Origin of the sequence: Massilia glaciei, from assembly GCF_003011895.2 — a bacterium.
GTDB classification, from domain to species: domain Bacteria; phylum Pseudomonadota; class Gammaproteobacteria; order Burkholderiales; family Burkholderiaceae_D; genus Telluria_A; species Telluria_A glaciei.
Genome location: NZ_PXWF02000042.1, coordinates 20001 through 76687 on the forward strand (window position 1 = coordinate 20001; position 56687 = coordinate 76687).

At 64.7% G+C, this 56687-nt stretch carries 51 protein-coding genes and 1 tRNA gene (2 of these 52 cut by a window edge); 31 read left to right on the forward strand and 21 right to left on the reverse strand.

Translation table 11 applies throughout. From position 1 onward, the window contains the following. On the forward strand, positions 1-2588 hold the 3' portion of the coding sequence (locus tag C7C56_RS03015) for a CHAT domain-containing protein (RefSeq protein WP_146204257.1). The gene continues 253 nt to the left of window position 1, outside the view; the window shows 2588 of its 2841 coding nt (coding positions 254-2841); its start codon lies beyond the left edge, outside the window; its stop codon occupies positions 2586-2588. A gap of 222 nt (positions 2589-2810) precedes the next feature. Here the strand turns inward: C7C56_RS03015 and C7C56_RS03020 are convergent, their stop codons facing one another. From C7C56_RS03020 to C7C56_RS03030, 3 genes are read right to left on the reverse strand one after another with little or no spacing between them, the layout of a single operon-like run. Beyond that, the gene (locus tag C7C56_RS03020; protein ID WP_106756020.1) at positions 2811-4895 is read right to left on the reverse strand and encodes a caspase family protein; all 2085 of its coding nucleotides are present in this window, start codon (positions 4893-4895) and stop codon (positions 2811-2813) included. Between the two features lie 2 nt (positions 4896-4897). Beyond that, positions 4898-5473, reverse strand: a complete 576-nt coding sequence (locus C7C56_RS03025) for a hypothetical protein (RefSeq protein ID WP_106756021.1) — start codon at positions 5471-5473, stop codon at positions 4898-4900. After that, the gene (locus C7C56_RS03030) at positions 5470-6102 is read right to left on the reverse strand and encodes an RNA polymerase sigma factor (RefSeq protein WP_106756022.1); all 633 of its coding nucleotides are present in this window, start codon (positions 6100-6102) and stop codon (positions 5470-5472) included. Before C7C56_RS03030 ends, C7C56_RS03025 begins: the two co-directional genes overlap by 4 nt. Positions 6103-6386: 284 nt before the next feature. Between C7C56_RS03030 and C7C56_RS03035 the strand changes: the two genes are divergently transcribed. Next, positions 6387-6620, forward strand: a complete 234-nt coding sequence (locus C7C56_RS03035; protein ID WP_106756023.1) for a hypothetical protein — start codon at positions 6387-6389, stop codon at positions 6618-6620. A 404-nt stretch (positions 6621-7024) separates the two neighbouring features. Further along, a complete protein-coding gene (locus C7C56_RS03040; protein WP_146204259.1) occupies positions 7025-11116 on the forward strand; it encodes a S8 family serine peptidase in 4092 nt (1363 codons plus the stop codon). 83 nt (positions 11117-11199) lie between these two features. Here the strand turns inward: C7C56_RS03040 and C7C56_RS03045 are convergent, their stop codons facing one another. Then, positions 11200-11850, reverse strand: a complete 651-nt coding sequence (locus C7C56_RS03045) for a DUF3617 domain-containing protein (RefSeq protein WP_181373001.1) — start codon at positions 11848-11850, stop codon at positions 11200-11202. A 131-nt stretch (positions 11851-11981) separates the two neighbouring features. Between C7C56_RS03045 and C7C56_RS03050 the strand changes: the two genes are divergently transcribed. The 4 genes from C7C56_RS03050 (at position 11982) to C7C56_RS03065 (ending at position 16527) form a co-directional block, all read left to right on the forward strand. Beyond that, positions 11982-12356 (forward strand): BlaI/MecI/CopY family transcriptional regulator, encoded by a 375-nt coding sequence (locus C7C56_RS03050; protein ID WP_106756025.1) that lies wholly within the window; start codon positions 11982-11984, stop codon positions 12354-12356. After that, positions 12356-13933, forward strand: a complete 1578-nt coding sequence (locus C7C56_RS03055; protein ID WP_106756026.1) for a M56 family metallopeptidase — start codon at positions 12356-12358, stop codon at positions 13931-13933. Before C7C56_RS03050 ends, C7C56_RS03055 begins: the two co-directional genes overlap by 1 nt. A gap of 354 nt (positions 13934-14287) precedes the next feature. Continuing rightward, positions 14288-15355: an SRPBCC family protein gene (locus C7C56_RS03060; protein ID WP_106756027.1), complete on the forward strand. Its 1068-nt coding sequence runs from the start codon at positions 14288-14290 to the stop codon at positions 15353-15355. Beyond that, a complete protein-coding gene (locus C7C56_RS03065; protein ID WP_106756028.1) occupies positions 15352-16527 on the forward strand; it encodes a zinc-dependent alcohol dehydrogenase in 1176 nt (391 codons plus the stop codon). Before C7C56_RS03060 ends, C7C56_RS03065 begins: the two co-directional genes overlap by 4 nt. 694 nt (positions 16528-17221) lie before the next feature. On the opposite strand, the gene C7C56_RS03070 is transcribed toward C7C56_RS03065, so the two are convergent. Beyond that, positions 17222-17527 (reverse strand): hypothetical protein, encoded by a 306-nt coding sequence (locus C7C56_RS03070; protein ID WP_106756029.1) that lies wholly within the window; start codon positions 17525-17527, stop codon positions 17222-17224. A 158-nt stretch (positions 17528-17685) separates the two neighbouring features. Between C7C56_RS03070 and C7C56_RS03075 the strand changes: the two genes are divergently transcribed. After that, positions 17686-17955, forward strand: coding sequence for a MoaD/ThiS family protein (locus tag C7C56_RS03075; protein WP_106756030.1), 270 nt, complete (start codon positions 17686-17688; stop codon positions 17953-17955). A gap of 1 nt (position 17956) precedes the next feature. Next, a complete protein-coding gene (locus C7C56_RS03080) occupies positions 17957-19051 on the forward strand; it encodes a WD40/YVTN/BNR-like repeat-containing protein (protein WP_106756031.1) in 1095 nt (364 codons plus the stop codon). A gap of 41 nt (positions 19052-19092) precedes the next feature. On the opposite strand, the gene C7C56_RS03085 is transcribed toward C7C56_RS03080, so the two are convergent. Then, a complete protein-coding gene (locus C7C56_RS03085; RefSeq protein ID WP_106756032.1) occupies positions 19093-19371 on the reverse strand; it encodes a hypothetical protein in 279 nt (92 codons plus the stop codon). Positions 19372-19680: 309 nt separating this feature from the next. Between C7C56_RS03085 and C7C56_RS03090 the strand changes: the two genes are divergently transcribed. Next, positions 19681-20691, forward strand: coding sequence for a substrate-binding domain-containing protein (locus C7C56_RS03090; protein ID WP_106756033.1), 1011 nt, complete (start codon positions 19681-19683; stop codon positions 20689-20691). Here the strand turns inward: C7C56_RS03090 and C7C56_RS03095 are convergent. Then, entirely contained in the window at positions 20665-21594 is a 930-nt protein-coding gene (locus tag C7C56_RS03095) for a phosphatase PAP2 family protein (protein ID WP_106756034.1), read from the reverse strand. The genes C7C56_RS03090 and C7C56_RS03095 overlap by 27 nt on opposite strands. 140 nt (positions 21595-21734) lie before the next feature. On the opposite strand from C7C56_RS03095, the gene C7C56_RS03100 reads away from it, so the two are divergent. Then, on the forward strand, positions 21735-22349 hold the full coding sequence (locus C7C56_RS03100) for a class I SAM-dependent methyltransferase (protein WP_229457990.1): 615 nt from the start codon (positions 21735-21737) through the stop codon (positions 22347-22349). 113 nt (positions 22350-22462) lie between these two features. On the opposite strand, the gene icmF is transcribed toward C7C56_RS03100, so the two are convergent. From icmF to C7C56_RS03120, 4 genes are all read right to left on the reverse strand, one after another. Beyond that, positions 22463-25747 (reverse strand): fused isobutyryl-CoA mutase/GTPase IcmF, encoded by a 3285-nt coding sequence (icmF, locus tag C7C56_RS03105; protein WP_106756036.1) that lies wholly within the window; start codon positions 25745-25747, stop codon positions 22463-22465. Between the two features lie 123 nt (positions 25748-25870). Then, a complete protein-coding gene (locus C7C56_RS03110) occupies positions 25871-29383 on the reverse strand; it encodes an indolepyruvate ferredoxin oxidoreductase family protein (RefSeq protein WP_106756073.1) in 3513 nt (1170 codons plus the stop codon). 281 nt (positions 29384-29664) lie between these two features. Then, complete coding sequence (locus C7C56_RS03115; RefSeq protein ID WP_106756037.1) at positions 29665-30606, reverse strand: LysR substrate-binding domain-containing protein; 942 nt, start codon at positions 30604-30606, stop codon at positions 29665-29667. A gap of 40 nt (positions 30607-30646) precedes the next feature. After that, positions 30647-31684, reverse strand: coding sequence for a GGDEF domain-containing protein (locus tag C7C56_RS03120; RefSeq protein ID WP_106756038.1), 1038 nt, complete (start codon positions 31682-31684; stop codon positions 30647-30649). Positions 31685-32160: 476 nt separating this feature from the next. Between C7C56_RS03120 and C7C56_RS03125 the strand changes: the two genes are divergently transcribed. The 16 genes from C7C56_RS03125 (at position 32161) to C7C56_RS03200 (ending at position 46434) form a co-directional block, all read left to right on the forward strand. Continuing rightward, complete coding sequence (locus tag C7C56_RS03125; protein ID WP_106756039.1) at positions 32161-32340, forward strand: Flp family type IVb pilin; 180 nt, start codon at positions 32161-32163, stop codon at positions 32338-32340. A gap of 278 nt (positions 32341-32618) precedes the next feature. After that, a complete protein-coding gene (locus C7C56_RS03130) occupies positions 32619-32801 on the forward strand; it encodes a Flp family type IVb pilin (protein ID WP_106756040.1) in 183 nt (60 codons plus the stop codon). A 72-nt stretch (positions 32802-32873) separates the two neighbouring features. Next, positions 32874-33407: an A24 family peptidase gene (locus tag C7C56_RS03135; RefSeq protein ID WP_106756041.1), complete on the forward strand. Its 534-nt coding sequence runs from the start codon at positions 32874-32876 to the stop codon at positions 33405-33407. A 110-nt stretch (positions 33408-33517) separates the two neighbouring features. Next, positions 33518-34948: a DUF8689 domain-containing protein gene (locus C7C56_RS03140; protein WP_181373002.1), complete on the forward strand. Its 1431-nt coding sequence runs from the start codon at positions 33518-33520 to the stop codon at positions 34946-34948. Then, positions 34948-35826 carry a Flp pilus assembly protein CpaB gene (cpaB, locus tag C7C56_RS03145; protein WP_106756042.1) on the forward strand — a complete coding sequence of 293 codons (879 nt, stop codon included), beginning with the start codon at positions 34948-34950 and terminating at the stop codon, positions 35824-35826. The genes C7C56_RS03140 and cpaB overlap by 1 nt, the downstream gene beginning before the upstream one ends. A 35-nt stretch (positions 35827-35861) precedes the next feature. After that, positions 35862-37382, forward strand: a complete 1521-nt coding sequence (locus C7C56_RS03150; RefSeq protein ID WP_181373003.1) for a type II and III secretion system protein family protein — start codon at positions 35862-35864, stop codon at positions 37380-37382. Between the two features lie 10 nt (positions 37383-37392). Continuing rightward, positions 37393-37671 (forward strand): pilus assembly protein, encoded by a 279-nt coding sequence (locus C7C56_RS03155; protein ID WP_106756044.1) that lies wholly within the window; start codon positions 37393-37395, stop codon positions 37669-37671. After that, on the forward strand, positions 37668-39128 hold the full coding sequence (locus tag C7C56_RS03160) for a pilus assembly protein TadG-related protein (protein WP_106756045.1): 1461 nt from the start codon (positions 37668-37670) through the stop codon (positions 39126-39128). Before C7C56_RS03155 ends, C7C56_RS03160 begins: the two co-directional genes overlap by 4 nt. Continuing rightward, positions 39125-39637, forward strand: coding sequence for a TadE/TadG family type IV pilus assembly protein (locus C7C56_RS28575; RefSeq protein WP_181373004.1), 513 nt, complete (start codon positions 39125-39127; stop codon positions 39635-39637). Before C7C56_RS03160 ends, C7C56_RS28575 begins: the two co-directional genes overlap by 4 nt. A gap of 22 nt (positions 39638-39659) precedes the next feature. After that, complete coding sequence (locus C7C56_RS03170; protein WP_181373005.1) at positions 39660-40229, forward strand: TadE/TadG family type IV pilus assembly protein; 570 nt, start codon at positions 39660-39662, stop codon at positions 40227-40229. Positions 40230-40289: 60 nt separating this feature from the next. Next, complete coding sequence (locus tag C7C56_RS03175; RefSeq protein ID WP_106756047.1) at positions 40290-41465, forward strand: CpaE/TadZ family protein; 1176 nt, start codon at positions 40290-40292, stop codon at positions 41463-41465. A gap of 16 nt (positions 41466-41481) precedes the next feature. Next, complete coding sequence (locus tag C7C56_RS03180) at positions 41482-42828, forward strand: TadA family conjugal transfer-associated ATPase (protein WP_106756048.1); 1347 nt, start codon at positions 41482-41484, stop codon at positions 42826-42828. Between the two features lie 96 nt (positions 42829-42924). Beyond that, entirely contained in the window at positions 42925-43902 is a 978-nt protein-coding gene (locus tag C7C56_RS03185; protein ID WP_106756049.1) for a type II secretion system F family protein, read from the forward strand. 10 nt (positions 43903-43912) lie between these two features. Further along, complete coding sequence (locus tag C7C56_RS03190; protein ID WP_106756050.1) at positions 43913-44854, forward strand: type II secretion system F family protein; 942 nt, start codon at positions 43913-43915, stop codon at positions 44852-44854. 19 nt (positions 44855-44873) lie between these two features. Next, complete coding sequence (locus C7C56_RS03195; protein ID WP_106756051.1) at positions 44874-46019, forward strand: LytR C-terminal domain-containing protein; 1146 nt, start codon at positions 44874-44876, stop codon at positions 46017-46019. Positions 46020-46122: 103 nt separating this feature from the next. Continuing rightward, complete coding sequence (locus C7C56_RS03200) at positions 46123-46434, forward strand: BON domain-containing protein (protein ID WP_106756075.1); 312 nt, start codon at positions 46123-46125, stop codon at positions 46432-46434. A gap of 64 nt (positions 46435-46498) precedes the next feature. On the opposite strand, the gene C7C56_RS03205 is transcribed toward C7C56_RS03200, so the two are convergent. Next, positions 46499-47269, reverse strand: coding sequence for a GIN domain-containing protein (locus tag C7C56_RS03205; protein WP_106756052.1), 771 nt, complete (start codon positions 47267-47269; stop codon positions 46499-46501). 43 nt (positions 47270-47312) lie between these two features. Further along, positions 47313-47516, reverse strand: a complete 204-nt coding sequence (locus tag C7C56_RS03210) for a hypothetical protein (protein WP_106756053.1) — start codon at positions 47514-47516, stop codon at positions 47313-47315. A 318-nt stretch (positions 47517-47834) separates the two neighbouring features. On the opposite strand from C7C56_RS03210, the gene C7C56_RS03215 reads away from it, so the two are divergent. Together C7C56_RS03215 and C7C56_RS03220 are read left to right on the forward strand one after the other, a co-directional pair. Then, the gene (locus C7C56_RS03215; protein WP_106756054.1) at positions 47835-48251 is read left to right on the forward strand and encodes a hypothetical protein; all 417 of its coding nucleotides are present in this window, start codon (positions 47835-47837) and stop codon (positions 48249-48251) included. Between the two features lie 62 nt (positions 48252-48313). After that, complete coding sequence (locus C7C56_RS03220) at positions 48314-49237, forward strand: alpha/beta hydrolase (RefSeq protein ID WP_106756055.1); 924 nt, start codon at positions 48314-48316, stop codon at positions 49235-49237. A gap of 556 nt (positions 49238-49793) precedes the next feature. Here C7C56_RS03220 and C7C56_RS03225 read toward each other — a convergent pair. The 8 genes from C7C56_RS03225 to petA form a co-directional block, all read right to left on the reverse strand. After that, entirely contained in the window at positions 49794-50177 is a 384-nt protein-coding gene (locus tag C7C56_RS03225) for a type II toxin-antitoxin system death-on-curing family toxin (protein WP_106756056.1), read from the reverse strand. Further along, entirely contained in the window at positions 50174-50401 is a 228-nt protein-coding gene (locus C7C56_RS03230) for an AbrB/MazE/SpoVT family DNA-binding domain-containing protein (RefSeq protein ID WP_106756057.1), read from the reverse strand. Before C7C56_RS03230 ends, C7C56_RS03225 begins: the two co-directional genes overlap by 4 nt. A 456-nt stretch (positions 50402-50857) precedes the next feature. Then, positions 50858-50933, reverse strand: a tRNA-Thr gene (locus tag C7C56_RS03235). A gap of 26 nt (positions 50934-50959) precedes the next feature. Next, positions 50960-51451, reverse strand: coding sequence for a ClpXP protease specificity-enhancing factor (locus tag C7C56_RS03240; protein ID WP_106756058.1), 492 nt, complete (start codon positions 51449-51451; stop codon positions 50960-50962). A 130-nt stretch (positions 51452-51581) separates the two neighbouring features. Then, complete coding sequence (locus tag C7C56_RS03245; protein ID WP_054265664.1) at positions 51582-52193, reverse strand: glutathione S-transferase N-terminal domain-containing protein; 612 nt, start codon at positions 52191-52193, stop codon at positions 51582-51584. A 101-nt stretch (positions 52194-52294) separates the two neighbouring features. Further along, complete coding sequence (locus C7C56_RS03250) at positions 52295-53056, reverse strand: cytochrome c1 (protein ID WP_106756059.1); 762 nt, start codon at positions 53054-53056, stop codon at positions 52295-52297. Positions 53057-53084: 28 nt separating this feature from the next. Then, a complete protein-coding gene (locus C7C56_RS03255) occupies positions 53085-54497 on the reverse strand; it encodes a cytochrome b (RefSeq protein ID WP_106756060.1) in 1413 nt (470 codons plus the stop codon). Further along, a complete protein-coding gene (petA, locus tag C7C56_RS03260; RefSeq protein ID WP_106756061.1) occupies positions 54497-55111 on the reverse strand; it encodes a ubiquinol-cytochrome c reductase iron-sulfur subunit in 615 nt (204 codons plus the stop codon). Before petA ends, C7C56_RS03255 begins: the two co-directional genes overlap by 1 nt. Positions 55112-55442: 331 nt before the next feature. Between petA and mscL the strand changes: the two genes are divergently transcribed. Both mscL and C7C56_RS03270 read left to right on the forward strand, forming a co-directional pair. Then, complete coding sequence (gene mscL / locus C7C56_RS03265; protein ID WP_106756062.1) at positions 55443-55853, forward strand: large conductance mechanosensitive channel protein MscL; 411 nt, start codon at positions 55443-55445, stop codon at positions 55851-55853. 116 nt (positions 55854-55969) lie between these two features. Next, positions 55970-56687: the 5' portion of a Do family serine endopeptidase gene (locus C7C56_RS03270; RefSeq protein WP_106756063.1), read on the forward strand. It continues 437 nt past the right edge of the window; 718 of the gene's 1155 nt are visible here — the first part of the coding sequence; it begins with the start codon at positions 55970-55972; the stop codon falls past the right edge of the window.

The window sequence follows — 56687 nt, forward strand, 5'->3', positions numbered from 1 at the left end:
TTGCAATTTACACGGTCGAGCGTGAAGAAATTTTAACAGCCAATGTCTTGACCAGCATGGCGCAGCTCCGCGAGGGCAAGGGGGAATACGATGCTGCCCTTAGCGCAGTGCACAACGCACTGGCGATCTATGAGAAGCGCAATGCGACCGCGACGAAAGAATACGCGCAGGCGTATCAGATCCTTGCAAAAACGTATTCCAAAAGACAGGATGTGGCGAACGCCCTGCCGGCCATGCAGCGCAGCGTCGCCATCTCGACGAAGGTGTATGGTGAAAACCATATGGAAACCGTCATCGCCCACAGTAATTTGGCCACCGTATATCTTACCTCCGGCGATTTCGCCAACGCGCGCGTGCATGCGGTGAAGGCATTGAACCTGTGCGAACAGATCGTCGAACCTTCCCAGCCATGTATCGGTGTCACGCTTGGGCAGGTCGGCTCCGTTTATTCACGAAGCGGCGACAACACCAACTCCTTGCTCTACTACAAGCGCGCCCTTGTGGCCATGGAGCGCGAGCTCGGACCGGATCATCCTAGTCTCGCCGTTGGGATTGCGAACGTGGGAGCGGGGGAAGGAAATGCTGGCAATTATGAAACCGCCATAGCGTTGACAAAACGTGGCTTAACCCTCCAAGAAAAGCAGGGGAAATCCACCTTGGCGGTAGCCAACACGCTCAATAACCTCGCATTCCTGTACGGGAAAATGGGACAGCACGAGAATGCCGTCGCGGAGATCCGGCGCGCCATCGAAATACGCGAAAAAATTCAGGGAAAATGGTCGGCTGGACTCGCCATTCCGATTAATAACTACGCATCTTTCCTCGCCGCGCTGAAGCAACCGGTCCAAGCCCAGGAGCAAGGGCGCCGGGGGCTCGCACTGGCGTTGGCGAACGGCCTTCTGAAAAGCCAGAACGACTCCTTTCAGACTTTGGCGTCGATCCAGGCAACGCCGGGCAACCAGAGCGCGACGGTGTTTCTGCGCAAGCAGGCCGTCAGCACCGTACTCAAGATCGCACAGGCGACGAAATTGCGGGACCGCGATCTCGGCAAGACATTTGTGGCGGAAAAGGCTGCCGGTTTTCGCCGCCTTATCGACGAATTGATCGGACTTGATCGACTGCCCGAGGCGCAGGAGATCTTGGCGCTGTTAAAAGGTGACGAATACCTCCACTTTGCCGGAGAACGCCTGGTAAGCACCACGATAGTTTCGTTCTCCGAATTTGAAAAGCCGTGGTTGCACAAGTTCCGCGAACACGAAACGCGTCTCGTGGCAATGACCGGCGCGTGGAGCGCATTGCAACGGAAATCGACAGCCCAGACGAGCGTGGAGGAAATACAGCGTCAAGCGGAGGCCGAGGCCGAATTGGCAGCGGAAAATCTCGCGTTCATGACTTTTTTCGAGCAAATGGCCCAAGCGTTCGCGACCAAAGAGGCACAACATTCAAGCGCCACCAAGGAAAGCCTGCAACGCTTGGGTGAGAAGCGTCAACTGCTCGAACGGCACGGCGGCGGCACGGTGGCGCTGAAATTCGTCAGCGGCGAGCGCTTGCACATCGTGTTGACAGGCGATCGCAAGCAGCTCTCGCGCCGCATTGATATCACGGCGGAGCAACTGCAGCGCAAGATCACTGCGTTCCGGCAAGTGCTGCAGAACCCCCGGAGCGACCCGGGCCCGCTTGCGCGCGAACTGTATCAATTGCTGCTTGCCCCGGTGGCTCCGGAGCTCGCGGCCATGAAGGCGCGCACCCTGCTCGTGTCGCTCGACGGCGCGTTGCGCTACCTGCCGATGGCGGGCTTGCATGACGGTAAGCGCTACCTTGCGCAACGCTACAGCTTGGCGCTGATCAGTGAATTGGGCAATCGATCCCTCGCCGACCAAGTCCGCACGACGCCCCATCTGGCCGGCTTCGGCCTGACGAAATCGGTCGCCGGATTCAAGGCATTGCCCGGCGTGCAACGCGAACTGAGCGGCATCGCCGGCGCCGGCGGGCGTGGCGTGCTGCGCGGAGAAATTCTTTTGGATGAAGCGTTCACGGCCGACAGTCTGGCGGCCTCGCTCGCAAAGGGCCATCCGTTCACACACCTGGCGAGCCATTTCGTCTACAAAGCCGGCCACGATGATGCATCGTTCCTGCTGTTGGGTGACGGCACGAGGCTCAGTATCAAGGCGCTGCAAAACCCGCGCTTCGATTTCAGCCGCACCGAGTTGCTCACATTGTCCGCCTGCGATACGGCCGCGACCGGGGTCGACGCCAACGGGCAGGAGGTCGAAGGAGTCGCTTCCATGCTACAGCAACGGGGCGCCAAAACCGTGCTTGCCACCCTATGGGCAGTCGACGATGGAAGCACGGCCGCGTTCATGCCCGCCTTCTACCGCCGCCTACAGACCAGCGTGAGCAAGCCGGAAGCATTGCGCCTGGCACAGCGCGACCTCATGCACGGGCGTTTCGCAGCCGGCGGCGCCAAACGCGGTGCCGAGCGGGTCGGGGTGGCCGGCGCGCAACCGAAGTACAAGGCTGACGAGCGCAATCGCTACGCGCACCCCTACTTCTGGGCGCCGTTCGTAATGGTGAGCAATTGGCGCTAGCAGCCTGTCGGACTTTAAAGAATCGAAGCGAAAATTCGGCTGAGCGAGGACAGATTTCGACGATTTTGAAGGTCAATAGTTATTCTATTGACCAAAAAAGCGGCGAAATATGGACCGCTCAGGCGGATTTGCAGCCGATTTCCATTAAGTCCGACAGGCTGCTAGCCTAGGGATCTGCGCGTTGGCCCCCGCCGCCGGGACGGCTCGCGATCGGACGGGGCTCTATGGTTGGGCGCCCGCCCGCGTCGTGGTCCAACTATATAAGGTCATCAAGCTGCTCGGCCATGCCGGGCGGGCGCCGTCGCCGCGCGCGTAGGGCACGCCGAATCCAGCGGCGGCAAGCAGGGCGCGCAGCCCTTCGGCGTCATCCTGGCCCGGGTCGCCGGCGCGTTTTGGCCTTGCTTCCGGGGCGCCGCGCTGGGCCAGGAAGCTGAAGTCGGCAACCAAGGTGAAAGGCGCGGCCTCCACTGCGACCGCGAGCAGTCGCTCGCGTCCCAGCGTGGTGGCGGTTATGTCCAGCGCCACCTCGACCTGTCCATTGGGCTCGACCCGGTTCGTTTCGCCGCGGTAATACGGAAAAACCGGCGCAATGCCAAAGCTGCTGTCGAGGAACAGCAAGGTCAGGTCGACCGACCGCGTGCCGCGGTTGTCGAACCTGAAGTAGATCCGATCACCGGCCTTCAGCCGGGCCAGTCCGCCCGCCGCCACGCTGGTGCGCCGCGCGCTGCCGGCAGCGCGCACCTGCATCGACAGCATCGGTTTGCCGCCGGCCGGGTCTAGCGGCATTTGCGCCGCCAACTTGAGCAGGTTTTGCACCTTGGCGATCCGTTGCAACTGCTCGTGGAGGCGCGCGGCAAGGAGTTTTTCATCGCTGCCGATCGGCACCGACCAAACGCCCTCTCCACCCGGCGCGCCATGGCGCATGCCGGCCGGCAGCAGCCAGGCCTTGGCGCCGCGCGCCACCAATTCGACGTCGGCGTGTTGTCCGGCGCCTTTCCAGGCGATCGGCACGGCGCCCGTCGCGCCGCGGCGCAACCGTTTCAGCGCCTTGCGCATCGTCCCGGTCGCGCGCGCCGGCGCCGCCACCTGTAGCGAAAGCGCGAGACCCGGATCGATCAGTCGGGCGAACGCGCCCGATCCTATGTCCGGCGCCGCTTTGCCGTCCAGGGGAAGCAAGGTCGAATGCAGGATGTCGACCTGCGTCGCCTTCAGATATGCCGGGGCGCGCGGCTCCGGCGCGGCCGCGGCCGGCTCCAGCGCGAACACGGCGCCCTCACCGAATTGATGCAGCGATCCCGCCGCGATGCTCAGTGCGCCCGCGGTCTTGTCGACTTCGACTCGCCATCGCTGGAGAGCCGGCGAGGCGGGCGCGCCAAACACAGAACGGTCGAGCATCGTACCTTCGAAGACGGGGGTCGGAAAATAGCGGTTCTGCGCCGCGTGACGGTTCAAGATGCGCTCGCCAAGTTGGCGGTAGCTGATGCCGGGATAGGCGCTCAAGGCTTGCGCCAGCGCGTAGCTGAAAACGCCGTACAACTTGCCGTTACCGGACGGGAACCGTTCCTCCAGCGTAGTTTGATCGCTCTGGGCCGCATAGAAGACGGCCAAGCCACCGCGCCCGGCGTCGTCCAATTCCTGAACTGTCGCCCTGCGAAGTGCGGTCGGTAGCGGCGCCGAGCCAGGAGGCTTCCTCGCCGGCCTCGCCGGGATGCCGAGCGCAGCGGACGCAAGTTCGCGTGTGCGCTCGTCGCCGCTGCGGCTCATCGTCCCTGCATGGCAGGTGTCGAACACCGCACAGACCGACGCGCCGCGAGCACGCATGACGTCGATCTCCAGTTTGAATTCCTTGTCGATCATCGCATTGTGGACCGCCCCGGTCTTCCCGTCCCAGCTGCGGATGTCGGAAGGAAGAAATATTTCGTCGAGCCCGTCGGTCTCATTCGCCCTGTTGATGGGCGAGGCCGGCTGTTGCGAGCCGTGTCCGGAAAAATGCAGGTAGATAATCTTGCCCGGTGCAGCGACCTCGCCGAGGCGTCGCAAGGCCTCGAGTATGGCAGCGCGGGTGGGCGGCGCCGCGCCTGCCACCGCCTGCGCAAGCACCGTGACATCGCCATCGGAAAAGCCCGCCCTGCCAATTACGGCGCGCATCATTTCAACATCATTGCGCGCGCCCGGCAACTGGCGGCTGCTGTCCAACGTTGCATATCGCGATACGCCTACCAGCAGGGCGTGCTTGTCGCCGGCGTGAGCGTCCGTTCCGGCAAAAAGAAATAGCGCGCAAGCGAGTCCAACCCCGAATGGACGCATTTTCAACGTGCCCGTTGCAAACGAAGCAGGAGGTGCCCGTTGTTGCCAACCCGGACCTGGTACTGCTTGAGCAAGGCATTCACTTGCGGTTCCACTTGGGATGGCACAAAGGCTTCGATCACGACCGCGTCGCCCAGATCGGTCGCATCCGCCGACACCCCCAGCTTCGCCAACTGGGCATCCAAAATCACGGCGGCCTGCTGTGGATCTGCCAGAAGTACAAGTTGCGCGGAGGAACTTCCACGCATCGGGGCGTCGTCGCCCGGTGTCGTCCCCGGTAACTGCGGCATGACCGTCAGCGACAGTCCTATGCCGGCCACCAGCATGGCGGCCAAGGCAAGCGGGAGACGCTTGGACCACGACACCGGCTCCGGCTGGTCGAGCAGACCTTCCGCGGCGAGCCGCGCGCGCAGCCGCTCCAGGCCCGCGTGTTCCCCGCCGGGCGCTGCCGCTTGCGCGTGCAGGGCCAGGATCGCGTCGCGCACGAGTTGCGCTTCCTGGATCGTCGCCGGTGCCGCCAGTGGCCGCCCGCCACCGGCGATGACCGCGAACCAATCGTCGTCATCGTCCCTGCTCATGTTTCCTCCCCGTCCAGATAGATGAAGCAATGCCCGAAATAGCTGCGCATTTTGATGCGGCATTGCCGGAGGTATTCGCGGGTCGCCGGATCGCTGCGGTTGAGGAAGCGCGCCACCTCCTTTGAACACAGGCCTTCCAGAACCGATAAAGTCATGGCTTCGGCGCGTTTCGGATGAGATCGTTCGAACGCCAGGAACGCGCGGCGCACGCAATCACGCAGGCCGAAGTTTGACAGCGCACCGAGCTCGCGGTGTGAATAGTAAAGGCTTGATTGCAAGGGCAGGATCTCCGCATCTTCGGCCTGGCGCCGGAGGTTTCCTTCACGCATGTGACTGCTGTAGGTGTTGTTTGCGATCGAAAACAGCCAAACCCGGAACGGCTGCTCCGGCGTGAATTGTTCGCAGTTGACGACGACCTTGATGATCACCTCCTGGAACAACTCGTCCGCCGTTTCACAGTCCAGTCCGGCAGCCATGAACTTCCTCCGAACGCTCGCGCCATAGCGCTCATACAACTGCGCGCATCCCCGTTCGCGCTCCCGCCCGCCCTTTGAGATCGCGAGCAAAGCAAGGTGATCGGGGTCCTTGTCGCGCCGCAGCTTTAGATATTTTGAGAAATTAACGAGCATAGACCTGAAAGCAGTGGAATCGGCGACGCAATTTGCCACCTGCCGGGAATCTACCAGCGATCGGCTCGCTCTACAAGGAAATGTCAATTTCCAATTGGAAAAATATATATGGGAAATACCCTGACATATTTGTCAGCGCCGAGTCTCTTGCGTTTGGATTCGGTTTGAAACAAGCTTAGCGCGCTCGCCGTTCACGTTTTGTTGCTCAACGGCATCGCAATCCGATCCTAGCCCGAGATAGGGGTATGGACGGTCTTCTCAACAATCTAGTCTAGGGATTCCAAATGAAAAAATTACTCTTGCTGTGCCTGCTCGGAATGACAGGCCTCGCCCACGCGGCCGATTATCAATGCAAGGTCTATTGCAAGAGCGGGATGACGACGGTGACCGTTCAAGCGGACAGCAGGGAAGACGCCGCCGCGAAGGTCGACCGGCAAGGCGACCAGATCTGCAAAAATGACGATCGTGGCTCGGCCACGAAAGAGACGATGCGTCCGGAGCAATGCAGCCGCAACTAAGCCAGATTATTTCAAATTGGGCAAGTGGGGGAAAGCAATTGCTAAATGCGGATTGCGAAAGTGCATGCAGTAGAACAAACGCCACTCGCCTATCATCTATCCGAAAAACGATCGCGATCAAAGTTTTGCGAGATAACAGTCTTGAAAGCACAGAGACGTCCTTCCAAGCCGGTTGCGCAGGCAAGCCGCTAAGGGCTCATGCGTACGAAAAGCGCGCCAGCTCGCCCGTGGGCCTGCTTGCCGGCACGCAAGCGGCATGCGCGGCGGGGTCACCAGTTCGATGGGCGCCATCGCCAACCTGCGCATGTCCCGTTTTAAAAGCCTGCCGCAGAATCACCGGCAGCCGGCTGCGCCGTGCGTATTATTTTCAATTAGCAATTCTAAATTTATAGGGATGTTCGTCCATGCCGACGTCACACGATGAAATAGGGCTCAAGCGCCTTCTGAAATTTCCTTCCATCTTTCTCATCGTCGCAGCTGTGTCTGGCTGTGGCAAGTCCCATTCGCCGCCAGCCGAAGCGCCGGCCGTTAGCAGTGTTCATCCTATTCAGTCCACGGTGGGACAGCCCGTCATTTTTACCTTGACTGGTTCGGCCCTGCACAATGGCTTGCAACCGCACTTGGCTGGCTGCGGCAATCTGCAAGTGACCGGCCGTTCGACAACGCAATTGACGTTTAGTTGCACGCCCACGGCATCAGGTCGGCATAAACTGCAGGTTAAGTCCGAAAATACTGCGGTGGCCGATTTTGAATTGGAATTCCAAAAAATTGGTGAGATTTTGCGCGTTAAGGAGTCGCAGTTTAGCGACGTGGTGCAGAGCAGTCTCGGAATGGATATTGTAAAAGGCCAGTTGGTGGTGCTGGGTAAAGACGGCACAACACCTCAACAAATGGCAGAACTTGCACTAAAATATAAAATGCAAGTGGTTGGGCAAGTCGATTTGGTGAATATGTACCAGCTGGAAGGCAAATTGACAGTTGTGGAGCTAGAACAGGCAAAAGCCTTGCTTGCAAAAGAAGAAGAAATTTTAAACGCGGACTTCAACGGATTTTCTAAGGCGCAAGAATATACATTGGGCGCGGAGCCGTTCAGGCCAGATGATTACTCATCCACATCCGACTCCGTGGAATGGAAATTTTTCAAATCGGATACGTATGATTATGCCGAGAAAAACTGGCACTTGCGTCATGGTCGAGTTCCGTATGCATGGCAACGTCTGAAGGATATGGGATCGTATGATAATCCGGTCTCCGTTGGTGTGGTGGACAACGGTTTCCGGCTGAACCATGAGGATCTGAGTATGACCGCGGTCCGCATGTCCGGTGTGGGCGGAAGGTACGAACCGAACAAAAATGATGATCACCATAATCATGGCATGCATGTCGCCGGCATTATTGGTGCGACGGTCAATAACGGTAAGGGAACATCCGGGGTCTCGCCAAATGGCACGGTTGTGTATGCCTATCGCACCGACTTGAGTACTATGGGAAGTCTTGCTGGAATTGCCTGGGCGGCGAGCAAGGATGTAAAAATAATAAATATTAGCTTTGGAAATGTAAATAAGCAAAAAACATTCGACAACAGGGAGTTGAGCGTCGCGGATTCTCGTGCCTCTTTCGGTTTGTTCTTAGCGCGATTGCTAACAAAAAAGGATGTGTTGATTGTTCATGCAGCAGGCAACGATTCAAATGGCTGTGACGAAGAACCCAAGTATCATGCGTGTGTCGATAAAAACTTCCCCGCAGACTTGGAAGGCTACGCTGCTTCATTGAAATCAAATTGGGGTAGCACGGAGAGCATTGAAAAATTAAAAAGCGATTTTTCGGCCGTATTGAGCACCACCGATTTGCAGGGCATCCCGGTTTTGGATTGGGTGCGCAACCATACCTTGGTAGTGGGGTCATTGGGGATTGTTGACAAGAAGATAGCAATGTCCTCTTTTTCCAACGGTGGTAGTGTCATTGATGTGTTTGCGCCGGGCACTGGCATCTATTCACTGTCGGACGTGAGCGATAAAGACTATACGTCGATGAGTGGTACTTCACAGGCTGCGCCATATGTGGCCGGTGTCGCAGCCTTGGCCCTGAAAGCAAATCCAAAACTCAGCGCCATGCAACTAAAGTGGCTGATGGCATGGCCAAACGGGCGCGCCCCGATGACACATTGGATTTGCGACTATTCGACAGGCAGGCCTTCTTGTGATGCAGTAAAGGCCAATGAAAGCGATGCGAATAAGGTGGCGGCTGGGTATGTCGCTGCAACCCGGCCCATGATTCACGCCGATAGGACCGTTTACGACGCAACCACTTGGAATGCCGTTCCAGTGGCGGTAGCGAGTGGGAATTTTTCAGTGATTGCTGTGGATACTTATTGTTCCTTGTCTCATCACGAAAATGGGCGTTATGAAGTTGGTGATGTATTTGTCGACGTACATGAATTTGAAAATGGGCAACGTGGCGGAAGGATCGCTACGGATATAGAATCTACGCCGATTTTTCTCGCAGCCGACAAACGGTACGCTTTTGTCATTAGACAGGGGAAAGAGGCGCCACTGGTTTTGGATTCTCGTTCATTCTATGTCGGTAAAAATATTTCGGCATCCTATGCGCTTTACCTGCAAGACCCTTTAAATGGTTGCATCGGCAACTTCACCCAGGATGGACGCGCTTATCAGTTGTGGCGGGAAAAAGGGGAAGGCCAAAACTATGAAGTCGTACCGCAAAGTGCAGGTGAATCATCTCCCTCAATCGTGGCCGCCCCAACCGCACCCACAGTCAATGTTGAAGCCAGTTTTTCGCTTGCAAGCACCACATTTGACGGGATCAAATCAATCGTCTGGAAATTTGGCGAGACGGTTGTGGAGATGCTTAACAATTTTGGCAACGCCATTAAGCATACGTTTCGTTCTGTCGGGGATGTCAAGGTATCCGCGGAGATAGTAAACACGGAAAGCAATACCGTTGCCACGGTGGTCTCTATGGTAAAGGTCAAGGCAATCATTGAAATCGACGAAGATTTTTTCAACGATCCCGCATTGGAACGACTCTACGATGTGCAAAAAATCGGTATGGACACCAGTGGTGGGACACTGCGCCTGCCGTTGACCGTCGGCGATGTGGACACGACCTTTCCCTTCATTTGGATTGCCAACTCGGGCGAAGGTACGATCTCCAAATTGGACGTGGCGACAGGCGTTGAGCTAGGTCGTTATCGGACGGGCCCGGGCAATGGCAACCCCTCACGGACCACGGTTGATCAAGACGGTAATGTATGGGTCGGAAATCGCAATAACAACACGATCACGAAGGTGGGCCTTAAGGAGTTTAATCAATGTGTTGATCGCAACGGCAATGGCGCTATTGAAACTTCCACAGGCGGTAAAGATATTAAAGCATGGACCGGCAATTTTGGTGATGGCCAAGGAATTGTCAACGCTTCGGACGAGTGCGTCTTGCAGCATGTTGCCTTGAAAGCAGATGGGGTAAGCACGCCACAAGATATTCGCACGATCGCTATCGACAAAGACAACAATGTCTTTGCGGGTGGAAACAACGTTGGCTCGATTTTCAAAGTGAACGGAACTACAGGGAAGATTATTAAGGCAGCGAATACCAAGGGCTCGTTTTATGGCGGCTTGATTGACAAAGACGGGAATTTGTGGGCGGCCTCGCGCCATTTTCATGGGGGGCTTGGGCGTGTACTTAAAGTGAGTCACGATCTGAGTGCATCAGAAGTGATTGATGTCGGAATATCGGTCTATGGTATAGCAATCGACAAATATGGGAAGATTTGGACAACAGAGGTTGGAACGCGTTTTTCTACGTTTGAGGCAGCGAATCCTGTAGGTACCGTAAAGGTCTATTATCAAGTGGGTAACGACCAGGCACAAGGCATTGCCACCGATGATAACGGTGACATTTTTATCGCCGGTTCCCTGTATCGCAGTGTGGTCGGGCACTATAAACAAGTGTTCACCGATGGTGCGTTCACAGGGATTGCGTTCGTTGGTAATTATCGGGTTGGCAATGGTCCGACGGGTGTGGCAGTTGATGGCAGGGGTAATGTATGGGCAACTAACTATAACGACAGTACGGTGTCAAAAATCACCTTGGCCAGCTTGCCAGCCAATGCCAAAATTGAAACGTTCGCGGTTGGTTTCCATCCCTACAACTACAGTGACATGACAGGTCGCACCGTTCGCAACATTACTAATCGTCAAGGGACGTGGGAAGCTACCTTTGATGGGGCGATTCCCAATTTTGAATGGCGGAGAGTGGTGTGGACTCTTAAACAGTCTTTGCCTGAAGGGACTGCCGTAGAGGCTTATGCCAAGGTGGCTAACTCAAAAATTGAGCTGGGCGGCGCGCAGTATGTAGAGGTGCAGAAAGATCAAGTGATGGCAGGTATGACAGGACGGTTTATTAAAGTGAAATTCCGTTTAACGTCCGACAGGCCAGGAGTCACGCCTGAAATCACAGGAATCGATTTGCAATAATTTTGCAGTGTGGGCGGCATAACTGCGCCGCCCCGACAATTAGCACTTTGCAATTAATGAGGTCAGGCCGCGCTTGCTCGACGTTAGCGCTGAGACGCCTGCGGTTTGACGCTGCCGCAATCGGCGCCCAGCCACTTCGATACCACCTCGGCCACAATGGTCTGCTGCCGGCCCGCTTCATGCATCACCACCCTCATTTTGGTGGCGTAGGTATTTGGCCCGGTGACCCGCACTTCACCCTCGCCAGTGGCGGCCGGCTCGGCGCAGGTGGACGAGAACTTCATGACGCCGCCGACAAATTTGCCCACCTTGTACTTGCAGCTATCCTGCGGCTGCAGCAGGAACTCGCTGCGCTCGGCCATTTGCTTGGTGACGCACAGCTTCATGTTCACCGCGCCATCGGGCTTCACGTTGACCTGCATGCTTTGAATCGATTCCAGATCGAGGCCCTGCTTGCCCAACATTTCCTTCATCTCCTTGCGCTGCTCGGGCGGCATGTTGGCAATTGCTTGCGACATCTGCTTGGAAATATCGGCCGTTCGCTCGCGCTCCTCCGGGGCCGGCTCGGCCATCGTCCCCTGCTGCAGTTGCCGGGCGGAATTGCCCAGCGGATTGCCGCTGATGATCTTGCTGGTGTTCTCGTACAGCCCCGGCCTGATCTTGTGCGCCGATGCGGGCGCGGCACAGATCGATGCGAGAAGGAGGACGGCTAGCGCGTTGCGACGTGGTGTCATGATGGCTCCTGTTTCGATGTATTGACAAATATACCAAGGCCACGCATCTGCACGCGCATCTACTAAAGCTTTAGTTGACAGGCTTTTGCGGGGCATCTAATATCTACTAAACATTTAGTAGAAAGGCGCATATGGACATTTCATTTACCGACCGCGAGGCCGACGTCATGCAGATCCTGTGGGAGCATGGGCCGTCGGTGGTGGCCGAGGTGCAGGCCAGGCTCGACGATCCGCTCGCGTACACGACCGTGCTGACGGTGCTGCGCACGCTCGAGAACAAAGGCTACGCCGGCCACACCGAGGAGGGCCGCGGCCACCGCTATTTCGCCGCGATCGAGCAGCAACTGGCGCGCAAGAGCGCCTTGCGCCACCTGACCGGCAAGCTGTTCCAGGGCTCGACCGAGCTGCTGTTCACCCATCTGGTGTCGGACCAAAAACTGAGCGAGGACCAGGTCCGCCGCCTGCACGCGCTGCTCAACGAGCAAAACCACGAGGAGAATTCCTGATGCTCGGCCTCATGGGATACACGCTGATCGTGACGGCTCTGCTCGCGGCATCCGGCTGGGCCGCCGAGCGGGTCGCCCTGGTGTGCAGCGCGCCGGCCAGGTGGGTGTGGGTGATGGCGATCGTCGGCTCGCTGGTGCTGCCGGTGGCCGTGCCGTCGGTCTCGTTCGACATGCCCGCAATGCTGGCCGCGGACGGCCCGGCCAAGACTGTCGCGCTGCGCGACATGACCTCGGCCAAACTGACGCCAGCGGCGTGGCTGCCGGCGCAGGCGCAGAACGCGGCCGCCGGCGTCGCGGCCAGCACCGCGCTCAACACCGCGCTCACCTGGGCCTGGGCGGTCGCGTCGGGCGCATTGCTGCTCGCGCTGCTCGGCAGCGCGGTCTATCTGGCCGTGCGCAAGCGGCGCTGGAGCCGCCGGCAGATGGCCGGCGCCTCGGTTTATCTGAGCCCCGATGTCGGCCCCGCCGTCGTAGGCCTGCTGCGTCCGCGCATCGTGGTGCCGGCCTGGCTCGCCGGCGCGCCCGAGCACCAGCAGACGCTGGTGGTCGCGCACGAACAATCGCATCTCGACGCGCGCGATCCGCAATGGCTGACCGTGTGCCTGCTGGTGCTCGTCGCGATGCCGTGGAACCTGCCGCTGTGGTGGCTGATGCGGCGCCTGCGCCGCGCCATCGAGGTCGATTGCGACGCCCGCGTGCTGGCCGCCGGCTACGACCTGAAACTGTATGGCGCCACCCTGATCGAGGTCGGGCAGCGCCGGTCCGCGTTTGTCGGCGCCGCCGCCGCGATGGCCGAATCGCGCTCGTTTCTCGAGCAGCGCATCGGCATCATGGTGCGCCCGCCAAAACGCTGGGCGCGGCGCGCGGCGCCAGCGTTCGCGGCGCTTTCGCTGTGCATGGTGGCGGTGGCCGCGCAGGTCGGCCCGCCGGCCAAGGTGCGCCACCAGATCGCGTTGCCGGCCGGGCTGGTGGCCAACTACGTGGGCTACTACCAGATCGACGAGCACGAGGTGATGGTGGTGTCGCAAGCGGGCGATCGCCTGCTGGCGCAGCGCAACCAGGGCCATTCGTGGAAGCTGCTGCCCGAGAGCGAGACCGGCTTCTTTGTGCGCGGGGCCGACATGCAGGTGCTGTTCGACCGCGCCGGGAAAGGGCGTCCGGCCGCGGGCCTCGTGCTGCGCCAGTATGGCGTCGACGTGCGCGCGCCGCGGGTCGGCGCCGAAGCGGTGCAACGGGTCGACGCCCACATCGCGCGGCGCTACGCCCTCCAGCGGCCGGCGGCCGGCGGCGCGGCGGCAGTGCGGCGCAATCTGGATCTGGCGCGCGACGGCCGCCTCGAACTGGCCGACTTCACGCCCAGCTTCGGCCAGATCGCGCTACGCAACTTGCCGGGATCGGGCCAGCTCCTGAAGGACCTCGGCGCGGTGCGGTCGGTGAAATTCTACGGCGTCAGCAGGCATGGCTGGGACATGTACGAAATCGAGTACGAGCACGGGGGCGCGCTGTGCCATATCGCGATGAATTCGGACGGCAAGATCGCCAACGTCCTGTTCCAGAAAAAGGGAGGAGCCGCGTAGGCGCACACGCATGCTTTTTCTGCATGATGAGCAGGCAGTCATGCTCGCTCGAAAAGTTTAGCCGTACAGAACCCGCGGCTTGCAGGTTCCAACTTCGCGTATAGGCAAGCTTTGCATGGTCGCGGTCGAAGGCCTGGAGCGACTCGACGTGTTCGGCGGCAGTGCCGGGCCGCTGCCCTTGTAAGGGGGGCGCGAATACCTGGCTCCCGTTTGATCTCGCACAAAGCGTGAGGCCGCCCGCGCCGCGTCCCCGGTTTGTGCGGGAACAAGGCGCTGCAATACGGGCCTAAATTTCATGTTCATTATGGATGCCGGCCAGGTCTCGGCGGCTGGGGCATTCCTTTAGGAGATGTCATGGAAAACACGAGCGAGCAACAAACACGGCGCCAGGTACGCCAGGGCTATTGGCAGTACCCCGACATGGCCGTCGACGCCGAGCGGGAGGGCGAAGCGCGGCCGGCCGGGCAGGCGCAGGCAGGGCCGCAGGCACAGGCACAGGCGCGCGCGGCGCCGCGCCAAACCGGCAACCGCTCGAGCTTCGTGGGCACCACGCTCGGCCTGTTCAGCATCGGTGTGGGCATGGCGAACCTGCTCGCGCCGCGCGCGGTGGCGCGCGCCATGGGCCTGCCCGACTGGCCGATGCTGGTGCGCCTCATGGGCGCGCGCGAGCTCGCCTGCGGCATCGGCCTTTTGGCCCAGCCGAGGTCGGTCGCCTGGCGCTGGACCAGGGTGGCCGGCGACGTGATGGACCTGTCCATTTTGGGCGCCTCCGCGTTCGCGCCCGGCGCGCGGCCGCGCCGCCTCGCCGCCACGGCCATCGCGGTGGCTGGCTTCAGCGCGCTCGACGTGCGCGCCAGCACGCCGCAACTGCGCAAGCTGTCGCACGAGGCGCCGGCCGGCGCGAGCGGTCCCCAGCGCGTGCAGCAGGCGGTCCCGGTCAACCGGTCGCCCGACGAGTGCTACCGGTTCTGGCGCAATTTCGAGGCCTTTCCCACCTTCATGCGGCATCTCGAATCGGTCGTCGTGCAAGACGAGCGGCGCTCGCACTGGTGCGCCAGGGGGCCGGCCGGCAGCAGCTACGAGTGGGACGCCGAAATCACCCAGGACGTGTCCGGCGAGGTGCTCGGCTGGCAGTCGCTGCCCGGCGGCGACGTCGACAACGCCGGCACGGTGCGCTTCACCGCCGCGCCGGGCGGGCGCGGCACCATCGTGCAGGTCAACCTCGACTACATGCCGCCGGCGGGGCCGGCCGGCACGCTCGTGGCCAGGCTGTTCGGCGAGGAGCCGTCGCAGCGGGTCAAGGACGACCTGCGGCGCTTCAAGCAACTGATCGAGACCGGCGAGATCGCCTCGACCGAAGGGCAGCCGCACGGCAAACGGACCCTCAAGGCGCGCTTGTTCAACCTGGGAGCGGACAAATGAAAGCGACATGCTGGCACGGCGTCAACGACGTCAGGGTCGAACAGGTGCCCGACCCCAAAATCATCAACCAGGGCGACGCCATCATCAAGATATCGTCGACCGCCATCTGCGGCTCCGACCTGCACCTGTACGACGGCTACGTGCCGGCGATGCAGGCCGGCGACATCCTCGGCCACGAGTTCATGGGCGAGGTGGTCGAGGTCGGCTCCAAGGTCGGCAAGCTCAAGGTGGGCGACCGGGTCGTGGTGCCGTTTCCGATCGCGTGCGGGCAATGCTTCTTCTGCGAGCAGAAGCTGTTCTCGGTGTGCGAGAACTCGAATCCGAACGCCCACCTGGCCGAAAAAATGTGGGGCCGCTCGGCCGCCGGCATCTTCGGCTATTCGCACCTGACCGGGGGCTACGCGGGCGGGCAGGCCGAGTACGCGCGCGTGCCCTACGCCGACGTCGGCCCGCTGGTGGTGCCGCCCGACCTGTCCGACGAGAAGGTCCTGTTTTTGTCCGACATCCTGCCGACCGGCTACATGGCGGCCGAGGCCTGCGACATCGAGCCGGGCCACGTGGTGGCGGTCTGGGGCTGCGGCCCGGTGGGGCAGTTCGCGATCCAGAGCGCCTACCTGCTCGGGGCCGAGCGCGTGATCGCGATCGACCGCTTTCCCGAGCGCCTGCAGATGGCGCGCGAGGTCTCGCGCGCCGAGACCATCAACTACGAGCAGCTCGACGTGGCCGACGCGCTGCGCCAGATGACGGGCGGGCGCGGCCCCGACGCCTGCATCGACGCGGTCGGGATGGAGGCGCACGGCACCGGCCTCACCTACGCCTACGACAGGATCAAGCACGCGATGCGCATGGAGAGCGACCGCCCGACCGCGCTGCGCGAGGCCATCATGGCCTGCCGCAACGGCGGGGTGGTGTCGGTGCCGGGGGTGTACGGGGGCTTCAGCGACAAGATCCCGTTCGGCAGCGTGATGAACCGCTCGATCACGATCAAGACCGGGCAGACCCATGTGCAGCGCTACATGCGCCCGCTGTTGGAGCGCATCGTGCGCGGCGAGCTCGATCCGGCCTGCGTGATCACCCACCACCTCGACCTCGACGACGCGCCACACGGGTACGAGATTTTCAAAAACAAACAGGAGCAGTGCGTGAAGGTGGTGATGCATCCACACCACTGAAGCGCTGTCGTCGTCGATTGGTTTGACAGCATCAGAAACCGCAAACCCGCCGTGATTACTAACAAGAACAAACGTCGTCCTCGCGGACGCGCACCGCTGTCCGGGATAAAAACTTGACATGGCAATGCGCTGAGTTGGTCATTGAGTCGCTTCAGAAATCGTGTCGCAGACAACTTGAATATCAAAACCAACGTCATCCTCGCGGACGCGCACTGCTGTACGGGAAAAAAACTTGACATGGCAATGCGCTGAGTTGGTCATTGAGTCGCTTCAAAAATCGTTTCGCAGACAACTTAAATATCAAAACCAACGTCATCCTCGCGGACGCGCACCGCTGTCCGGGATAAAAACTTGACATGGCGATGCGCTGAGTTGGTCATTGAGTCGCTTCGGAAATCGTGTCGCAGACAACTTGAATATCAAAACCAACGTCATCCTCGCGGACGCGGGGACCCATGCTGGCTCTGCATATACGCACAGCCCGAACCTTTCGGTCCGCGCAGCAGGCGGTTGAAACCGAACGGCTCGTCGCTGCAGACTCAGCACCGGAGCAAACGCGTGAGTTTTGCGCATACGCGAGGGGTCTATTCTGCCAATGGCAGGAACGACGCGAACCGTTGTTGATACGTAGGCTCGTGCGGTGCGATTCCTGCGGCGGCGCAAGAGGCAAGGCTCAGAGTGAATGCGGGTCACCTCACTCCGGCTTGCGCAACCTGCCCAGCAAAGCCTCGACGCTCTCACCCATCGGCAGCCCGTGGCCGCGCAGCAGTTGCACATGCAGCACCAGGTTTTCAAGCACCAGCTTGGCAGAGACCGCGAGCAGGGTCATCAGTTTGTCCTCGTGGCTGAAGTTGTCCATCGCCGCCGCCATCTCGCACAAATGCGAGGCCACCAGCAGCCGCAACTCGTCCTCGCTGAAGGGCAGGTCGGAGAAGTCGATCGGGTCTTCGATTTCGACTTCGAGCATCATCGCTGCGAGTTCTTCGGGTTTGATCGGCATGCTCGGCTCCGCTTGTTGGCACACCCCATTCTAGGCCAGACCCGGCGCCTCAAGCGACAAGTTTCAAGCGAACCGGCACGCGCATCTGCGCGGCGACATACGCACCGATCCGCGCTAGAATCTGCGTCACACTTGTCACTTTGTCTTGATCGGACGCCATGGCGCGGATTACCTTCACGCAACAACTGGCGCGTTTCACCAGCGTGCCCGAGGTCGATTCGGCGGCGACGACCCTGCGCCCCGGGCTCGAGAGCGCGTTCGCCCTCAATCCGACCCTGCGTGGCTACGTGCTCGACGACCAGGACCACCTGCGCGAGAACGTCGTCGTCTTCATCGACGGGCGGCGCTGCACCGGACGCAGCAAACTGGACGACCCCCTCAACCCCGACAGTACGGTGTACGTACTGCAAGCACTCTCTGGAGGCTGATATGAGCGACCGCGCATTCCTGTCCACCCGCAAGGGCCTGTTCGAACTGGAACGGAAGGGCGCCGGCTGGGAGCTCGGCGCCAGCCACTTCCTCGGCGAGCCGGTTTCGATCGCGCTGCCCGACGCGCGCGACGGCACGCTGTACGCGGCGCTTAACCTCGGCCACTTCGGCGTCAAGCTGCACCGCAGGGACGCCGGCGGCGACAGCTGGACCGAGATCGCCGCGCCGGCCTACCCGCTCAAGCCCGAGGGCAGCGAGGACCCGGTCGAGTGGAAGAACAAACTGGTCTGGGCGCTTGAGGCGGGCGGGGCCGACGAGCCGGGCGTGCTGTGGGCCGGCACCCTGCCGGGCGGCTTGTTCAAATCTTGCGACCGCGGCGACTCGTGGGAGCTGGTGCGCGCGCTGTGGGACGTGCCGCAGCGCGGCCAGTGGTTCGGCGGCGGCTACGACACGCCCGGCATCCACAGCATCTGCGTCGATCCGCGCGACAGCAAACGCGTGGTCGTGGCGGTCTCGTGCGGTGGCGTGTGGCGCACCGTGGACGGCGGCGCCAGTTGGACCGTGAGCTCGACCGGCATGCGCGCCGACTACATGCCGCCCGAGCCCAACGAGAACGATGCGGTGCAGGATCCGCACCGCATCGCCCGTTGCGCCGCCAGCCCCGACATCCTCTGGTGCCAGCACCACAACGGCATGTGGCGCTCAGAAAACGACGGCGTCCAGTGGCAGGAAATCAAGGATGCGCCGGTGTCCAATTTCGGCTTCGCGGTCGCGCCCCATCCGCGCGACGGCAACACCGCCTGGTTCGCGCCGGCCGAGGCCGACCAGCGCCGCATCCCGGTCGGCGCGGCGATGGCGGTCACGCGCACGCGCACGCGCGACGGCGGCAGGAGTTTCGAGGTGTTTCGCACCGGCTTGCCGCAGACGCATTGCTACGACCTGGTCTACCGCCACGGCCTGGCCGTGGACGACGACGGCAACACCTTGCTGATGGCCTCGACCACGGGCGGGGTCTGGATGTCGGACGATGCGGGGGACAGCTGGCAGACGATTTCGGCGACCATGCCGCCGGTCTACGCGGTGCGGTTCGGCTAGCTCCGGGGGCCCCGTCGTCCGGGTCGGGCACCCCGGGCCTCTCAGGCGAAGGTGTCGATGCGCCCGCCTAGGGCCGGGCTGGACGATTGCAGCCGGGCCACGCGGACGCGCTCCTCGGCCGCGTCGCGCGCGCGGCGGTCGCTTTCGAGTTGCGCCTCGCTGCGTTCGAGTCGCGCGCCGTCTTCGCGCGCCTGCGCCTGGCTGCGCTGCACTTGCCGCTCGGCCTGCAATTGCGCTTGCCGCTCCGCCTGCAATTGCGCTTGCCGCTCCGCCTGCGCGACCGCGGCTTGCTGGCCATTGATGGATTGAATGGTTGCCACGTTCGGTCTCGGGTCGGTTTCCTGATGGGAGATGCGATAAGACTAGGTCAAAAACGGCGATATTTCCAGTAGAAATTTCAAATAAGTAACTATCTCTTAGGAAAAATGTCCATCACAGCGGTTGGACGCCGGGCGACTCCGCCCTGTCACAGGGCGAAATCTTGCTCGGCGGTTTGATTTTTTCGGCGCTCGGCGGTACCACCGGGTCGTTCGTGACGCTGTTCCTCTTCAAGCGCCAGGTTGACAGGTTCGCGTGACGCGGTTGCTATAATCACAGCTTATGACACGATTGTCCCATCAAGCCCTTTCATGAACCTCAAGAGCCTCGCCCTCACGCTGGGCATGTCCAAGACCACGGTCAGCCGCGCGCTCAACGGCTACCCCGAGGTCAGCCTGAGCACGCGCGAGCGGGTGCTGGCCGCGGCCAAGGAGGCCGGCTATGAGGCCAACCCGATGGCGCGCAGTCTCGCGGTCGGGCGCACCAATGTGTTCGGCATCATCTACCCGCTGCTGCCGAGCGACCTGGGCGACCCGATGTTCCTGTCGGTGGTCGGTGGCATGGCCTCGGCGCTCGAGAAGAGCAAGATGAACCTGATCATCGCCCCCGTCTCGCCCCAGAACGAGCTGCCCTCGTACCAGCAGATGGTGCGCGGGCGGCGCGTGGACGGCTTGGTGGTCAGCCGCACGCTGGTGCACGACGAGCGCATCGCCTATCTGATCAAGCAGGGGTTTCCGTTCGTCGCGCACGGGCGCACCGAGCTGGCGCAGCCCTACGCCTGGTTCGACTACGACAACGAGGCCGGAATCGGACTGGCCACCGACCGCCTGCTCGGGCTCGGGCACCGCCGCGTCGCGCTGATCAGCGCGCCGCTCGAACTGAACTTCGCGCTGCAGCGCAAAAACGGCTTCGTCGCGCGCATGCGGGCGGCCGGACTCGAGCCCGACCCGCGCCACCTAGTCGACAACACGCTCGACCGGCGCAGCGGCTACCAGGCGATGCAGCTGCTGCTGGCCTGTTCGCCGCGGCCGAGCGCCGTCATCGTCGACAACCATCTGTCCGGGGTCGGCGCGGTGCGCGCCCTGCTCGACGCCGGCCTGTCGATCGGCCGCGACATCTCGATCATCGTCTGGGGCAGCGTCGAGGACACCCTGAACGGCTCGAACGTGACCACCATCGACCAGCCCGGCGCCAGCGCGGCCGGCGCCAAGATGGTCGAGATGCTGCGCGAGCTCGTCGGCGGCGCCCAGCCGTCGGCCTTGCAGGTGTTATGGCAGCCGGTGCTTCTGCCCGGCTCAAGCGTCGGCCCCGGCCCCGGCTGACGGCGCCGGCGGCGCCGGCAGCGCCAGGCGCACCAGCAGCACCGACAGCGCGGCCACCGCGGCGCCGGCCAGCATGTCGGCCAGGTAGTGCCCGCCCATGCTCGGCGTCGACAGCAGCATCAGCGCATTGAGCGCCAACATCCACGGGAACAGGCGGCGCTGCCCGCGGAACGCGTGGATGAACACCAGCGCCTGCGCCGTGTGGTACGACGGCAGCGTGACGATGCCCTCCATGCTCGTGAAGTAGCCGGCGCTGCCGTCGCGCAGCGCCAGCAGGTGTGGCAGGTGGATCGCCTCGTCGAGGTTCTGCTGGAAGTGGTGGAAGGTGCCCAGCGCGGGGAACAGCGCCGCCACCGCCACCGTGAACATCATCGCCAGCAGCGATATCCACCACAGCTCCCGGTTGCACCGGTTCTGCCCGGTGCAGGCGAAGTAGATGACGGATGCGATGATCTGCGGGCCGCCGCTGAGGTAGGCGGCCAGCAGTATCCAGTACAGCGCCTGGTTCGAGCGTGTGAAGGCGTTCCACGGCTTCCATGCGAAGCCGAGCAGCGCGTCGATCCGCTCCAACTGCTGGTCGTACAGCGGGCCGCCGTGCCACGCCGCCAGGTAGCTCAGGATGCAGGCGACGACCATCAGGTTCACCCACAGTGCGCAGTAGTAGGCGCAGCCGGCCAGCGCCGGGCTGCGCCGCGTGACGTCGTAGTACAGGCCGATCACGATCAGCGCCGCCGATCCTGCCAGCAGGGGGCCCAAGGGGCCGAAACCGAGGCCGATGCGGCTCGCCCAGATGGTCGCCAGCAGCGCCAGCGCGGCCAGCACGCCGAATGCGACCAGCGGCGTCTGGTCGAAGCGCAGCGGGCCGGACAGGCGGAACGAAAAAGAATGTGTGATCGACGACATGCGGCACCTCGGACGTGGGAATATTGATCGGCTTGCTTGCCAAGGATAGAATATTGTCGATAGGACTTTATTGACTAAAAGCAATCACGGTCGGCTTTAGCCATGCTGAAATGAATTTTCACTTCTCCGAAGAGGTCCGCATGTTTCGTTACTTGATCAGCCGGATGGGGCGCGCCGGGGGCCGCGGCGCGACTGGCGCGGCGGCGCGCGTGCCGGCCTGGTTGTTCCTGCGCGAATTTTTGCGCAATCCCGGCGCCATGGGCGCGCTGTGTCCGAGTTCGGAGCGGCTCGCCGCGCGCATCGCCCACCAGGTCGACCTGAGCCAGGAGGGGTGGATCGTGGAGCTGGGGGCGGGCACCGGCGCGGTGACCGAGGCGCTGCTGCGGCACGGGGTGCGCCCGGAGCGGTTGATCGTGATCGAGCGCTCGCGTTATCTGGTGCGGCATTTGCGCAGCCGGTTTCCGCAGGTGCGCGTGATTTTGGGCGACGCCTGCGACGGCAGCGCGCTGATCGAAGATTGCGTGCCGCTGGCGGCCGTGGTGTCCGGGCTGCCTTTGCGTTCGCTTTCGGCCGAGCAGGTCGCGCGCGTGACGCGCGCCTGGTGCGCGGGGATCGGGCCGGAGGTGAAGGTGATCCAGTTCACCTACGCGCCGCGCGGCGCCTCTGCCTGGAGCGACGCCGGGCTGACCTGGCGCACCGATGAAACCGTGTGGGGCAACCTGCCGCCGGCCCGGGTCGAGGTGTTCACGCGGTAAAGCCGCTCGGCGGTTAATGAATTGCTGAGCAAAAAAAACCACGTCGCCCCGCCTTCGCGCGGACGACGTGGGTTTGATGTGGCGTGAAGCCTACTTCACGATTTCCGCAGGGCCTACATGTTGCGCCGGTACTGGCCGCCGACCTCGAACAGCGCGGTCGTGATCTGGCCGAGCGAGCACACGCGCACCGCCTCCATCAGCTTCTCGAACACGTTCTCGTTGTCGATCGCGGCCTGCTGCAGGTCCGCCAGCACCCGCGCGCTGCTGCCCGCGTGGCGCCGGTGGAACTCGTCGAGGCGGGTCAGCTGCGACTGCTTCTCGTCGTCGGTCGAACGCGCCAGCTCGATCTTTTGCGGCGTGTCGTTGGCCTTCGGGTTGCGGAAGGTGTTGACCCCGATGATCGGCAGCGTGCCGTCGTGCTTCTGGTGCTCGTAGAGCATCGACTCCTCCTGGATCTTGCCGCGCTGGTAGCCGGTCTCCATCGCCCCCAGCACGCCGCCGCGCTCGGCGATGCGCTCGAACTCGCGCAGCACCGCCTCCTCGACCATGTCGGTCAGCTCGTCGATGATGAACGAGCCCTGGTTCGGGTTCTCGTTCTTGGCCAGGCCCCACTCGCGGTTGATGATCAGCTGGATCGCCAGCGCCCGGCGCACCGACTCGTCGGTCGGCGTGGTGATCGCCTCGTCGTAGGCGTTGGTGTGCAGGCTGTTGCAGTTGTCGTAGATCGCGATCAGCGCCTGCAGCGTGGTGCGGATGTCGTTGAAGTCGATCTCCTGCGCGTGCAGCGAGCGGCCCGAGGTCTGGATGTGGTACTTGAGCTTCTGGCTGCGGTCGTTGGCGCCGTACTTGTCGCGCATCGCGATCGCCCACAGGCGGCGCGCCACGCGCCCCAAAACCGTGTACTCGGGGTCCATGCCGTTGCTAAAGAAGAAAGACAGGTTGGGCGCGAAATCGTCGATGTGCATGCCGCGCGCGAGGTAGGCCTCAACAAAGGTGAAGCCGTTCGAGAGCGTGAAGGCGAGCTGCGAGATCGGATTCGCGCCGGCTTCGGCGATGTGGTAGCCCGAGATCGAGACGGAGTAGAAGTTGCGCACCTGGTGGTGCACGAAGTACTCCTGGATGTCGCCCATGACCTTGAGCGAGAACTCGGTCGAGAAGATGCAGGTGTTCTGGCCCTGGTCCTCCTTCAAAATGTCGGCCTGCACCGTGCCGCGCACGTTGGCCAGCACCCAGGCGCGGATCTTGGCCGCTTCATCAACGGTCGGCTGGCGGGCGTTCTCGAGCACGAAATTGTCGATCTGCTGGTCGATGGCGGTGTTCATGAACATCGCCAGGATGGTCGGCGCCGGGCCGTTGATCGTCATCGACACCGAGGTGCTCGGGCTGCACAGGTTGAAGCCGTCGTACAGCACCTTCATGTCGTCGAGGGTCGCGATCGACACGCCCGAGTTGCCGACCTTGCCGTAGATGTCGGGGCGCAGCGCCGGGTCGGCGCCGTACAGCGTGACCGAGTCGAACGCGGTCGAGAGGCGCTTGGCGTCCATCCCGGTCGAGACCAGCTTGAAGCGGCGGTTGGTGCGGAATGCGTCGCCCTCGCCGGCGAACATGCGGGTCGGGTCCTCGCCCTCGCGCTTGAACGCGAACACGCCGGCCGTGAACGGGAAGCTGCCCGGCACGTTCTCGAGCATCAAAAAGCGCAGCACTTCGCCGTGGTCCTCGAAGCGCGGCAGCGCCACCTTGCGGATCCTGGTGCCCGACAGGGTGTGCGCGACCAGGCGGGTGCGCAGTTCCTTGTCGCGGATCTTGACCACGTAGTCGTCGCCGGCGTACGCGGCCAGCAGGTCGGGCCACATCGCGAGCAGCTTCTTGGCGTTGGCCTCGAGCGCGTTGTCGCGCTCGAGGATCAGGTCGTCGAAGTCGGCGCCCTTGCCGGCCGCGGCCAGCATGCGCTTCGACTCGCTCAGTTGCTGGCGCTCGCGCGCCAGCTTGACCTGGCGCGCGGTGTTCTTGTGGTAGCCGCGCACGGCGTCGGCGATCTCGGCGAGGTAGCGCGCGCGGCTTGGCGGCACGATCACGTTCTTGCCGCTCGAGTGCCGGATGTCGGCCGCCGGCAGCTTGCCCGGCTTGGCTTGCAGGCCGAACCCGGCCAGCTTGGGCAGCAGGCCCTGGTACAGGGCGGTGACGCCGTCGTCGTTGAAGCGCGACGCCTGGGTGCCGTAGACCGGCATCTCGTCGGGCCGGCGGCTCCACATTTCGCGGTTGCGCTGGTACTGCTTGGCGACGTCGCGCAGCGCGTCCTGCGAGCCCTTGCGGTCGAACTTGTTGATCGCGATGAAGTCGGCGAAATCGAGCATGTCGATTTTTTCGAGCTGCGAGGCGGCGCCGAATTCGGGCGTCATCACGTACATCGACAGGTCCACGTGCGGCACGATGGCGGCGTCGCCCTGGCCGATGCCGGACGTTTCGATGATGATCAGGTCGAAGCCGGCCACCTTGCAGGCGGCGATCACCTCGGGCAGCGCGGCCGAGATTTCGGAGCCCGCTTCGCGCGTCGCGAGCGAGCGCATGAAGACGCGCGCCTGGCCGGCCCACGGGTTGATCGCGTTCATGCGGATGCGGTCGCCCAGCAGCGCGCCGCCGGACTTGCGGCGCGACGGGTCGATCGAGATGATCGCGATGTTGAGGGCGTCGCCCTGGTCGAGCCGGATGCGGCGGATCAGTTCATCGGTCAGGGAGGATTTGCCCGCGCCGCCGGTGCCGGTGATGCCCAGCGTCGGCACCTTGGCGGTTTTGGCGGCGGCGACCAGCTCGGCGCGCAGCTCGGGCGCGGCCTTGTCGTTCTCGAGCGCCGTGATCAGCTGGGCCAGCGGGCGGTGGCGCGACGCGACGTCGCCCGTTTGCAGGGGCTCGAGCGAGGTCGGCGAGTAGGCGGACAGATCGATGTCGCAGGCCTGCACCATCGATTCGATCATGCCGACCAGGCCCATGCGCTGGCCATCCTCGGGGCTGAAGATGCGGGTCACGCCGTAGGCGTGCAGGTCGGCGATCTCGTCGGGGACGATCACGCCGCCGCCGCCGCCGAACACCTTGATGTGGGCGCCGCCGCGCTCGCGCAACAGGTCGATCATGTACTTGAAGTATTCGACGTGGCCGCCCTGGTAGCTCGAGATCGCGATGCCCTGCACGTCCTCGGCCAGCGCCGCCGTGACAACGTCGTCGACCGAGCGGTTGTGGCCGAGGTGGACCACCTCGACGCCGTTCGACTGCAAAATGCGGCGCATGATGTTGATCGAGGCGTCGTGGCCGTCGAACAGCGAGGCGGCGGTGACGAAGCGCACCTTGTTGGCCAGCTTCGGCTGGTCGGGGGTGAGCTTGGTGGCGGTCGTGATGTCGTTCATGTTGATCCTTGTGTCAGGCGCGGCTGAAGTGTTCTGTACGGTATATGACGTTTACGTAAACGTCAAGTTCGCGCCGCAGCGGCGGAAGCCCGGCCGCCACGGCTTACTTGCTTGCGCACTTGCTTACGCTGCTTGCTTCTGTGTAATCTTGCCGAGCAGACGCGCTTGTTCCGCGCGGAACCCGGCGACCGCCTTCTCCTTCACGTGGCCGAAGCCGCGCACCTGCTCCGGCAGGTTCGCCAGCGCCACCGCCGTGGCCAGGGTGTCGGGCGTGAGCGTGGCGAGCTGGCCTTCGATCATGGCGCGGTATTCGACGATCAGCGCGCGCTCCATCTTACGCTCTTCGCTGTAGCCGAAGATGTCAAACGCGCCGCCGCGCAGGCCCTTGAGCTTGGCCAGCATGCGCAACGCGTGCCACATCCACGAGCCGAATTCCGCTTTGACGAGGTGGCCCTTGGCGTCCTTTTTGGACAACAGCGGCGGCGCCAGATTGAATTTGAGCGAAAAGTCGCCCTCGAACTGGGATTTCAGTTGTTCGACGAAGCGCCCGTCGGTGTACAGGCGCGCCACTTCGTACTCGTCCTTGTAGGCCATCAGCTTGAAGTAGTACTTGGCCACGGCGCTCGAGAGCTTGTTGCCCAGGCCCTGCGCGGTTTCGGCCGCGCGCACGCGCGCCACCAGATCGTTGTAGGTCCCGGCGTAGGCCGCGTCCTGGTACGCTGTGAGGAAGGCGGTGCGCTTCTGGATCACGTTCTCCAGGCTTTGCGGCATCTGCATTACGATCGCCTGGGTTGGCGTGGCGATTTTTTCAACGCGCTTGAGGTCGACCGCGGCGCGCCTGCCCCACAGGAAGCTGCGCTTGTTCGAGGCGATCGCCACGCCATTGAGTTCGATCGCGCGCAGCAGCGCCGCCTCGCCCAGCGGGATGCGGCCCTTCTGCCACGCGTAGCCGAGCATGAACAGGTTGGCCGCGATCGAGTCGCCCATCAGCGCGGTGGCGAGCTTGGTGGCGTCGATGAAGTCGGCCGCCGGCAGCGCCGGCGCGCCCACCGATTCCTCGATCAGCGCGCGCACCTCGGCGACCGGATACTGCCAGTCGGCGTTCTGGGCGAAGGTGCCGGGCGGCTGCTCGTGCAGGTTGATGACGGCCAGCGTGCGGCCGGGGCGCATCTTCGAGACCGCGTCGTGGGCGCCGGCGGTGAGCATGTCGCAGCCGAGCACCAGGTCGGCCTCGCCGGTGGCGATGCGCTGGGCGCGCAGGTGGGCCGGCGACTTGGCCACCTTCACGTGCGAGGTCACCGAGCCGTTCTTCTGGCTCATGCCGGTCATGTCGAGCACCGAGGCGCCCTTGCCCTCGAGGTGGGCGGCCATGCCCATCAGCGCGCCGACGGTGATCACGCCGGTGCCGCCGATGCCGTTGATCAGGATGTTGTACGGCGCCTCGAGCGGCGGCAGCACCGGCTCGGGCAGGGCGCCGAAGCCGTCGTCCGCGTCGTTTTTGGCCACGCCCGCTTTCGATTTCTTGAGCGTGCCGCCCTCGACCGTGACAAAGCTCGGGCAGAAGCCCTTCACGCACGAGTAGTCCTTGTTGCAGGACGACTGGTCGATGGTGCGCTTGCGCCCGAATTCGGTCTCCTTGGGCAGGATCGAGGTGCAGTTCGACTGCACGCCGCAGTCGCCGCAGCCCTCGCACACGGCCTCGTTGATGACGATCCGCTTGTCCGGGTCGGGGAATTCGCCCTTCTTGCGGCGGCGCCGTTTTTCGGCCGCGCAGGTCTGGTCGTAGATCAGCACCGACACGCCGGCGATCTCGCGCAGTTCGCGCTGGACCGCGTCCATGTCCTTGCGGTCGTGCAGCGTCACGCTGGCCGGCAATGCGCCGCGATCAAGGTAGCGCGACAGGTCCTCGGTCACCAGCGCGATGCGCTTGACGCCCTCGGCCGCCATCTGCCGGGCGATCATCGGCACCGAGGTGATGCCGTCGACCGGCTGGCCGCCGGTCATCGCGACGGCGTCGTTGTAGAGGATCTTGTAGGTCATGTTGACCCTGGCCGCCACCGTGGCGCGGATCGCCAGGTAGCCCGAGTGGAAGTAGGTGCCGTCGCCGAGGTTCTGGAACACGTGTGGCACCTTCGAGAACGCGGCCTGGCCGATCCACGGCGCGCCCTCGCCGCCCATGTGGGTGGTCAGCTTGTTCATCTCGGGGTAGATCGCGGTGGCCATCACGTGGCAGCCGATGCCGGCCAGCGCGAGGGAGCCGTCGGGGACCTTGGTCGAGGTGTTGTGCGGGCAGCCGGAGCAGTAGAACGCGGGGCGGAACGGGGTGTTGACGGCCTTTTTGAGGACCGCGTCCTTGGCGTCGAGGAACGCGAGGCGGTCGCGGATCTGGTCGCGGGTCTTCTGGTCGGTGACCAGCCGGCCCACGCGCGAGGCGATCACGCGCGCCACCTGCGAGACCGAGAAGTCGGCCTTGGAGGTGAGCAGCCATTCGCCGCGCGGGGCGACCCATTCGCCCTTTTCGTCGAACTTGCCGATCACGCGCGGGCGCACGTCGTCGCGCCAGTTGTAGAGCTGTTCCTTGAGCTGGTATTCGACGATCTGGCGCTTCTCCTCGACCACCAGGATCTCGTCGAGGCCCTGGGCGAATTCGCGCACGCTGTCGGGCTCGAGCGGCCATGGCATGGCGACCTTGAACAGGCGCAGGCCGACCATGGCCGCCATCTGCTCGTCGATGCCGAGGTCCTCGAGCGCGTCGAGCACGTCGAGGTAGGATTTGCCCGAGGCGATGATGCCGAGCTTGGCGTCGGGGCTGTCGATGGTGACGTGGTTGAGTTTATTCTCGCGCGCGTAGGCCAGCGCCGCGTAGATCTTGAAGTCCTGCATCAGCGCCTCCTGCTTGCGCGCCTGCATGCCGAGCGGGTCCGACGACAGGCGCGTGTTCAGGCCGCCCTCGGGCATGACGAAGTCCCGCGGGATTTTCACCCGCACGCGGTGCGGGTCGGCGTCGACCGAGGCGCTCGACTCGACCGTGTCGGCGAGCGCCTTGAAGGCGACGGTGCAGCCCGAAAAGCGCGACATGGCCCAGCCGTGCACGCCCAGGTCGAGGTATTCCTGCACATTGCACGGGTACAGCAGCGGGATCATCGAGGCCGAGAACAGGTGGTCGGACTGGTGCGGCAGGGTCGAGGAATAGGCGCCGTGGTCGTCGCCGGCGACCAGCAGCACGCCGCCGTGCTTCGCCGTGCCTGCGTGGTTCATGTGCTTGAAGACGTCTCCGCAGCGGTCCACGCCCGGGCCCTTGCCGTACCACATGGCGAACACGCCGTCGTAACTGGCCGGGCCGATCAGGTCGACCGTCTGCGAGCCCCACACGGCGGTCGCGGCGAGGTCTTCGTTCACGCCCGGCACGAACTGCACGTGGTGCGCCTCGAGGTGGCCCCTGGCCTTCCACAGCGTCTCGTCGAGTCCGCCGAGCGGGGAGCCGCGGTAGCCCGAGATGAAGCCGGCCGTGTTGAGGCCGGCGGCGAGGTCGCGCTCGCGCTGGATCAGCGGCAGGCGCACCAGCGCCTGTATCCCCGACAGGAAGATGCTGCCGCTGCGGGCCGTGTACTTGTCGTCGAGGGTGGTCGTGGCCATGCGGCCCGGGACGTCCCGCGCGGTGGCGGGGGCGAAGGTGTCAGGCAAGAGTTGCTCCAAAAGTTGCTCCAAAATCGTGGTTCGGTCGTTCGCCCGCCACCGGCGGCGCCGGGTGGGCGCGGGAGGTGGAGGGGAGGGCGCCGCGGTGGGCGGCAAAATCAGGGTCGGGCGAAGTGTATGACCTTCCCGCCGGCGGGGGAAATACGGTTTTTGGATGGGGGTATAGGAAAAACTGATGGCCCTGGGCGGCGCCATTCAAATTTGTATGGAAGGCGCCTTGGCTATGCAGGAATGGATAGCAGGCGGGCGCCGAGCCAGGTGCCGCCACGGCACAGCTCGGCGGTGACCTCGAACACGAGCGCGCGCACCGCCGCCGCGGCGTTGGTCAGTGGAATGTTTCTAGATGAGCAAAGCAGGACCGTGCGCGAGATCGGCGGGCTGTGGATCGGGCGCGCCAGCATCGCGCCGCGTTCGACCTCGGCCAGCATGGGCGCGAGCGGCAGGATGGTCGCGCCCATGCCGGCCAAAATCGCCGACTTGAGGATCGCGATCGAGTTGATCTCGATCACCGTGCCCAGCGTCAGCCCGGCCGCGCGCGCCGCGCTTTCGACCTGCGGGCGCACGCCCTGGTGCTGGGCCGGCAGGATCAGGGTCGCGCCGAGCGCGGCGCGCAGGCTGACGGCGTCGCCCCCGGGCGCGCCGGCGGCGTCGGCGCGGCAGATGAACATGAGCTCCTCCTCGATCAGCGCGGTGCCGGAGAAGCCCGACAGCTGGCCGTCGTCGAACAGCACGGCCAGGTTGATGCGGCCCGACTTGAGCTGCTCGCCCAGGCTGCCCGACAGCTCCTCGGTCAGCTGCAGCGTGATCTCGGGGTAGCGCGCGCGCGCGGCCAGCAGCAGCGGCAGGGCCAGCGCGCCGGAAATGCTGTGCGGCAACCCCAACGTGACGCTGCCCGAGGGCCGGGTGGCCGACTGCACCACCGCCGCGCGGGCGTCGGCGACCTGTTTCAGGATCGCCTGGGCGTGTTCGTAGAACACCTTGCCGGCGTCGGTGCTGAGCACTCCCTGGGCCGAGCGGTGCAGCAGCTGCACCCCGAGGTCCTGCTCGAGCTGGCGCAGCTGCGCCGTCAGCGCCGGCTGGGCCACGTGCAGCACCAGCGCCGCGCGCGAGAGCGAGCCGTGGTCGACGATGGCGACGAAGTAGCGGAGCTGGCGCAGTTCCATGGTTTGCGTGGGGGAGTGGCGGGGCGGGGCCGCGCCGCTCCTAGAAAAACTCGGCGGTGTCGTTCGAGGCGACCGCCGTCAGCAAGCCCCCGGCGACGAGCTGCTCGTAGTCGCACACCTGGTTGCGGCCGTGGCTCTTGGCGTAGTACAGCGCCTGGTCGGCGCGCCCGAGCGTGATCACGGGCGACTCGTAGGCGCTGATGCTGACGAAACCGACACTGACGGTGACCCGTCCGACCTGCGGGAAGTCGTGCGCCTCGACGTTGGTGCGGAAGCGGTCGATGATGTTGCGCGCGCTGTCGAGCCTGGTCGAGCGCAGCAGCACGACGAACTCCTCGCCGCCGAAGCGGAACACGCGGTCGTTGGCGCGGAACGAGGACTGCATCAGGTTGGCGATCAGGATCAGCACCTCGTCGCCGTACAGGTGGCCGAACTTGTCGTTGACGAGCTTGAAATGGTCGACGTCGACCACGGCGAGCCACTGCCGCTCGAGGTCGGACGGGTGGCGCCGCTCCGGCGCCGGCGCGGCGGCCTCGGCCTCGCTCGAGGCCTGCAGCATCTTGGCCAGCTGGTCGTCGAAGGTCTTCCGGTTGAGCAGGCCGGTCAGCGAGTCGCGCTCGCTGTAGTCGAGCAGGTTCTGGAAATTGCGGTAGACGCTGACGATGCCGCCGATGACGTGGATGGTGTCGGCGCTGTAAGGGGTCGGGTGCATGATCTCGAGGCAGGTGTCGGCCTTGTCGCCGAACCAGATCGGCAGCCACAGGGTCAGCTTGCCTTCGCCCGAGACCGCCTGCGCGCTGGTGCCGTGGCGCGCGATGCAGTCGGCCAGCTCGGGATAGGCGCCGAGCGGCTCGCCCGGCAGGTTCGGGTCGGGCTGCTCTTCGACGCGCGCGGCGCCGCCGGCGCAGATGATCGCGCGCGAGCGCACATACTGCTGGCCACGCACGGTGGTGATCGACAGCACCCGCGTCTGCGAGGCGCCCGCGAGCTCCTGCACGGCCGCCATCACGGACACGTCGAGCATCGTGTGATCGCGGTGGCCGGTCATGTCCACCATGTGTTTCAGAAGGGAATCCATGTCATTCTCAGCAAGGTAATCGAGCCACTACCGCGTAGCCTGCGGATGTGCGGTTTAACGTTTTGCCATTGATGCTGCAAGACTATCTGTCGGCGGGAGGCAAGCCCGTGCAGGATAAAGGCTTTTGACCGCACTGGCAATGTAAGTTGCGCGGTCGGTTTTACATTCTCCCGACCTGATTCTACAGTCGTGCGGGCGCTTGCGACGGGGGCGGTGAGGATTTTGTCGTTCGCCATCCACAGTCGGGCCCGCACGGCAACCCCGAGCCCGGTTTGCGCAACATTCGGCCCGAATCGAATGATGCTGCCGAGGAAATTTGCGTGATATCAATTTATTAATGCGCGTAGTCCTTATAGTCAATCCAATGGCGCCGCACATGAAGGAAGGCAAGAAATTCTTCGGCGGCAAACGACGCGGGCCCGGTCGTTCCGGCGGCACCAGGGCATTTATTTTCTCCACCTAAAAAGGAGTTTGTCATGAGCAAATTCACCTCCGCAGTAAAAACCTTCGTGGCTGACGAAAATGGCGTGACGGCCATCGAATACGGCCTCATCGCCGCCTTGATCGCCACCGCGCTGATCACTGCCGTCGGCTATGTCACCCTCGGCCTGTCCACGGCGTTCTCGAAAATCCAGACAAAAATGTCCATTCCCTGATCCGGGACGTGTGCCGCTTTCCGGACAGGGCCCTGCCCGGGAAGCATTCGCCGCCGCGCGAAAAACCCCCTCCTCCGCCCCCCCTTCCAGCGATGCGCCGCCGGCGCCGACTGTCCGAATTGCTCAACAAAGTCCCAAATGCAAATAATGCCTTCGGGTAAATTTGTCGCGCATCAATTTATTGAATTTGAGCAGTCCTTATAGTCAATCCAATGGCGCGCCGGTCTTGGCCGGCTGCCAGGACCGGTTCTTTTTCTCATCCCCAACAGGAGCTCTTCATGAAAAAATTTATCTCCGCCACAAAAACCTTTATGGCCGACGAGGGTGGCGTGACGGCCATCGAGTACGGCCTGATCGCCGCCTTGATCGCAACCGCGCTGATCACGGCCGTCGGCTACATCACGCTCGGCCTGAGCACGGCATTCTCGAAAATTCAGACGGTGATGCAAAGCATTCCCTGAACCATCGTTCGGCCGCTTCCCCGGCCTGCGCGGCCCGGGAGGCTTTTTTTTTACTGTCATCGAAAGCGCGCCATGTCAATTCCCATCTTGCTCGACCTGTCCATGCTGGCGCTGGTGACGGCGGCCGGCGTGCAGGATCTTTTGCAACGGCGCATCGCGAACCGTCTGGTCGGTATTTTTTCGCTGCTTGCGCTGGGCCTGCACCTGGCGGCGGGCGGCTTCGCCGCGGCTTGGTCGAACTGGGCCTGCGGCGCGGCCACCGGACTGGCGCTGTTCCTCCCCCTTTATATGTTGCGCGGCATGGCCGGCGGCGACGTCAAATTGATGGCCGCCGTGGGCGCCTTCGCCGGCCCCGCGCTCGCGCTCAAGATCGCGCTGGCCACGTTTTGCATCGGCGGCGTGATGGCGCTGGTGATCGTGCTCGCGCGCGGCCGCGTGCGAGACCTGCTGACCAATCTGGCGGCCCTGCTGCGGCCGTTGTTCATGCGCCTGGCGGGCATGTCGTCCGCGATCGAACCGCTGCCGGCGGCCAGCGTCGGCAACATGCCTTACGGCCTGGCAATAGCACTGGGAACCATGCTCATGTTGTCCATGCGCCAAGCGTGATTTTGCTGCACGGCCTTATTTGCTTTTCATCAAAAATGCCCGCTGTCCGCTTCGTTAAGATGAATTTATACCTTCTGGAAACAGCGTAGCGCTTTACAGGGAGAATGGAAATGATCGAGGCCGAATCGACGGCGACCGCCACGGCGGCGGCAGGCAGGGTGCGCGGCCAGGGGCAGGCGCTTGACGACCTCGCCGCCATCCTGCCGCCGCAACCGAAGACGGTGCGCGACAGCGGCCTGGAACGCTCCCTGATCGTCGAGCTCATCGCCAAGTCCATGCACATCGGCGGCAAGACCCACCTGCCGGTGCTGGTGGGGCGCCTCAAGTTGTCGATCAACGTGCTGCGCGAGGTGCTCGACGGGATGGTCGCCGAGCAGATGGTCGAGGTGGCCTGGCGCGGCGAGTCCGAACTCGACGTGCAGTACCAGCTGACCTCGGTCGGCAAGCTGTGCGCGCTCGAATACCAGGCGCGCTGCCGCTACGCCGGCCCAGCCCCGGTCACGCTGGCGGCCTACCGCGAGGTCGCGCAGCGCCAGTCGTGCCGCCATCCGCAGGCGGCCCACCTGCGCGCCCCCGAGCTGGCCGCCGCGCTGGCCGACGACGGGCTCGAGCCGGCCGTGCGCGACATGATCGGCGCGGCCATGCACGCCGGCCGCCCGCTGCTGCTGTTCGGGCCCTCGGGCAGCGGCAAGACCACGCTGGCGCGCAAGCTCGGGCGCATGCAGCAGGGGGTGGTGGCGGTGCCGTACGCGATCCTGGTCGGCCAGCAGATCATCGCCTTCCACGATCCGGTGGTGCACCAGCCGCCCTCGCCGCTGCTGGCGCGCCAGGCCGAGGAGCGCCGCAGCGTAGACACGCGCTGGGCGCTGTGCCAGCGCCCCGTGGTCCAGGTCGGCGCCGAGCTGACCCCCGACATGCTCGACCTGCGCTACGACGAGGCCGGCGGGGTCTACCACGCGCCGCCGCACTTCATGGCCAACGGCGGCATGCTCGTGGTCGACGACCTGGGCCGCCAGCGCATGTCGAGCGGCGATTTGCTCAACCGCTGGACCGGGCCGCTCGACCTCGGCGTCGACCAGCTGACCATGCACGGCGGGCACAAGGTCAGCGTGCCGTTCGACGCCACCCTGGTGCTGGCGACCAACCTGGCGCCCCATCTGCTGCTTGACGACTCGTTCCTGCGCCGGATCGGCTACAAGGTCCACATCGGCCCGCTCAGCGAGGCCAGCTACCGCAACCTGTTCCGCCACCAGTGCCGCGGCATGCGCATCGTGTTCGACGAGGCCGTGCTCGACCACCTGGTCAAGCGCCTGCATGCGGCCACCGGCAAGGCGCTGCTGGCGAGCTACCCGCGCGAGCTGCTCGGGCGCATCGACGACTTTGCCGGCTACACCGGCATCGCCCCCCGCCTGACCGTGGCCGCCCTCGAGCAGGCCTGGGTCAGCATGTTCGCCGGCGGCACCGCCGGCGCCGCCTCACCGTCGCAGCCGCCGGCCCAGTTCAAGGCCGTCGCCAGCGACATCCTGTCGGAGAAGATCTGATGAAAAACAAGCGCGCACTGATCATGATGGGGGTGGCGGTCCTGCTCGGACTGGTCGCCGTACTGCTGGCTTCACGCTGGCTGATCACGCAGTCGGCTGCCAACAGCAGCCAGATCGTGGTCGCCGCGACCGACGCCACGCTCGGCCAGCGGCTCACGCTCGACATGCTCAAGCTGAGTGACTGGCCGGCCGACAACCTGCCCAAGGGGGCGAGCACGGACATGAAGGCATTCGACGGCCGCGTGCTCAACGCGAGCGTCCAGCGCGGCGACCCTTTGAGCGAGGCCAAGCTGGCTCCGCTCGGCACCCTGGGCGGTCTGTCGGCCCTGATCACCGAGGGCAAGCGCGCCATCACGGTGCGCGTCAACGACGTCATCGGCGTGGCCGGCTTCGCGCTGCCGGGCAACTACGTCGATATCATCGTGCACACCGAGCGCGAGGAGACGGCGCAGGACGGCAACAGCGGCCACCGGGTCGACCGCCACATCTCCAAGATCGTGCTCGAACGGATACTGGTGCTGGCGGTCGCGCAAGAGGTCAGCCGCGACGACACCAAGCCGCGCGTGGTCAACGCCGTCACGCTCGAGGTCACCCCCGAGCAGGCCGAGCAGCTCGACCTGGCGCGCGGCGTGGGCAGCCTGTCGCTGGCGCTGCGCAACCAGGTCGACCCGAATTCGACCCCGACCGAGGGCGCCACCAAGCGCTCGCTGTTGTTCGAGGACAAGCCAGCCGCGCCGGTGGTGGCGGTCGCCGCCGCGCCCAAGCCGGCCCCGCGCGCCAGGCGCGCGGTGGTGCACAAGGTGGCCGCGCCGCCCCAGCCCCAGCGCGAGTGCATCAGCGTCATCGCCGGCACCCAGATTTCACAAGAGTGCTTCTGATCTTTCAAAGTTTCGATTTCACTGGGATGAGCGACATGAAAAAATGCGCCACACAAGGGCAGGTCACACGCGCTGTCAACCTTTGCGCGGTCGGATTGGCGCTGTCGGGCGCCCTCGGCGGCGCCGCGCTGGCGGCGCCGGCGCCCGAGGCCGCGCGGCCGCAGGCCGATCGCGGCGGGCTCGGCCTGCGCTGCACCGGCCAGGCCGCCACGCCGGGCAAGATGGCCCTGCACATCGGCAAGTCGAGCATGCTGCGCATGCCGGCCGCCGTGCTCCACCGCAGCGTCGGCAATCCGAACGTGGTGCAGGCCATGCTGGTCGCGCCCGACACCATGTATGTGCTCGGGGTCGACGTCGGCGCGACCAACATGATGTTGCAGGACAAGTCCGGCCAGTGCAGCGTGATCGACATCGTGGTCTCGGTCGACCCGGGCACGCTGCAGGCGTCGCTGGCGGCCATCATGCCCGAGGAGCGCGACATCCGGGTGGTCTCGGCGGCCGATTCGCTGGTGCTGACCGGCACCGTGAGCGACGCCGCCGCCGCCGCCCGCGCCTACGAGCTGGCCTCGGCCTTCGTGCGCCGCCCGCTCAAGCCTGCCAACAAGAAGAGCGACGAGGCCGGCGAGGGCGAGCCGGCCGCCACCGGCACCGGCCTCAACAACATCCGCGTGGTGAACATGCTCAGCGTCAGCGCGCCGCAGCAGGTCATGCTCGAGGTCAAGATCGCCGAGGTCTCGAAGTCCCTGCTCGAGCGCCTCGAGGCCGGCGCGACCTTCAGCTTCTCCTCGGGCAGCTGGGCCAGCACGCTGCTGTCGAACTTCCTCACCGGCACCGCCGGCGGCCTGCTCGACATGCGCAAGAGCAATGGCAACCAGCTCACGCTCGAGGCCCAGAAGCAGGACGGCCTGGTGCGCGTGCTGGCCGAGCCGACCATCATGGCCATCAGCGGGCAGGAGGGCAGCTTCCTGGCCGGCGGCAAGATCTTCATCCCGGTCGCGCAGGACAACAACAAGGTCACGCTCGAGGAGAAGGAGTTCGGGGTCGGGCTGCGCTTCACGCCGACCGTGCTGGCCGGCGGGCGCATCAACCTGCGCGTCGCGCCCGAGGTCTCGGAGGTCTCGCGCCAGGGCATCGGCATCACGGCGACCGGCTTCTCGGGCGGCGCGGTGCTGCCTTTGATCACCACCCGGCGCGCCAGCACCACGGTCCAGCTGTACGACGGCCAGAGCTTCGCCATCGGCGGCCTGATCAAGAACAACTTCGTCACCAACCTCAAGGGCCTGCCGCTACTCGGCGAGATCCCGGTGCTCGGCGCGCTGTTCCGCAGCACCGACTTCCAGCAGGACCGCACCGAGCTCGTGTTCGTCGTCACGGCGCGCCTGGTCAAACCGCTGCCTCCCGACTACGCGCTGCCGACCGACGCGGTGGCCGCGCCGAGCCGCGCGGAATTGTTCCTCGGCGGAAGGCTCGAAAGCGGGGCAGCGCCCGCCGCCAAGGCCGCGCCCGGATCGTCCACGCCGTCGCCGGACGGCGCGCGCGGCTTCGAACTGAAATAGGGAGAACACCATGAACACATGCAAACACGCTCGCATCACCTCGGCCCTCGCGCTGGCCTTGGCGGCCGCGCTGTCGGGCTGCGCCGCGCCCGCGCAGGTTGGCTTCGGCGACACGGTGCGCGCCGCGCTCGGCTCGCAGGTGATCGCGCCGGACGCGGCGCGCAACCAGGACCCGGTCAGCGGCATCGACGGGCGCGCCGCGCGCGCGGCCAGCGACAACTACGAGCGCTCGTTCACGACGCCGCAGCCGGCGGCCGCCGGCAGCCTGCTCTCGGGCAGCGCAAAATGAAGCCGGGCGCCGGTGCGCGCGCCCGCGGGCGCCGCCAGGGCGGCACCTTCGCCGTCATGTTCGGTCTGATGCTGGTGGCGCTGATCGGGTTTTTCGGCCTCGCGCTCGACCTGTCGCACATGTACGCGCGCCACACCGAGATGCAACACCTGGCCGACGGCGCCGCGCTGGCGGCCGCGCTCGAACTCGACGGCACCAAGGCCGGGGCCGGGCGCGCGGCCGAGCGGGCCGGCGAGGTGGTCGAGTCGAACCGCTTCAGTTTCCTGCAGCACGCCAAATGGTCGGATGAGGCGATCAGTTTCGCCGGCGCGCCCGACGCGCCCGCGTCCGACTGGACGCCGGCGGCCGCCGTCACCGATGCCAACGCGGGCGCGCTCAAGTTCGCCAGGATCAACACCGCATGGCTCGACGGCAACCCGGGCGCGGTCGAGATCCTCTTCATGCGCGCCATGTCGTCGGCGCTGCCCGAGACGGTGCAGACCGGCGCGAGCGCGGTGGCCGGGCGCATCGGCTCCCAGGTCGGGCCGCTGGCGGTGTGCGCGATCGACAACGTGGCGCTGCGCGGGGTCGACCGCGGCGTCGCGGGCGGCGCCAACAGCTTCGAACTGGTCGAGCACGGCTTCCGGCGCGGGGTCGGCTACAACCTGCTCGCGCTCAACCCGACCGGCCCGCTGCCGCTCAATTTCCTGATCAACCCGGTCGACTTCCCGGGCCGGCCCAACGACGCGGCCAACCTGGCGCCGGCGGCCGCGCGCCCCTACGCCTGCAGCGGCACCATCCACGCGCCGCGTGTGACCGGGAACAACACCCTTTACGTGGCCGCGGGCTTTCCGACGGCGCTGCTCGACGCGCTCAACACGCGCTTCGGCACAGATCCGGCCGGAAACATCTGCGACGCGACCTTCGCCGGACCGGATGCCAACGTCAGGGCCTACAGCGGCAACGATGCGGCCTGGATGACGCCGAGACCGACCCTGATCAGCGCCAGATCGCTGACGACGGCGGCGCCGGCCAGACTGCTGACCGTGGCCGACGCCGCCGGCCCCGCGCTTACCAGCACCGACTACGGCGTGCTTTGGTCGTTCGCCAAGGCAGTCAGGTACAAGGCGAGCAGCCCGGACGGGGTCGGCACCGCGTTCAGTCGTACCAATTGGCCGAATCTGTATCCGGTGTCCGACGGCCTTGCCAGTACCAACGAGGTCACGCTGCCGTATGCGAAGCTGTTCGGACAGTACTACCTGAAGCCGACGGCGCCGCAGGTCGGATTGAGCAACCGCCGCGTGCTCAACGTGCCCTTGCTCTCCTGTCCAGTGGCCGGCGCCGGCGCGACCGTGCTCGGGATCGGCAAGTTCATGCTGACGGCGCCGGCCGACGCCGCCGTGCCCGCGCTGTACGCCGAGTTCGGCGGGCTGGTGCGGGAGGCCTCGGTCTCGTCCACCGCGGCGTTGTTCAAATGAGCGCCGCCGTCCGCCTCCAGCGCGCGCGGCGCGCGCGCGGCGCCAAAGGCTCGGTCGCGATCGAGCTCGCGCTGATCATCCTGCTGACGTTTTTCCTGATCCCGGTGGTGATCATGTACGGGCGCGCCTTCATGTATTACAGCGCCATGAAGCAGGCCTCGCACGATGCCGCGCGCTTCATGGCGACGATGCCGCTGGCGCAGATGCTGGTGACCGAGCGCGAGGAGGCGGTCGAGGTGGTCGCCAACCAGATGATAAGGCGCGCGCTTGCCGCGGCCGGCATCAAAGCGTCGGAGATCACAGCGGTCCAGATCCTGTGCGACAACCCGGACACGTCGGTGACCTACTGCAACGTGGCCGCGACGGGCGACCCGAAACCGCTCGCCGTCACCGTCGTGATCAATGTCAAGTACGACTACTCGCTGTACGGCGAGATCGTCCAGGATTTTTTGCTCGGCAAGCCGAACTTCAAGATCAACGCCGAAACCACCGTTCCGTATGCGAACTGACAGCGCCAAGAGGTTATCTGTGATGCGTACACCCTTCCGCCGGCGCAAGCTGGAGCGCGGCATCGCCGCCGTCGAGTTCGCGCTGTGCGCGGTCGCGTTTTTCGCGTTCATGGGCGCGCTGGTCGAGACGGCGCGCGTGGTTTACCTGGTCAACACGATGGGCGAGGTGGCGCGGCGCGGCGCGCGCATGGCCGCCGTGACCAACTTCTGCGACAAGAACGCGCTCGCCGCGCTGCGGCTCGAGGCCGTGTTCGGCGGCAGCCTGCCGGCGGCCGACAACATCACCGACAAGAGCGTGGCGATCTCCTACCTGCAGGCCGACGCCAGCACCCCGGTGGCGGCGCTGCCGGCCTCGCCGGAGCAGAACCTGTCGAACTGCACCGTCAACGCGACGGCGCCGAACTGCATCCGCTTCGTGCGCGTGCGGGTGTGCCGGCCCGGCACCGACTGCGCCAGGATCGGCTACCTGCCCTGGTTGCCGGTCACCGATCTGATGCCCGCCGGCGGCATCCCGCTGTCCGACTTCACCACCGTCACGCCGGCCGAGAACTTCGGCTACCGGCCGGACGCGGCGAGCGCCTGCAGCGGCTAAGCGCGGGGCGTGCGCGCCCACACCACCCGAACCGACAACAGGGCCACAACGAGGACACTGATGAAAGCATTGATCATTACACGCGACACCCAATTGCAGGCCGAGATCGCATCCCAGGGCGCCGCCCGCGTGCCGCCGCTGGCCGTGGCGGCGGCCTATCCGGGCATGCGCGATGCGCTCGAGCGCCCGGTGCCCGACAATCCGCACCTGGTGGTGCTCGACGCGAGCGAGGTCGAGCCGGCCGACGCCGACCTGCTCGAGCGGCTCGCCAAGCACTATCCGCGCTCGTGCTTCATGCTGCTCACGCGCGAGAACCAGCAGGAGCTGCTGATCCGCGCCATGCGCGCCGGGGTGCGCGAGGTGCTGCCGCTGCCGCTGGTGCACAAGGCCTTCCACGAGGCGCTCGACCGGGTCGCCGCGGCGGCCGGCATGAGCGCCATGCGCGACGGCAAGGTGCTCGCCTTCATTTCGTGCAAGGGCGGCAGCGGTGCCACCTTCATCGCCACCAACTTCGGCTACGCGCTGGCCACGCTGGCCGGCAAGAAGGTGCTGCTGATCGACCTGCACGGCCAGTTCGGCGACGCCGCCCTGTACATCTCGGACCAGAAGCCGACCATGAACCTGGCCGACGTGTGCGGCCAGATCGCGCGCGTGGACGGCCCCTTCCTCGAGTCGTGCCTGGTCCACATCACGCCCGGCTTCGGGGTGCTGGCGGCGGCCGACGACCCGGCCCACGGGGCCGAGCTCAAGCCCGAGCAGATGGACGCCATCCTGCGCGTGGCGCGCCACCACTACGACTACATCGTGCTCGACGTCGGGCGCCACATCGACGCCATCTCGCTGCGCGCGCTCGACAACGCCGACGCCATCTACCCCGTGCTGCAGCAGGGCCTGCCCGACATCCGCGACGGGCGCCGCCTGCTCGACATCTTCCGCTCGCTCGGCTACCCACCCGAGAACACGCGCCTGATCGTGAACCGCTACGACAAGGGCGGCAAGCTGCGCCTGCAGGACCTGCAGACCGCGCTCGGCGCCGAGATCGCGCACACCATGCCCAACGACTACCTGTCGGTGACCGATTCGGTCAACCAGGGGGTGCCGGTGATGCAGCTGGCGCGCGGCAGCGCGGTGGCGCGCAGCCTGGCCGATTTCGTCGAGCTGGTGACCGCGCACCGGGTGCCCGAGACGCGCGGCCTGTTCGACCGCCTGTTCGGCCGCGCAGACGCCGATGCATAACCCACCGGAGACCGAGATGACCCTACGCCAACGCCTGACGGCGACCGAGGAGGCGCGCGCGCCGGCCCCGCTGGCGGCCGAGCCGGCCCGCCACGCCTACCAGGACCTCAAGAAGAACATGCACCATATGATCCTCGACCGGATCGACCTCGAGCGCCTCAAGCGCCTCACGGCGGAGCAGTTCAAGCACGAGCTGGCGCTTCTGATCCAGCGCATCATCGAGGAGGAGCGCATCGTCCTCAACCAGAACGAGCGCCACAACCTGGTGCTCGACATCCAGCACGAGATGCTCGGGTTCGGACCGCTCGAGGCGCTGCTGGCCGACCTCACCGTCTCCGACATCCTGGTCAACACCTACGCCAAGGTGTACGTCGAGCGCCAGGGCCGGCTCGAGCTGACCGACGTCACCTTCCACGACAACGCGCACCTGATGAAGATCATCGAGAAGATCGTCTCGCGGGTCGGGCGCCGGGTCGACGAGTCGAGCCCGATGGTCGACGCGCGCCTGGCCGACGGCTCGCGCGTGAACGCGATCATTCCGCCGCTGGCGGTGGACGGCCCGATCCTGTCGATCCGGCGCTTCTCCGCCACCCCGCTGACGGTGGCCGACATGCTCACCTTCAAGAGCGTGACCCCGCCCATGGTGCAGGTGCTGCAGGCGCTGGGGCAGGCCAAGATCAACATCCTGATCTCGGGCGGCACCGGCAGCGGCAAGACCACTTTGCTCAACCTGTTGTCGGGCTTCATCCCGTCGGACGAGCGCATCGTCACGATCGAGGACGCGGCCGAGCTGCAGATGCGCCAGCCGCACGTGGTGCGGCTCGAGACGCGCCCGCCCAACATCGAGGGCAAGGGCGAGGTCACCCAGCGCGCGCTGGTGCGCAACGCGCTGCGCATGCGGCCCGACCGCATCATCCTCGGCGAGGTGCGCGGGGCCGAGGCGCTCGACATGCTGCAGGCGATGAACACCGGCCACGAGGGCTCGCTCGCGACGATCCACTCGAACGCGCCGCGCGACGCCCTGGCGCGGCTCGAGAACATGGTCGGCATGGCCGGCGTGACGCTGACCGCGCGCGCCACGCGCCAGCAGATCTGCTCGGCCATCACGGTGGTGCTGCAGGTGACGCGCCTGACCGACGGCACGCGCAAGCTGGTGAGCATGCAGGAGATCACCGGGATGGAGGGCGAGGTCATTGCGATGCAGGAGATCTTCCGCTTCGAGCAGACCGGGGTCGACGCCGGCGGCAAGGTGCTCGGGCAGTTCCGCGCCAACGGGGTGCGCCCGCGCTTCGCCGACCGCCTGCGCATGTTCGGCGCCCCGGTGCCCGACAACTGCTTCGACCCCTCGCGCATCTACGAATAGCGCCGGGGCGGTGGTTGGCGTGTGGCCCGCGGTAGGCCGCGCGGCTGCGGCGTTCTCGGGCTTGTTTTTAGGTTTCGGCTTAAAGCGGGAGGTAGCATGGATCTGGTGTTCGGAAGTTTCATGGTGATGCTGTTCGCGGCGACCAGCCTGCTGGTCGAGGGCGCCTTCCTGTGGTGGAGCGGCACCCACGGCGGCGCGGCGCAGCGCGTCAACCGCCGCCTCAACCTGATGACCGGCGGGGTCGACGCGCACAGCGAGCGCATCTCGATCCTCAAGCAGCGCCGCTTCGCCAGGGGCGAACTGGGCAACAGCCTGCTGCAGAGGGTCGGCCTGCTGCGGCGGCTCGACCACCTGATGGTGCATGCCGGCCTGCCGTGGTCGGTGGCGCAGTTCCTGGCCTGGTCTGCCGGCCTGGGCGTGCTCGGCTTTACACTGGCGCTCCTGTGGGCCGGCCCGCCCGCGCCCAAGTACGTCGTCGCGATCATCTTCATGTGCCTGCCGCTGGCGATGGTGCGGCGCGCGCGCCGGCTGCGCCTGCACACGATCGAGCGCCAGCTGCCCGAGGCCGCCGACTTCCTCGCGCGCGCCCTGCGCGCAGGCCATTCGTTCACCAACGTGCTGGCGATGGTCGGCTCGGAGCTGCCCGAGCCGCTGGCGGGCGAATTCCGCACCGCCAACCAGGAGATCAACTACGGCGTCCCGCTCAACGAGGCGCTGCAGAACATGGCCGAGCGCATCCCGCTGGCGGACCTGCGCTACCTCGTCATCGCGGTGCTGATCCAGCGCGAGTCGGGCGGCAATTTGGCCGAAATCCTCGGCAGCATCGCCCACATCATCCGCGAGCGCCTCAAGCTGATCGCGCAGGTGCGGGTGCTCTCGGCCGAGGGCCGGATGTCGGCCTGGATCCTCGGCCTGCTGCCGTTCTGCGTGATGTTCGCCATGCAGCTGTCCAACCCCAAGTACATCAGTCTGTTGTGGACCGACCCGGTCGGCGTAAAGCTGCTGTGGTACGGGGCCGCCATGCTGGTGGTCGGCGTGCTGTGGCTGCGCCGAGTCATCCGGATCCACGTTTAGGAGAGCGTCGATGCAAGCTTCACACCTGATTTTCCTGGCCTTCGTTTTCGTGGTCGTGATCGTGCTGGTGCTCGTCGCGATGGCGGTGTTCGCGCCGGGCGCGCTGCGCGAGCGCCTCGCCAGCGTCGAGGGCAAGTCCGAGCCAAGCGCGCTCGATGCCAACGGCTGGGTCGAACGGGTGGCCAAGGTGGCGCAGCCGTTCAGCCGCCTCTCGCTGCCCGAGGAGGGCTGGGAGAAGTCGGCCCTGCGCACCCGCTTCATGACCGCCGGCCTGCGCAATCCGGCCGCGCCGGCGCTCTATTTCGGCGCCAAGAGCGTGCTGGCGCTGGCCACGCCGGCGTTCATCGCGTTCGGCCTGATAGCGGCCGGCTCGAAGGTGGCCGGGGCGCAGTTCATGTTCGTGCTGCTGCTTGGCGCGGCGATGGGCTACTACCTGCCCAACGTGGTGCTGGGCCGGCTGGCCGAGCGCCGCCGGCGCGAGATCTTCGAGAACATCCCCGACGCGCTCGACCTGCTCACTGTGTGCGTGGAGGCCGGCCTTAGCCTCGAGCGCGCGCTCATCAAGGTGGCCGGCGAAATCCACATCAAGAGCCTGGTGCTGGCGCAGGAGCTGCAGCTGGTGCTCATGGAGATGCGGGCCGGCTTCACGAAGGAGAAGGCGCTGCGCAATTTCGCCCTGCGCAGCGGGGTCGAGGACGTCGACACCCTGGTCGCGATGATGATCCAGTCCGAGCGCTTCGGCACCAGCATGGGCGACTCGCTGCGGGTCCACTCCGACAACCTGCGCACCAAGCGGCGCATGATCGCCGAGGAGTGCGCGGCCAAGATCGGCCTCAAGCTGCTGTTCCCGCTCATTTTCTGCATCTTCCCGATCCTGCTGATGGTGTTGCTCGGCCCGGCCGGGATCCAGATCGGACGCACCCTGCTGCCCGCGATGGGCGGCACGAATTGAACCCTCACAGGAGAATGCCATGCGAACCACCCTCAAACGGCTAAGCGTGATCGGCGCCGGCGCCATGCTGCTCGCCTGCGCCGACCTCGGCCGGCGGCTGCCCCAGAACGCGGCGCACGCGCCGGACCAGGGCGCGCGCTTGTCTGCCGACGACGCCTACGTGCTCGGGCGCCAGCACCACATCGCCGGGCGTGCCGCGCCGGCGGCGCGCTACTACCAGGCCGCGCTGGCGTCCGGCCCCGGCCATGTCAACGCGCGCAACGGCCTGGCCACGCTGCTCGCCGAGCGCGGCGAATTCAGACAGGCGATCGCCATCTGGCAGGCGCTGACGGCCGACACGGCGCGCGCGTCCGGCGCCGGCGCCGCCTTCCTGTTCAGCAATCTGGGCTACGCCCACCTTCTCAGCGGCGACTACGAGCCGGCATTGACGGCGCTCGAGAAGGCGTGCGTGCTCGACCCGCTCAACGCGCGCGCGTGGCGGCACATGGGCGGCGCGCTGGCCAAGCTGGGGCAGGGCGGGCGCGCCGAGCTCATGTACAAGCAGGCGCGCGCCCTCGAAAAGCACGACTTCAAGGCCGACATCCGGGCCGTCGGGCCGCGCGCCGGCGCCGTGGCGGCGGGACCGGGCGAAGGCCGGGCCGGCCAGCACTGGGCCAGCACCGAGTTGCGCCAGACCAGCGCCGGCGTGTTCGAATTGCACCGGGTCGGGGCCGGTTCCGGCGCGGCGGCCATGCCGGCGACGAGCGCCGCCAGGGTGGACTTGTTGCCGCCGGTTGCCGCGCTTGTGCCCGCGGCGGCGTCGGCCGCGTCCGCCGCGCGGGACGGGGCGCGGCACACATTGGAGATTCGCAACGGCAACGGTGTGACCGGCATGGCGCGCGCCCTGGGCCGCCGCATCGACGGCGCCGAGGTGCGGGTGGTGCGCCTGTCGAACCATCCCGGCTATGGCGTGCGGAAAACGCGGGTCGAATACCAGAGCGGGTTGCGCGAGGCCGCGCGGCAACTGGCCGGGCGCTTCGGGCCGGCCGCGCTGGTCGAGGTCGACGGCGAAAGGCGCGCCGACATGCGGCTCGTGATCGGGCGCGACCGGATGCCGGGCAAGCTGGCGCGTAAGAAGGCGGAGGAGGTGGCGGAGCTGGTCGCCAAAATGGACTCGCCTCGGTAGCCGCCGGTTTCGCAGCCGCCCGGTTCGTTTGGTGCACATCAAGCGGCACCGCCGGGCGCACGCGACAATGGGTTTGATCACCTACAACCCCTGGAGCCAACACATGACCCTCGCAAAACGTATCACCACCATTTTGTCCGCCTTCCTGATCGCTGCGCTGGTCGCCTGCGCGCCGACCGCCACGCGCGAAGGAACGGGCCAGTACATCGACGACACCATCATCACGAGCAAGGTCAAGGCGGCGCTCGCGGCCGACCCCGACGTGAAGGCGACCGAAGTCAATGTCGAGACCTTCAAGGGCGATGTGCAGCTCAGCGGCTTTGTCAGTTCCCCGGAACACGTGCAAAAAGCCGTGGAGCTGACGCGCAACATCGAGGGCGTCAAGTCGGTCAAAAACGACATGCGCATCAAATAGCAACAAGTGGCAACAGCCGTAAAAAAGCCGCCCCGAGGAGGGGCGGCTGTCGTTGGCGCGCGCCTTATTGCCAGCTGACGCTGCCCAGTCCGCGCGCCGACGCGTTGCGCGCGGCCGGCTTGCCGTACACGGTGGCCGAACCGAGGCCGTTGAGGCTCAGATTGGCCGAATTTTTCGCGTACACCGTGGCGCTGCCAAGTCCTGTCATGTTCAGTTCGACGGCGTCGGCGCGCAACTGCTGCGCGTTGAGGCTGCCCACCCCGCCCATCGTCGCGTGCAACATCTTGCTGTTGCCATTGATCGCGATGCGGCCCGCGCCCTGCAGGTCGAGTTCGATGCGCTCGCTCGCGCCCGCGTTGAGCGTCATGCTGCCGACCCCGCCAAGATTGGCGTCGATGTGCTTGTAGCTGCCGGTGTGCGTGATGGCGCCGGCGCCGTCGAGCGTGAGCTTGATGCGCTCGCCCGAAAAGCCGCTGACCTCGGCCGATCCCACGCCGTGCGAAGCGAGCTCGCTCATGTTCGGCAAGGTCAGCTCGGCGCGCAACTCGGGTTTGCCGCGGCCCCAGCGGAAACCGCCTCCGCGACCGGTATCGATCTGCAAGGTGTCGCCTTGCTGCGACACCGACACCTTCGCCAGCGTCTCCTTGTCGCCGTACAGCACCAGCGACGGCGCGTGACCCTGTTTCATGCGCAAGTTGATCACTCCGCCGAGCTTGACCTTGATGGCGCGCGCGTCGACCGCGCGCGCCTCGCTAAGCGTGTCCGATGCGATGGCCGCGGCGCTGCCGGCGGCGAAGGTGGCGGCGAATACGGCGGTGCAAAATACTTTGTTCATGAGGGTCTTTCCGGTCGGTGCGGCGGTTGAGGGCGGTGCGGAATCAGTCGGCCAGCTGGGCTTTTTGGGCCGCCGTCAGGCGCTTGGCGGTGACGTGCACGACCATCATGTTGGCGTCGGCGCCCGCCGGCACGCTGACCGGCGCGGCATTGCGCGCGGCAGGTACGGCCGCCGTTGCGAGGGTGGTCACCGAGACCAGGCCGATGGCGATGATAAAGATGGCTTCCATGTTTTTTGCGATGTTCATTGTGAGCTCCTGGTGGCATTAGTGCGTTGGGTTGAGTGAACTATAGCCAAGGCCCAACGCGGCAACTATCGGAATGCGATGAAGTGCCGGTTTTGCGGGCTGGAGGGTCGAAAACCGGCGCAAAGGAGCGTTTGGCCGGCGTTCCCGGCGCGGCTGCGGGGCCGCCCGCCAAGTTGCGGTAGCGGCGCGGGAAAACTGCTTCTACCGATTCGGGACAGCGCTTGCTGATGAGTACCAGCGTTCTTGTTTGCACTAGGCAATTGCGTTAGCATTGATTTAACAACAGGGTCCTTTCATAAAATTCCAACAGGCGGAACCATGCATCCAGCATTCAGAAACACGTTGGCGGTGAGCGCCGGATTTGGGATTGGCAGCGTTGTTAACATGGGACTTATCGCGATTGGCGGGAGCATCATCGCACCGCCGCCCGGCACCGATACCGGCACGATCGACGGCTTGAAGGCCGCCATGCTGCTGTTCGAGCCGAAACATTTTATCTTTCCATTTTTAGCCCATGCGCTCGGCACCCTCGTCGGCGCGGCCGCCGCGGCCAGGATCGCGGCCAGTTTCAGAATGCAACTGGCGCTCGGCATCGGCGTCCTGTTCCTCGCGGGCGGGATAGTGGCGGTGATGATGCTGCCGGCACCCGCATGGTTCGACGCCCTCGACCTGACCGGCGCCTATTTGCCGATGGCGTGGATCGGTTGGAAACTCGCCACGCGCAAAACGCGATGAAGGATTCGGCCGGGCCTACAAGCAGCCTTCCGCCCCGGAAAGCGGGACCGCGGCGGATTTTGTTGTACGCATTCGCGACGCTGGTCCTCGCTGCGGTCGTCGCCATCATCGTGGCCGGCGACAGGCTCAGCGATCCGGTCTTGAGAACGATCGGCAGCGCACCGCCGGACATGCATGCCGCCCCGGCGCTGATATCGGTGGCGGCCGGGGAATCGGTTGCCGGTTGGTTTGTGCGAGGTGTACCGGGGCGGGGAGCGGTACCTCTTTTGCACGGGGTGCGAAGCGACCGGCGCCAAATGGCCGCGCGCGCGAGGTTCCTGACGAAGGCCGGCTATGCGGTCATGCTGATCGACTTGTCCGCGCAAGGCGAGAGTTCGGCAGGACGGATAACGTTCGGCGTCCGGGAGTCGGTCGGGGTCAAGGCCGCCTTGGAATACCTGCGCGGCGAGCTACCGGACGAACAGCTCGGTGTCATCGGCGTTTCGCTTGGCGCCGCCGCGTTCGTGATGGCCCACGCGGCCCCGGCCCTCGATGCGGTGGTGCTTGAATCCATGTACGCGACCATCGAGGACGCCGTTGAGGATCGCCTTGCGATCCGGCTCGGCACGCCGGGAAGGATGCTGTCGCCGCTGCTTCTATGGCAATTGCCTATCCGCCTCGGGGTGTCTGCGGACCAGATGCGTCCGCTCGAACACATGGGCGGATTGTCATCGCCTTTGCTCATCGCGTCGGGTATGCTCGACAGGCACACCCCGTTCGGCGAAACCGAACGCCTGTTCGAGGCGGCCAATGCGCCGAAGGAGTTGTGGCTGGTACGCGGCGCGAAGCATGTTGATCTGCGCGCCTTCGCGCCGCAGGACTACGAGGCAAGGATACTGGCATTTCTGATAAAACATATGGCAGGGAGCGATGGCCGCGCGGAGTCACGTACCGGATCGGTGCCGCGAATGCAAAAAGGGTCACCTGCCGAAGCGGTAACCCCCTGATTTTCTTGATAAATTCTGGTGCCGACTGCCGGTTTCGAACTGGCCACCTGATGATTACAAATCCGTATTCAAGAATTGGCGACAACAATTCAGAATAAATTAAAGTAGTTAAATCAGATGGTTACATTGACCTGTCTTTTTTCGGCAGCCCCATACTGCGCCACTTTACTCTCTCCTAGTGTCCCGCCGTTGTCCCAGTGACGCACGACTTCCACAATTGCCTTGTTCTTGGTGTGATGCCTGCGCACAATTCCCCGCTAAGGCGACCGTGAGATGCCTCGAACTGGTCCACCTATTCGATGCAGGAATGATTGCCTCTTGCCGGGGAGAGGTGGATGTACAAAAGATGCGCTTGCTGAACCAGGACCGCTTCCTGGAAGATACTTGACACCGCAATGGCAGTGGCCTGCTGTGCCGCCTGCCTGGCATGGTCCTGACCGTGGCGTTCCCCAAGGGTTCGTGATCCCTATGTTCGGCCTTAACAAGAAGGAGGTGCGCTGCGCCTCGTGGACAGCATCCCGCACGCCCTGCTTGCCAAGCTGCCACCGGACACCTTCTAAAGGCGCGCGCGAAACCACGCCGCCAGCGCCGCCTCCGGCATGGTCCCTGCCGCCACCGCCAACACGACCGTGATCGCCTCGGCCGGCTCGAACGCCAGCGTCGCCCCGTTCAGGCGCAGAAACAGACGCGCCGCCAGCCAAGCGGTGCGCTTGTTGCCGTCGCTGAAACCGTGGCAACTGGCAAGGCCGTGGCAGTAGGCGGCCGCCAATTCGGCCGCATCCGGCGCCGGCTCACCGTACAATTCGCGCATGGCGGGGCGTTCCAGCGCCGCCTTGACCGCGTTCAGGTCGCGCACGCCGTCGAGCCCGCCGTGTTCGGCCAATTGGGCGTCGTGCATGGCCAGCACCACGTCCTCGCGCACCCACACCCAAGCTGTCATTTGGCCAGTACGCGCAGGATCTCCCGGTCTTCGCGCATGATTTGCTCGGCTATCTCCATCTGCCGCCCGAATTCCGGGTTGTAGGCGGTGATCCGCAGCGCCCCGTCGGGGGCTTCGGTCAGGTAGATCGTGTCGCCCTTTACGATGTTGAGCTTGGTCTTGGCCTCCTTGTTCAAGATGAACCCTTCCGAGCCGCCCACCGTGGTTAGTTTAAATTGCATCATCGCGCGCTCCTCCTATATAAGAAAAATTATATAGCCAACGGGCGACGGCCGCAAGCGCACTTGATGTGCCTCGTGTGTGCCTATTTGCTAACCCACAAAACCCCGCCTGAGCGCGCGCGAGCCGATACCGCTGTTGGCGCCGACACCAAATTGACCCACAGCGCCGATTGCGCCTGACCCTGGCGCTGTCGTCGGGAGCCGCATGGCGCCTGCGTTTGCGCGAATTCGCCTGGGTCAACGAATTTCGGCCGCCTGGGTCAATTTGGCGTCGGCGCCAACAGGTAGGCCATCCTTGCATCCGGATGGTCATTTTGTGCGTGCCCGAAGGGGTCTTTACGTAGGTGGCCATGGTGCCTCAAAAGCTGGTGGGTGTACCGCTAGTGTACTTCTGGCGACCACAAATGCAAACGCCTTACGTAATGGATTACGTAAGGCGTTGATTTTATTACTAAATTCTGGTGCCGACTGCCGGTTTCGAACTGGCCACCTGATGATTACAAATCAACTGCTCTACCAAATGAGCTAAGTCGGCAAAACTACTAGGCCCGAATTATACCGCTATTTGATTCGGGTAAGCGTCGGGCGCCCGCCTTTTTTGGGCGGCTCGTCGTTGTCGTCGGCGACACGCGACACCGGCGCAGGCGCCGCGGCCAAGGCCGGCGCGCTCGGCACCGCTGACAGGGCCGGCGCCGCCTCTACCGCCGGGGCCGCCCCCGCCTGCGGTTTCTCGGCCGCGGTCTCGGTCACCTCGAACGCCATGCCCTGGCCGTTCTCGTTGGCGTAGATCGCCAGCACGTTGTGCACAGGCACGTAAAGCTCGCGCGAGACGCCGCCGAAGCGGGCGTTGAAGCGGATCGCATCGTTGTCCATCTTCAGGCCCGAGGTGGCGCCGAAGCTGATGTTGAGGACGATTTCGCCCTTTTTCACATACTCCATCGGCACCGTCGTGGCGGCGTCGACCTTGACTGCGAGGTAGGGCGTGAAGCCGCTGTCGGTGCACCACTCGTAGATGGCGCGCAGCATGTAGGGCTTGGTTGAGATGTCTGACATTGGTTCTATGGCTGGTGATGGAAGTTGCACGCCAGTTTACTGTGAATTGCCTTGCGGCGTCAGAAAACTGTCGTGCAACCGGGCCGCGCGGGCCGCAGGGACTGCGATCAATACTGAATCAAACGCAAAATCAACGACGCATGACCTTTTCGGACGGCGTCAGCGCCTCGATGTAGGCCGGGCGCGAGAAGATGCGTTCGGCGTACTTCATCAGCGGCGCGGCCGTCTTCGACAACTCGATGCCGTAGTGGTCCAAGCGCCACAGCAGCGGCGCGACCGCCACGTCGAGCATCGAGAACTCGTCGCCGAGCATGTACTTGTTCTTGAGGAACAGCGGCGCGAGCGTGGTCAGGCGGTCGCGGATCTCCGCGCGCGCCTTGTCGTGGCTCTTGTCGTTGGCCTTGGCGCGCTCGCTCTCGAGCACGTGCACGTGGACGAACAATTCCTTCTCGAAATTGAACAGCATCAGCCGCGCGCGCGCGCGCATCAAAGGGTCGGCCGGCATCAGTTGCGGATGCGGGAAGCGCTCGTCGATGTATTCGTTGATGATGTTCGACTCGTACAGGATCAGCTCGCGCTCGACCAGGATCGGCACCTGGCCGTACGGGTTCATGGTCGAGATGTCTTCTGGCTTGTTGAACAGGTCGACGTCGCGCACTTCGAAGTCCATGCCTTTTTCAAACAGGACCAGGCGGCAACGTTGGGAGAATGGGCACGTGGTGCCGGAGTAGAGAACCATCATTGTTATAGTTCCTTAGAAACAAAGGGGTGACACGACCAGCGCACCACCCCGAAATGATTGCCCGCCGTGGCGGGCAATGAATGAACGCGTGCTGATATTGCTTACTTTACTTCTTTCCAGAACGACGCGTTGAGGCGCCAGGCCAGCAGGACGAACACCGACAGGAACAACAGCACCCACACGCCGAGGCGTTTGCGCGTGCCCTGCGCCGGTTCCGCCATCCAGCCCAGATAGGCGACCAGGTCGGCCGTCGCGGTGTCGAACTCGGTCGCCGTCATGCTGCCCGGCGTCACCTGCTCGTAGCCGGCGAAGGTGTGCACGGTTTTCTTCGCATCATGCGGATCTTTCCCGTCGACCATCTTGATCGTGCGCACACCTTGCAGCTCCCACATCACGTGCGGCATCGCGACGTTCGGCACCAGGCGGTTGTTCCAGCCGGTTGGCGTGGCCTCGTCCTTGTAGAAGGTGCGCAGGTAGGTGTACAGCCAGTCCGGGCCGGAGCCGGCCGGCGAGGCCTTGGCGCGCGCGATCACCGACAGGTCGGGCGGCACCACGCCGAACCACTGCTTGGCGTCGGCCGGACGCAGCGCGGTGGTCATCATGTCGCCCGTCTTCTCGCTCGTGAACAACAGGTTGGCCTTGATTTGCTCGTCCGTCAGGCCGAGGTCCTTGAGGCGGTTGTAGCGCATCGACGAGGCCGAGTGGCAGTTGAGACAATAGTTGACGAACAGCTTGGCGCCGTGTTGCAGCGAGCTCAGGCCGGCGCGTTCGGGCGCCTTGTCGAGGGCGATGCCGCCCTCGGCGGCGCCGGCCAGCGCCGGCAGCAATGCCAGCATGGCGATCAGTTTTTTCGCGAAATTCATGTAAATGTCCTTTTGCTGTGATGTCGTATTAGTGCGGATGGAACGTCACGCGGGTCGGCACGGTCTTGAATGTGCCCATCGCGCTCCACCATGGCATCAACAGGAAGAAGCCGAAATACAGCAGCGTGCACAGCTGCGAAACGAGGGTCTTCATTTCGGACGGCATTTGCGTGCCGAGGTAACCGAGGGTCAGGAACGAGACGAAGAACGCGGCGTAGATCCAGGTATGGAAGTCCGGACGGTAGCGGATCGACTTGACCTCCGACTTGTCGAGCCAGGGCAGGGCGCCGATGATCATCACCGAGGCGCCGAACAGGACCACGCCCCAGAACTTGGCGTCGAGGATCTGCGGCAGCATGCCGATGATCACCAGCAGCGCCACGCCGGCGATCGCGGCCTTGACGGAGGTGGCCAGGCGCGTGGTCAGCCAGATCAGCGCGACATACGCGGCCACGCCGAACATGAGCACGTACATGAAGTTGGCGGTGGTCGCGCGCAGCACCGAGTAGAACGGCGTGAAGTACCAGGTCGGGGCGATGTGCGCCGGGGTCTTGAGCGAGTCGGCCGGGACGAAGTTGTTGTACTCGAGGAAGTAGCCGCCCATCTCGGGGGCGAAGAACACCACCGCCGCGAAGATCAGCAGGAACACCGACACGCCGAACATGTCGTGCACCGAGTAGTACGGGTGCGACGGGATCGAATCGACCGGATGGCCGTCCGGGCCGAGGTTTTCCTTCACTTCGATGCCGTCTGGATTGTTCGAGCCGACCTCGTGCAGCGCGATCAGGTGGGCCGCGACCAGGCCCAGCAGGACGAGCGGCAGCGCGATCACGTGGAACGCGAAGAAGCGGTTCAGGGTCGCGTCGGAGACCACGTAGTCGCCGCGGATCCACAAGGACAGGGTTTCACCGATGAACGGGATGGCGCCGAACAGGTTGACGATCACTTGCGCCCCCCAGTACGACATCTGGCCCCACGGCAGCAGGTAGCCGAAGAAGGCCTCGGCCATCAGGCACAGGAAGATGCCGAAGCCGAACAGCCAGATCAGCTCGCGCGGTTTGCGGTACGAGCCGTACAGCAGGCCGCGCGTCATGTGCAGGTAGACGATGATGAAGAAGGCCGAGGCGCCGGTCGAGTGCATGTAGCGCACCAGCCAGCCCCACGGCACTTCGCGCATGATGTACTCGACCGAGCCGAAGGCGAGCAGGGCGTCGGGCTTGTAGTGCATCGTCAGGAAGATGCCGGTGACGATCTGCAGCACCAGCACGAGCATTGCGAGCGAGCCGAAGATGTACCAGAAGTTGAAGTTCTTCGGGGCGTAGTACTTGCCCCATTGGTCGTTCCACAGCTTGGTCAGCGGAAAGCGGTCGTCGACCCAGCCCAGCGCCTTTTCGGCGACCGGCGCGTCGGCGGGAAATTTGGTTTCTTTGAACGCCATGATTATGCCTCGCCTTTCTCGTCTTTACCGATCACCATGGTGGTGTCGGACAGGTACATATAGGGCGGCACGTCGAGGTTGGACGGCGCCGGCACGCTCTTGAACACGCGCGCGGACAGGTCGAAGGTCGAGGCGTGGCACGGGCACAGGAAGCCGCCCTGCCAGTCGTCCGGCAGGTTCGGCTGGGCGCCGGGGGTGAAGCGCGACGAGGGCGAGCAGCCTAGGTGCGAGCAGATCCCGACCACGACCAGGATCTCCTTGTGCTCGGCGCGCGCGCGCTCCGGGTTCTTGGCGTACTCGGGCATGTCGAGCTGGTAGATCTTGTCGGACGCCGGATCGGCCACGTTGGCCTCGGTCTTGGCCAGGCTGGCCATCATCTCCGGCGTGCGGCGCAGGATCCAGACCGGCTTGCCGCGCCATTCGACCACTTTCATGGTGCCCGGCGCGACATCCGAGATATCGACTTCAACCGGCATGCCGGCCGCCTTGGCGCGCTCAGACGGTTGGAATGTGCTTACCAAGGCACCTGTAGTAGCCAAACCGACAACGCCGCCCGCCGCGCACGTAGCGACGAGCATGTTGCGACGGCCCGGATCGACCTGCTTTTCGTTACTCATACCAACCCCAATCAGTCAAAATGCGAAATCTTAAGAAGCCACACAGAGCTTCTAGCAACCTTAAATTATAAGGGAAGCGGCACATGAATTGAAGTAAAAAAGTTGCCCGGGGCATCAATCGGCCCCCGCGCGGGCATTTTCCCGCCACTTTCTGTGGTTGCCCGCGCGCTTCCTCGCGCTTTTCGAGCAAACCGCGCCCAACCCGCGCCCAAACGGCAGCCATCGGCGCGCGTTCCCGTGCGCCGCGCCGGAACTGGCGTGCGCGGTTGGCTTCTAACAGCATCGACGGTATGATTGCTCTGCAATTCCGCAAATATTACCTGGGGGAATTATGTCAATGATGGGTGAGTTCAAGCAGTTCGCGCTGCGCGGCAATGTGATGGACCTGGCGGTGGCCGTCATCATCGGCGCCGCCTTTTCCAAGATTGTCGATTCGCTCGTGCAGGACGTGATCATGCCGCCGATCGGCAAGCTGTTCGGCGGGCTCGACTTCGCCAACTACTACCTGCCGCTCCACGGCCAGGGCAGCGGCTTGACCCTGGTCGAGGCCAAAAAGGCCGGCGCGGTGCTTGCGTACGGCAACTTCCTGACCATCTTGCTCAATTTCGTCATTCTCGCCTTCGTCATCTTCCTGATGGTCCGTTTCGTCAACCGCGCCCGCCGGCCGGTCGAGCAGGCACCCGCCGCCACGCCCGAGGACGTGCTGCTGCTGCGCGAGATCCGCGACTCCCTGCGCAAGTAGGCGGCAACTAAAAAACAAAAACCGGCGATAAAAACGGGCGATAAAAACCGCCAACACAAACAGGCGACAAGGCAGAACGCCCCGCCTTCGCCCCCCCGGGGCACGGAGAAACCGCAATGCGACGCTACTGGTTATTGTTCGCGCAGATCGTCACCGTGGCGCTGGCGCTGTGGTTCGTGCTTAGCGCCGTGCGCCCCGACTGGGCCGGCGGCCCGGCCCGGCTCGCCCGGGTCGGCAGCGGCGCCGGCGCGGTGCCGGTGCTGCAGGCGCCGCCGCTGCCCACCCCGGGCAGCTACAGCGGGGCCGCCGCGCGCGCCATGCCCGGGGTGGTCAACATCTTCACGCGCAAGGCCCTGCGCCAGAACCATCCGCTGCTCAACGACCCGTTCTTCCGCAAGTTCTTCGGCGACCGCCTGCCCGACCAGGAGCGCCAGTCGAGCCTAGGCTCGGGCGTGATCGTCAGCCCCGACGGCTACATTCTGACCAACAACCACGTGGTCGACGCCGCCGACGACATCGAGGTCGTGCTCGCCGACGGGCGCAAGGCGGCCGCGCGCATCGTCGGCGCCGACCCCGAAACCGACCTCGCCGTGATCCGGGTCGACCTGCGCGGCCTGCCCGCCGTCACGCTCGGGCAGTCCGAGCGGGCCCGCGTGGGCGACGTCGTGCTGGCCATCGGCAACCCGTTCGGCGTCGGCCAGACCGTCACGCTGGGCATCATCTCCGCGCTCGGGCGCAACAACCTGCGCATCAACGACATCGAGAACTTCATCCAGACCGACGCGGCCATCAACTTCGGCAATTCGGGCGGGGCCCTGGTCGACACCAACGGCA

Coding starts and splice junctions, on each gene's coding strand:
- C7C56_RS03020 (WP_106756020.1), bottom strand. CDS start 4,895: ATGCGTCCATTCGGGGTTGGACTCGCTTGCGCGCTATTTCTTTTTGCC.
- C7C56_RS03025 (WP_106756021.1), bottom strand. CDS start 5,473: ATGAGCAGGGACGATGACGACGATTGGTTCGCGGTCATCGCCGGTGGC.
- C7C56_RS03030 (WP_106756022.1), bottom strand. CDS start 6,102: ATGCTCGTTAATTTCTCAAAATATCTAAAGCTGCGGCGCGACAAGGAC.
- C7C56_RS03035 (WP_106756023.1), top strand. CDS start 6,387: ATGAAAAAATTACTCTTGCTGTGCCTGCTCGGAATGACAGGCCTCGCC.
- C7C56_RS03040 (WP_146204259.1), top strand. CDS start 7,025: ATGCCGACGTCACACGATGAAATAGGGCTCAAGCGCCTTCTGAAATTT.
- C7C56_RS03045 (WP_181373001.1), bottom strand. CDS start 11,850: ATGACACCACGTCGCAACGCGCTAGCCGTCCTCCTTCTCGCATCGATC.
- C7C56_RS03050 (WP_106756025.1), top strand. CDS start 11,982: ATGGACATTTCATTTACCGACCGCGAGGCCGACGTCATGCAGATCCTG.
- C7C56_RS03055 (WP_106756026.1), top strand. CDS start 12,356: ATGCTCGGCCTCATGGGATACACGCTGATCGTGACGGCTCTGCTCGCG.
- C7C56_RS03060 (WP_106756027.1), top strand. CDS start 14,288: ATGGAAAACACGAGCGAGCAACAAACACGGCGCCAGGTACGCCAGGGC.
- C7C56_RS03065 (WP_106756028.1), top strand. CDS start 15,352: ATGAAAGCGACATGCTGGCACGGCGTCAACGACGTCAGGGTCGAACAG.
- C7C56_RS03070 (WP_106756029.1), bottom strand. CDS start 17,527: ATGCCGATCAAACCCGAAGAACTCGCAGCGATGATGCTCGAAGTCGAA.
- C7C56_RS03075 (WP_106756030.1), top strand. CDS start 17,686: ATGGCGCGGATTACCTTCACGCAACAACTGGCGCGTTTCACCAGCGTG.
- C7C56_RS03080 (WP_106756031.1), top strand. CDS start 17,957: ATGAGCGACCGCGCATTCCTGTCCACCCGCAAGGGCCTGTTCGAACTG.
- C7C56_RS03090 (WP_106756033.1), top strand. CDS start 19,681: ATGAACCTCAAGAGCCTCGCCCTCACGCTGGGCATGTCCAAGACCACG.
- C7C56_RS03095 (WP_106756034.1), bottom strand. CDS start 21,594: ATGTCGTCGATCACACATTCTTTTTCGTTCCGCCTGTCCGGCCCGCTG.
- C7C56_RS03100 (WP_229457990.1), top strand. CDS start 21,735: ATGTTTCGTTACTTGATCAGCCGGATGGGGCGCGCCGGGGGCCGCGGC.
- icmF (WP_106756036.1), bottom strand. CDS start 25,747: ATGAACGACATCACGACCGCCACCAAGCTCACCCCCGACCAGCCGAAG.
- C7C56_RS03110 (WP_106756073.1), bottom strand. CDS start 29,383: ATGGCCACGACCACCCTCGACGACAAGTACACGGCCCGCAGCGGCAGC.
- C7C56_RS03115 (WP_106756037.1), bottom strand. CDS start 30,606: ATGGAACTGCGCCAGCTCCGCTACTTCGTCGCCATCGTCGACCACGGC.
- C7C56_RS03120 (WP_106756038.1), bottom strand. CDS start 31,684: ATGGATTCCCTTCTGAAACACATGGTGGACATGACCGGCCACCGCGAT.
- C7C56_RS03125 (WP_106756039.1), top strand. CDS start 32,161: ATGAGCAAATTCACCTCCGCAGTAAAAACCTTCGTGGCTGACGAAAAT.
- C7C56_RS03130 (WP_106756040.1), top strand. CDS start 32,619: ATGAAAAAATTTATCTCCGCCACAAAAACCTTTATGGCCGACGAGGGT.
- C7C56_RS03135 (WP_106756041.1), top strand. CDS start 32,874: ATGTCAATTCCCATCTTGCTCGACCTGTCCATGCTGGCGCTGGTGACG.
- C7C56_RS03140 (WP_181373002.1), top strand. CDS start 33,518: ATGATCGAGGCCGAATCGACGGCGACCGCCACGGCGGCGGCAGGCAGG.
- cpaB (WP_106756042.1), top strand. CDS start 34,948: ATGAAAAACAAGCGCGCACTGATCATGATGGGGGTGGCGGTCCTGCTC.
- C7C56_RS03150 (WP_181373003.1), top strand. CDS start 35,862: ATGAAAAAATGCGCCACACAAGGGCAGGTCACACGCGCTGTCAACCTT.
- C7C56_RS03155 (WP_106756044.1), top strand. CDS start 37,393: ATGAACACATGCAAACACGCTCGCATCACCTCGGCCCTCGCGCTGGCC.
- C7C56_RS03160 (WP_106756045.1), top strand. CDS start 37,668: ATGAAGCCGGGCGCCGGTGCGCGCGCCCGCGGGCGCCGCCAGGGCGGC.
- C7C56_RS28575 (WP_181373004.1), top strand. CDS start 39,125: ATGAGCGCCGCCGTCCGCCTCCAGCGCGCGCGGCGCGCGCGCGGCGCC.
- C7C56_RS03170 (WP_181373005.1), top strand. CDS start 39,660: ATGCGTACACCCTTCCGCCGGCGCAAGCTGGAGCGCGGCATCGCCGCC.
- C7C56_RS03175 (WP_106756047.1), top strand. CDS start 40,290: ATGAAAGCATTGATCATTACACGCGACACCCAATTGCAGGCCGAGATC.
- C7C56_RS03180 (WP_106756048.1), top strand. CDS start 41,482: ATGACCCTACGCCAACGCCTGACGGCGACCGAGGAGGCGCGCGCGCCG.
- C7C56_RS03185 (WP_106756049.1), top strand. CDS start 42,925: ATGGATCTGGTGTTCGGAAGTTTCATGGTGATGCTGTTCGCGGCGACC.
- C7C56_RS03190 (WP_106756050.1), top strand. CDS start 43,913: ATGCAAGCTTCACACCTGATTTTCCTGGCCTTCGTTTTCGTGGTCGTG.
- C7C56_RS03195 (WP_106756051.1), top strand. CDS start 44,874: ATGCGAACCACCCTCAAACGGCTAAGCGTGATCGGCGCCGGCGCCATG.
- C7C56_RS03200 (WP_106756075.1), top strand. CDS start 46,123: ATGACCCTCGCAAAACGTATCACCACCATTTTGTCCGCCTTCCTGATC.
- C7C56_RS03205 (WP_106756052.1), bottom strand. CDS start 47,269: ATGAACAAAGTATTTTGCACCGCCGTATTCGCCGCCACCTTCGCCGCC.
- C7C56_RS03210 (WP_106756053.1), bottom strand. CDS start 47,516: ATGAACATCGCAAAAAACATGGAAGCCATCTTTATCATCGCCATCGGC.
- C7C56_RS03215 (WP_106756054.1), top strand. CDS start 47,835: ATGCATCCAGCATTCAGAAACACGTTGGCGGTGAGCGCCGGATTTGGG.
- C7C56_RS03225 (WP_106756056.1), bottom strand. CDS start 50,177: ATGACAGCTTGGGTGTGGGTGCGCGAGGACGTGGTGCTGGCCATGCAC.
- C7C56_RS03230 (WP_106756057.1), bottom strand. CDS start 50,401: ATGATGCAATTTAAACTAACCACGGTGGGCGGCTCGGAAGGGTTCATC.
- C7C56_RS03240 (WP_106756058.1), bottom strand. CDS start 51,451: ATGTCAGACATCTCAACCAAGCCCTACATGCTGCGCGCCATCTACGAG.
- C7C56_RS03245 (WP_054265664.1), bottom strand. CDS start 52,193: ATGATGGTTCTCTACTCCGGCACCACGTGCCCATTCTCCCAACGTTGC.
- C7C56_RS03250 (WP_106756059.1), bottom strand. CDS start 53,056: ATGAATTTCGCGAAAAAACTGATCGCCATGCTGGCATTGCTGCCGGCG.
- petA (WP_106756061.1), bottom strand. CDS start 55,111: ATGAGTAACGAAAAGCAGGTCGATCCGGGCCGTCGCAACATGCTCGTC.
- mscL (WP_106756062.1), top strand. CDS start 55,443: ATGTCAATGATGGGTGAGTTCAAGCAGTTCGCGCTGCGCGGCAATGTG.